The sequence below is a fragment of the Streptomyces sp. NPDC020422 genome, assembly GCF_044386705.1.
Classification (GTDB): Bacteria; Actinomycetota; Actinomycetes; order Streptomycetales; family Streptomycetaceae; genus Streptomyces.
This window is the reverse complement of the sequence record NZ_JBIRVJ010000009.1, coordinates 225,505-280,775: the sequence shown is the minus strand read 5'-3', so window position 1 is coordinate 280,775 and position 55,271 is coordinate 225,505. Positions and strand designations below refer to the sequence as shown.

General features: G+C 73.5%; 53 protein-coding genes (2 of these 53 only partly in view). 12 read left to right on the top strand and 41 right to left on the bottom strand.

Translation table 11 applies throughout. From position 1 onward, the window contains the following. The 5 genes from cbiE to ACH414_RS25370 all read right to left on the bottom strand — a co-directional run. Positions 1-746 carry the 5' portion of a precorrin-6y C5,15-methyltransferase (decarboxylating) subunit CbiE gene (gene cbiE, locus ACH414_RS25390; RefSeq protein WP_382548522.1) on the bottom strand. It extends 463 nt beyond the left edge of the window, so the window shows 746 of its 1,209 coding nt (coding positions 1-746); the start codon lies at positions 744-746; the stop codon falls past the left edge of the window. Between the two features lie 66 nt (positions 747-812). Further along, positions 813-1,460, bottom strand: a complete 648-nt coding sequence (locus tag ACH414_RS25385) for a GNAT family N-acetyltransferase (RefSeq protein WP_382548524.1) — start codon at positions 1,458-1,460, stop codon at positions 813-815. Between the two features lie 127 nt (positions 1,461-1,587). After that, the gene (locus tag ACH414_RS25380) at positions 1,588-2,445 is read right to left on the bottom strand and encodes a MetQ/NlpA family ABC transporter substrate-binding protein (protein ID WP_386566363.1); all 858 of its coding nucleotides are present in this window, start codon (positions 2,443-2,445) and stop codon (positions 1,588-1,590) included. 92 nt (positions 2,446-2,537) lie between these two features. Beyond that, on the bottom strand, positions 2,538-3,206 hold the full coding sequence (locus ACH414_RS25375; RefSeq protein WP_382548528.1) for a methionine ABC transporter permease: 669 nt from the start codon (positions 3,204-3,206) through the stop codon (positions 2,538-2,540). Beyond that, the gene (locus ACH414_RS25370; protein WP_382548530.1) at positions 3,203-4,255 is read right to left on the bottom strand and encodes a methionine ABC transporter ATP-binding protein; all 1,053 of its coding nucleotides are present in this window, start codon (positions 4,253-4,255) and stop codon (positions 3,203-3,205) included. The genes ACH414_RS25375 and ACH414_RS25370 overlap by 4 nt, the downstream gene beginning before the upstream one ends. Positions 4,256-4,860: 605 nt before the next feature. Here ACH414_RS25370 and ACH414_RS25365 point away from each other — a divergent pair. Both ACH414_RS25365 and ACH414_RS25360 read left to right on the top strand, forming a co-directional pair. Beyond that, the gene (locus ACH414_RS25365) at positions 4,861-5,223 is read left to right on the top strand and encodes a hypothetical protein (protein WP_382548532.1); all 363 of its coding nucleotides are present in this window, start codon (positions 4,861-4,863) and stop codon (positions 5,221-5,223) included. A 2-nt stretch (positions 5,224-5,225) separates the two neighbouring features. Beyond that, positions 5,226-5,648, top strand: coding sequence for a hypothetical protein (locus tag ACH414_RS25360; RefSeq protein WP_382548534.1), 423 nt, complete (start codon positions 5,226-5,228; stop codon positions 5,646-5,648). 107 nt (positions 5,649-5,755) lie between these two features. Here the strand turns inward: ACH414_RS25360 and ACH414_RS25355 are convergent, their stop codons facing one another. From ACH414_RS25355 to ACH414_RS25345, 3 genes are all read right to left on the bottom strand, one after another. After that, positions 5,756-6,238: a GNAT family N-acetyltransferase gene (locus ACH414_RS25355; protein ID WP_382548536.1), complete on the bottom strand. Its 483-nt coding sequence runs from the start codon at positions 6,236-6,238 to the stop codon at positions 5,756-5,758. Between the two features lie 37 nt (positions 6,239-6,275). After that, on the bottom strand, positions 6,276-6,797 hold the full coding sequence (locus ACH414_RS25350; RefSeq protein ID WP_382548538.1) for a sigma-70 family RNA polymerase sigma factor: 522 nt from the start codon (positions 6,795-6,797) through the stop codon (positions 6,276-6,278). A gap of 198 nt (positions 6,798-6,995) precedes the next feature. Further along, positions 6,996-8,192, bottom strand: coding sequence for a glycerophosphodiester phosphodiesterase (locus tag ACH414_RS25345; protein ID WP_386566370.1), 1,197 nt, complete (start codon positions 8,190-8,192; stop codon positions 6,996-6,998). A gap of 242 nt (positions 8,193-8,434) precedes the next feature. Between ACH414_RS25345 and ACH414_RS25340 the strand changes: the two genes are divergently transcribed. Further along, positions 8,435-9,109, top strand: coding sequence for a lysophospholipid acyltransferase family protein (locus ACH414_RS25340; RefSeq protein WP_382548542.1), 675 nt, complete (start codon positions 8,435-8,437; stop codon positions 9,107-9,109). A gap of 88 nt (positions 9,110-9,197) precedes the next feature. Here the strand turns inward: ACH414_RS25340 and ACH414_RS25335 are convergent, their stop codons facing one another. From ACH414_RS25335 to argH, 3 genes are all read right to left on the bottom strand, one after another. Further along, a complete protein-coding gene (locus ACH414_RS25335) occupies positions 9,198-10,742 on the bottom strand; it encodes an MFS transporter (protein WP_398943450.1) in 1,545 nt (514 codons plus the stop codon). Then, positions 10,739-11,290 carry a TetR/AcrR family transcriptional regulator gene (locus tag ACH414_RS25330; protein ID WP_382548546.1) on the bottom strand — a complete coding sequence of 184 codons (552 nt, stop codon included), beginning with the start codon at positions 11,288-11,290 and terminating at the stop codon, positions 10,739-10,741. Before ACH414_RS25330 ends, ACH414_RS25335 begins: the two co-directional genes overlap by 4 nt. 120 nt (positions 11,291-11,410) lie before the next feature. Next, positions 11,411-12,838: an argininosuccinate lyase gene (argH, locus tag ACH414_RS25325; RefSeq protein WP_382548548.1), complete on the bottom strand. Its 1,428-nt coding sequence runs from the start codon at positions 12,836-12,838 to the stop codon at positions 11,411-11,413. Between the two features lie 217 nt (positions 12,839-13,055). Between argH and ACH414_RS25320 the strand changes: the two genes are divergently transcribed. Together ACH414_RS25320 and ACH414_RS25315 are read left to right on the top strand one after the other, a co-directional pair. Further along, on the top strand, positions 13,056-14,444 hold the full coding sequence (locus ACH414_RS25320; protein ID WP_382548550.1) for a hypothetical protein: 1,389 nt from the start codon (positions 13,056-13,058) through the stop codon (positions 14,442-14,444). A 37-nt stretch (positions 14,445-14,481) separates the two neighbouring features. Beyond that, positions 14,482-15,165, top strand: a complete 684-nt coding sequence (locus ACH414_RS25315) for a L,D-transpeptidase (protein WP_398943447.1) — start codon at positions 14,482-14,484, stop codon at positions 15,163-15,165. Positions 15,166-15,179: 14 nt separating this feature from the next. On the opposite strand, the gene ACH414_RS25310 is transcribed toward ACH414_RS25315, so the two are convergent. From ACH414_RS25310 to ACH414_RS25275, 8 genes are all read right to left on the bottom strand, one after another. Continuing rightward, complete coding sequence (locus ACH414_RS25310; RefSeq protein WP_382548554.1) at positions 15,180-15,743, bottom strand: arginine repressor; 564 nt, start codon at positions 15,741-15,743, stop codon at positions 15,180-15,182. 7 nt (positions 15,744-15,750) lie between these two features. Then, complete coding sequence (locus ACH414_RS25305) at positions 15,751-16,947, bottom strand: acetylornithine transaminase (RefSeq protein WP_382548556.1); 1,197 nt, start codon at positions 16,945-16,947, stop codon at positions 15,751-15,753. Continuing rightward, entirely contained in the window at positions 16,944-17,858 is a 915-nt protein-coding gene (gene argB, locus ACH414_RS25300; RefSeq protein ID WP_382548557.1) for an acetylglutamate kinase, read from the bottom strand. The genes ACH414_RS25305 and argB overlap by 4 nt, the downstream gene beginning before the upstream one ends. Continuing rightward, positions 17,855-19,006 carry a bifunctional glutamate N-acetyltransferase/amino-acid acetyltransferase ArgJ gene (gene argJ / locus ACH414_RS25295; protein WP_398943444.1) on the bottom strand — a complete coding sequence of 384 codons (1,152 nt, stop codon included), beginning with the start codon at positions 19,004-19,006 and terminating at the stop codon, positions 17,855-17,857. Before argJ ends, argB begins: the two co-directional genes overlap by 4 nt. Continuing rightward, on the bottom strand, positions 19,003-20,031 hold the full coding sequence (gene argC, locus ACH414_RS25290; protein ID WP_382548561.1) for an N-acetyl-gamma-glutamyl-phosphate reductase: 1,029 nt from the start codon (positions 20,029-20,031) through the stop codon (positions 19,003-19,005). Before argC ends, argJ begins: the two co-directional genes overlap by 4 nt. 104 nt (positions 20,032-20,135) lie before the next feature. Beyond that, positions 20,136-22,502 (bottom strand): ATP-binding cassette domain-containing protein, encoded by a 2,367-nt coding sequence (locus ACH414_RS25285; RefSeq protein ID WP_398943442.1) that lies wholly within the window; start codon positions 22,500-22,502, stop codon positions 20,136-20,138. Between the two features lie 103 nt (positions 22,503-22,605). After that, entirely contained in the window at positions 22,606-23,022 is a 417-nt protein-coding gene (locus ACH414_RS25280) for a VOC family protein (RefSeq protein WP_386566385.1), read from the bottom strand. A gap of 10 nt (positions 23,023-23,032) precedes the next feature. Beyond that, a complete protein-coding gene (locus tag ACH414_RS25275; RefSeq protein WP_382548567.1) occupies positions 23,033-23,545 on the bottom strand; it encodes a helix-turn-helix transcriptional regulator in 513 nt (170 codons plus the stop codon). A gap of 118 nt (positions 23,546-23,663) precedes the next feature. Between ACH414_RS25275 and ACH414_RS25270 the strand changes: the two genes are divergently transcribed. After that, a complete protein-coding gene (locus tag ACH414_RS25270; RefSeq protein WP_398943439.1) occupies positions 23,664-24,473 on the top strand; it encodes a DUF4440 domain-containing protein in 810 nt (269 codons plus the stop codon). A 716-nt stretch (positions 24,474-25,189) separates the two neighbouring features. Beyond that, the gene (locus tag ACH414_RS25265; protein ID WP_398943436.1) at positions 25,190-26,791 is read left to right on the top strand and encodes an ABC-F family ATP-binding cassette domain-containing protein; all 1,602 of its coding nucleotides are present in this window, start codon (positions 25,190-25,192) and stop codon (positions 26,789-26,791) included. A gap of 132 nt (positions 26,792-26,923) precedes the next feature. Here the strand turns inward: ACH414_RS25265 and ACH414_RS25260 are convergent, their stop codons facing one another. The 4 genes from ACH414_RS25260 to ACH414_RS25245 all read right to left on the bottom strand — a co-directional run bounded on the left by ACH414_RS25260 (position 26,924) and on the right by ACH414_RS25245 (position 31,271). Continuing rightward, the gene (locus tag ACH414_RS25260; RefSeq protein ID WP_398943434.1) at positions 26,924-28,099 is read right to left on the bottom strand and encodes a methyltransferase; all 1,176 of its coding nucleotides are present in this window, start codon (positions 28,097-28,099) and stop codon (positions 26,924-26,926) included. A gap of 367 nt (positions 28,100-28,466) precedes the next feature. Then, positions 28,467-29,042 carry a histidine phosphatase family protein gene (locus ACH414_RS25255; RefSeq protein WP_382546039.1) on the bottom strand — a complete coding sequence of 192 codons (576 nt, stop codon included), beginning with the start codon at positions 29,040-29,042 and terminating at the stop codon, positions 28,467-28,469. 69 nt (positions 29,043-29,111) lie between these two features. Further along, positions 29,112-29,564 carry a GNAT family N-acetyltransferase gene (locus ACH414_RS25250; protein ID WP_382546042.1) on the bottom strand — a complete coding sequence of 151 codons (453 nt, stop codon included), beginning with the start codon at positions 29,562-29,564 and terminating at the stop codon, positions 29,112-29,114. Between the two features lie 93 nt (positions 29,565-29,657). Further along, positions 29,658-31,271: a PLP-dependent aminotransferase family protein gene (locus ACH414_RS25245; RefSeq protein ID WP_398943431.1), complete on the bottom strand. Its 1,614-nt coding sequence runs from the start codon at positions 31,269-31,271 to the stop codon at positions 29,658-29,660. Here ACH414_RS25245 and ACH414_RS25240 point away from each other — a divergent pair. Beyond that, on the top strand, positions 31,186-32,112 hold the full coding sequence (locus tag ACH414_RS25240) for a DMT family transporter (protein ID WP_382546047.1): 927 nt from the start codon (positions 31,186-31,188) through the stop codon (positions 32,110-32,112). The two genes, ACH414_RS25245 and ACH414_RS25240, sit on opposite strands and share 86 nt — an antisense overlap. A gap of 96 nt (positions 32,113-32,208) precedes the next feature. Next, entirely contained in the window at positions 32,209-32,412 is a 204-nt protein-coding gene (locus ACH414_RS25235; RefSeq protein WP_382546050.1) for a DUF1918 domain-containing protein, read from the top strand. Between the two features lie 42 nt (positions 32,413-32,454). Here the strand turns inward: ACH414_RS25235 and ACH414_RS25230 are convergent, their stop codons facing one another. After that, complete coding sequence (locus ACH414_RS25230; protein WP_398943429.1) at positions 32,455-33,723, bottom strand: glycoside hydrolase family 10 protein; 1,269 nt, start codon at positions 33,721-33,723, stop codon at positions 32,455-32,457. A gap of 173 nt (positions 33,724-33,896) precedes the next feature. Here ACH414_RS25230 and ACH414_RS25225 point away from each other — a divergent pair, with 173 nt between their 5' ends. Next, entirely contained in the window at positions 33,897-34,757 is an 861-nt protein-coding gene (locus ACH414_RS25225) for a 3-hydroxybutyryl-CoA dehydrogenase (protein ID WP_382546055.1), read from the top strand. A gap of 66 nt (positions 34,758-34,823) precedes the next feature. Here ACH414_RS25225 and ACH414_RS25220 read toward each other — a convergent pair whose 3' ends face one another. From ACH414_RS25220 to infC, 10 genes are all read right to left on the bottom strand, one after another. Further along, entirely contained in the window at positions 34,824-35,354 is a 531-nt protein-coding gene (locus ACH414_RS25220) for an NUDIX hydrolase (protein ID WP_382546058.1), read from the bottom strand. Between the two features lie 114 nt (positions 35,355-35,468). Continuing rightward, positions 35,469-36,821, bottom strand: a complete 1,353-nt coding sequence (locus tag ACH414_RS25215; RefSeq protein WP_382546060.1) for a transcriptional regulator — start codon at positions 36,819-36,821, stop codon at positions 35,469-35,471. A 247-nt stretch (positions 36,822-37,068) separates the two neighbouring features. After that, positions 37,069-38,133 (bottom strand): PP2C family protein-serine/threonine phosphatase, encoded by a 1,065-nt coding sequence (locus ACH414_RS25210; RefSeq protein WP_398943427.1) that lies wholly within the window; start codon positions 38,131-38,133, stop codon positions 37,069-37,071. Between the two features lie 230 nt (positions 38,134-38,363). Then, complete coding sequence (gene pheT / locus ACH414_RS25205; RefSeq protein ID WP_391769928.1) at positions 38,364-40,895, bottom strand: phenylalanine--tRNA ligase subunit beta; 2,532 nt, start codon at positions 40,893-40,895, stop codon at positions 38,364-38,366. After that, positions 40,895-42,022, bottom strand: a complete 1,128-nt coding sequence (gene pheS / locus ACH414_RS25200; protein ID WP_382546069.1) for a phenylalanine--tRNA ligase subunit alpha — start codon at positions 42,020-42,022, stop codon at positions 40,895-40,897. The genes pheT and pheS overlap by 1 nt, the downstream gene beginning before the upstream one ends. Positions 42,023-42,222: 200 nt before the next feature. Beyond that, complete coding sequence (locus ACH414_RS25195) at positions 42,223-43,416, bottom strand: ATP-binding protein (RefSeq protein WP_386566408.1); 1,194 nt, start codon at positions 43,414-43,416, stop codon at positions 42,223-42,225. 81 nt (positions 43,417-43,497) lie between these two features. Then, the gene (locus ACH414_RS25190) at positions 43,498-44,337 is read right to left on the bottom strand and encodes a TrmH family RNA methyltransferase (protein WP_382546074.1); all 840 of its coding nucleotides are present in this window, start codon (positions 44,335-44,337) and stop codon (positions 43,498-43,500) included. A gap of 114 nt (positions 44,338-44,451) precedes the next feature. Further along, a complete protein-coding gene (gene rplT / locus ACH414_RS25185; protein WP_225799578.1) occupies positions 44,452-44,838 on the bottom strand; it encodes a 50S ribosomal protein L20 in 387 nt (128 codons plus the stop codon). A 106-nt stretch (positions 44,839-44,944) separates the two neighbouring features. Next, complete coding sequence (gene rpmI / locus ACH414_RS25180) at positions 44,945-45,139, bottom strand: 50S ribosomal protein L35 (RefSeq protein WP_041128339.1); 195 nt, start codon at positions 45,137-45,139, stop codon at positions 44,945-44,947. Positions 45,140-45,265: 126 nt separating this feature from the next. After that, positions 45,266-45,979 (bottom strand): translation initiation factor IF-3, encoded by a 714-nt coding sequence (gene infC / locus ACH414_RS25175; protein WP_382546079.1) that lies wholly within the window; start codon positions 45,977-45,979, stop codon positions 45,266-45,268. Positions 45,980-46,285: 306 nt separating this feature from the next. Between infC and ACH414_RS25170 the strand changes: the two genes are divergently transcribed. Beyond that, positions 46,286-46,672 (top strand): DUF1844 domain-containing protein, encoded by a 387-nt coding sequence (locus ACH414_RS25170; protein WP_382546082.1) that lies wholly within the window; start codon positions 46,286-46,288, stop codon positions 46,670-46,672. Positions 46,673-46,716: 44 nt separating this feature from the next. Here the strand turns inward: ACH414_RS25170 and ACH414_RS25165 are convergent, their stop codons facing one another. The 3 genes from ACH414_RS25165 to ACH414_RS25155 are packed head-to-tail and all read right to left on the bottom strand — an operon-like array spanning position 46,717 to position 49,991. Beyond that, entirely contained in the window at positions 46,717-47,451 is a 735-nt protein-coding gene (locus tag ACH414_RS25165) for an SseB family protein (RefSeq protein ID WP_382546085.1), read from the bottom strand. Between the two features lie 24 nt (positions 47,452-47,475). Continuing rightward, complete coding sequence (gene mycP / locus ACH414_RS25160) at positions 47,476-48,651, bottom strand: type VII secretion-associated serine protease mycosin (protein WP_382546088.1); 1,176 nt, start codon at positions 48,649-48,651, stop codon at positions 47,476-47,478. Then, entirely contained in the window at positions 48,648-49,991 is a 1,344-nt protein-coding gene (locus tag ACH414_RS25155) for a hypothetical protein (protein ID WP_398943420.1), read from the bottom strand. The genes mycP and ACH414_RS25155 overlap by 4 nt, the downstream gene beginning before the upstream one ends. A gap of 123 nt (positions 49,992-50,114) precedes the next feature. Here ACH414_RS25155 and ACH414_RS25150 point away from each other — a divergent pair, with 123 nt between their 5' ends. Beyond that, the gene (locus ACH414_RS25150) at positions 50,115-51,317 is read left to right on the top strand and encodes an amino acid deaminase/aldolase (protein WP_398943418.1); all 1,203 of its coding nucleotides are present in this window, start codon (positions 50,115-50,117) and stop codon (positions 51,315-51,317) included. Between the two features lie 13 nt (positions 51,318-51,330). Here the strand turns inward: ACH414_RS25150 and ACH414_RS25145 are convergent, their stop codons facing one another. The 4 genes from ACH414_RS25145 to ACH414_RS25130 form a co-directional block, all read right to left on the bottom strand. Further along, complete coding sequence (locus tag ACH414_RS25145; protein WP_382546097.1) at positions 51,331-52,599, bottom strand: haloacid dehalogenase-like hydrolase; 1,269 nt, start codon at positions 52,597-52,599, stop codon at positions 51,331-51,333. An 81-nt stretch (positions 52,600-52,680) separates the two neighbouring features. Beyond that, positions 52,681-53,463, bottom strand: a complete 783-nt coding sequence (locus tag ACH414_RS25140) for a 3-oxoacyl-ACP reductase (protein ID WP_382546099.1) — start codon at positions 53,461-53,463, stop codon at positions 52,681-52,683. Further along, positions 53,460-54,833: an aldehyde dehydrogenase family protein gene (locus ACH414_RS25135; RefSeq protein WP_391769925.1), complete on the bottom strand. Its 1,374-nt coding sequence runs from the start codon at positions 54,831-54,833 to the stop codon at positions 53,460-53,462. The genes ACH414_RS25140 and ACH414_RS25135 overlap by 4 nt, the downstream gene beginning before the upstream one ends. An 8-nt stretch (positions 54,834-54,841) precedes the next feature. Then, on the bottom strand, positions 54,842-55,271 hold the final stretch of the coding sequence (locus ACH414_RS25130) for a glutamine synthetase family protein (RefSeq protein WP_382546105.1). The gene runs 935 nt beyond the window's last position; only the last 430 of its 1,365 coding nucleotides appear in the window; its start codon lies off the right edge, out of view — the gene reads right to left on this strand; its stop codon occupies positions 54,842-54,844.

Sequence of the window (55,271 nt, the reverse complement as noted above, 5' to 3'; positions counted from 1 at the left end):
AGGCGGGCGAGTTGCGCGGCGCGCAGCGCGGGGTCCTGGCCGGTGCGGCCGCCGGTCTCCTCGCCGGGCAGTCCCCAGCCGCGTACGGCGGGGGTGTCGTCGCCCATCAGCCAGCCGCCGGCGCGGCCGGGGGCGGGTGCGGGGGCGCCGCCGATGACGATGACGACGTTGGGGTCGCGCCAGACGTGGTCGGCGGCCTTGTCGGAGGTGAGGACGGTGACCTGTTCGCGCTCGGTGCCGAGCTCCTCGCAGATGACGAAGGTGCGGTGCACTCCGTCGAGGAGGAGGGCGAGTTCGGCGGGGCCCGCGCCGGGCGAGGTGAGGACGGCGACCTTGGGGTGGGCGCGGCAGACGTTGACGGCGCGGCGCAGGGTGCGCTGGTGGGCGACGACGATGCGGGCGTCGTCCCAGGGCATGCCGGCGCGGGCGAAGGCGGCGGCGACGGAGGAGACGGCGGGGACGACCTCGACCTCGAGGCCGTACTCGGGGGCGCGCAGGGTGCGGACGACGCCGAAGAAGCCGGGGTCCCCGTCGGCCAGGACGACGGCGGTGCCGCGGTGGCCGGCGATCCGGCGGGCGGCGAGTTCGACGCTGCCGAGGCGGACGCGTTCGGCGGTCGGCGGCACTTCGGGGAGGGCGAGGTGGTGCGCGGCGCCGGCGACGAGGGTGGCCGCGCCCAGTGCGGACCGGGCCGCCGCGGTGAGGGGCGAGCCGTCCCAGCCGATCACCGTGACCCGGTCGGCCATCTGTGTCTGTCTCCCTGGGTGTGTGCAGGTCGGGGGCGGGACGAGCCTACCCGGGCACGTCCCGGCTCAGCTCCAGTCGGCGAGCACGGAGTACCCCGCGTCGGCCATCTCGTCGGTGACGCCCTCCAGGTCCTCGGGGAGGAGGCTCCAGACGATGAGGTCGGTCCGGACGTCGGTCCATTCGCCGGACTCGGTCTGGCTGCGCGCTATCCAGGCGTTGCGCAGGACGCCCTCGCTGATGCAGCCGATCTTCTGGGCGACCTGCTGGGAGGCGGTGTTGTCGGCGGCGGTGCGCAGTTCGAGGCGTTCGAAGCCGCGGTCGCCGAAGAGCCACTGGGCGACGGCGAGGACGGACTCGGTGGCGTATCCCTCGCCGCGGGCCCAGGGGGCGGTCACGTAGGCGACCTCGGTCGCGCGGGTGCGCCAGTCGGTGTGGTGGAGGTGGACGGTGCCGACGAGGCGCTGGGTGAGGAACTCGGTGACCGCGAGGACGATGCCGCGGCCCTCGGTCCGTTCGGCAGGAGCGATCCTGCGGATCCATGACTCGGCGTCAGCGGCGGTGTAGGGGTGGGGAACCGAGGTCCAGGCGACGACGAGTTCGTCGTTCATCATCTCCACGAAGGCGGGGATGTCGGCCTCTTCGTACGGGCGCAGCACCAACCGGTCCGTGCTGATGGAGATGTCCGGGAAGGTGGAAGTCATGCGCCGCTCCATACCGTGAAGACCGTGAACGCACAGCATGCAGCATGGGGCCGCCGCCGCGCATACGCGGGTGAGCCGAAGGCCCCGTGCGCCGGACGGGGCGCGCGGGGCCTTCTGGTCGGGGACCGTACTGCGGGGCCTACTTGGCGGGGGCGCCGAAGGCCGGGATGACCGAGCCCTTGTAGGTGTCCTCGATGTACTTCTTCACCTCGGGGGAGTTGAGGAGCTTCGCGAGCTTCTGCACGCGGGCGTCCTTCTCGTTGCCCTCCTTGACGGCGAGGAAGTTGGCGTACGGGTTGCCCTCCGCCTTCTCCAGGGCGAGGGAGTCCTTGGCGGGCTCCAGCTTGGCCTCGATGGCGTAGTTGCCGTTGATGACCGCGGCGTCGACGTCGTTCAGGGCGCGGGGCACGGTGGCGGCCTCCAGCTCCTTGAACTCCAGGCCCTTCTTGTCGGTGATGTCGGAGAGCTTGGCGTCGGTGCCGACGCCCGCCTTGAGGGTGATGAGCCCGTTGTCGGCGAGCAGGTGGAGGGAGCGGCCCTCGTTGGTGGTGTCGTTGGGGACGGCGATGGTCTGGCCGGCCTTGATGTCCTTCAGCGACTTGAGGCTCTTGGAGTAGAGGCCGAGCGGCTCCAGGTGGACGTTGACCACCGGGACGATGTGGGTGTTGTTCTTCTTGTTGAAGTCGTCGAGGTACGGCTTGTGCTGGAAGAAGTTGGCGTCGACCTGGCCGGACTCGGTGGCGGTGTTCGGCAGGACGTAGTCCGTGAACTCCTTCACCTCCAGCTTCAGGCCCTCCTTCGCGGCGAGCTTGTCCTTGACGAAGTTGAGGATGTCGGCGTGCGGCGTCGGGGACGCGGCGACGACGAGCGGCTTGTCGGCGGAACCGGCCGAGTCCTTGGTGGAGGACGGGTCGGAGGAGGTGCCGCAGGCGGTGAGGCCGAGGGCGAGAGCGGTGGTGGCGGCGATGCCCGCGGTGAGCTTGATGGTGGTGCGCACGAAGAGTGCCTCTTTCCGGTGGAGCGGTGGACGCCTGGACAACAAGTCCTGACTGTTCTTCGGGTTGCGAAGTCTGGGTGGGCCGGGCCGGGTTACGCGGTGCGGCCGCGGCGGGCGAGGAGGCGGACGACGCCGTCGCCGATGAGCTGGACGACGGTGACGATCGCGACCAGGACGACGACGGTGACCAGCATGAAGGTGGTGTCGAAGCGCTGGTATCCGTAGGTGACGGCCTTGGAGCCGAGGCCTTCGCCGCCGACCGCGCCGGCCATCGCGGAGTAGCCGATGAGCACGATCACGGTGGTGGTGACGGCGGAGACCAGGGAGGGCAGGGCCTGCGGGAGCAGGACCTTGCGGACGATGGTGGGGATGCCGCCGCCCATGGCCTGGACGGCCTCGACGAGTCCGTGGTCGACCTCGCGGATCGCGGTCTCGACGAGTCGGGCGAAGAAGGGGATGGCGCCGATGGCGAGCGGCACGATCATCGCGGTCGGTCCGATGAAGGTGCCGACGACGAAGGTGGTGAAGGGGATCAGGGCGATCAGCAGGATGATGAAGGGCAGCGAGCGGCCCACGTTCACGATCGCGCCGACGACCTTGTTCACCGGCCGGTTCTGCAGCAGTCCGCCCTTGTCGGTGAGGACGAGGAGGATGCCGAGCGGGAGGCCGCCGAGCACGGTGACGACGGTGGCCCACAGGACCATGTAGAGGGTGTCGACGGTGCCCTGCTCCAGCAGCGGCTGCATCTCGTTCCAGGTCACTTGGCACCTTCCTTCACCAGTACGGGCGTGGCGCCCGGGTGGGCGTCCCCGTCCACGAGCTCGACCTGGAGGCCCTGCTCGCGCAGGAAGCCGACCGGGACGACGTTGTCCTCGTACCGCCCGGGGAGCTCGATCCGCATCCGGCCGATCTGCTTCCCGCCGACGGTGTCCATCGCCGCCCCGAGGATCGAGATGTCGATGTTGTAGGTCCGGGAGAGCTGGGAGATGACCGGCTGGGTCGCGGACTCGCCGTGGAAGGTGACGTCGATGACCGTGCGGTCGGGGCCGGTGGGGGCGCCGCTGACCGGGAAGAGCTCGGCGGCCAGCTGGGAGCCGGGGGTGGCGAGCAGTTCGCCGACCGTGCCGGACTCGACGATCCGGCCCTTCTGCATCAGCGCGGCCGAGTCGCAGATCGTCTTGACCACGTCCATCTCGTGCGTGATGAGCAGGACGGTGAGGCCGAGCTGCCGGTTGAGGTCGCGCAGCAGCTGGAGGATGGAGCGGGTGGTCTCCGGGTCGAGGGCGCTGGTGGCCTCGTCGGAGAGGAGGACCTTGGGCTCGCCGGCGAGGGCGCGGGCGATGCCGACGCGCTGCTTCTGGCCGCCGGAGAGCTGGCCGGGGTAGGCCTTGGCCTTGTCGGCGAGGCCGACGAGGTCGAGGAGTTCGAGGGCGCGGCGGGAGCGTTCGGCGCCGGAGACGCCGAGGATCTCCAGCGGGAGCTCGATGTTGTCCTTGACGGTGCGCGAGGACAGCAGGTTGAAGTGCTGGAAGACCATGCCGATGCGGCTGCGGGCCTGGCGCAGGTCCTTGCCGGCGCGGCGGCCGCGGCCCGCGAGGGCGGTGAGGTCGACGCCGTCGACCGTCACGGTGCCGGAGGTGGGGCGCTCCAGGAGGTTCACGCAGCGGATGAGCGAGGACTTGCCGGCGCCGCTCTGGCCGATCACGCCGAAGACCTCGCCCTCGCGGACGTGGAGGTCGACGCCGTCCAGGGCGGTGACCTGGCGGCCTCTCGACTCGTAGACCTTGGTCAGGCCCGATGTGGTGATCACAGGGTTTCCGTCACTGTCGAGTGCGCGGCGCGGGGTCCGCCGTGCACGGGGCATACGTCGTTCGGACAGTCAGGCGCAGGCGGTCGCTGTCGCGGCTGGTGGCCGGGAGGCAGCGCGTGCGCGGGGCGGGCACGGTCCGACGCCTGGTGGCGTGCGGAGCGGCTTGCCGTCGGGGCTCGCTTCGGGGCGCGAGTCTCGGTCGGGGGCCCTCAGATGGCGCACATTCGACACATACAACGAGCACCGGGCGTCGTGATCGCCTCGGTCGCAAGGGTGCGGCTGCTCGTCGTGGTCATGGGTGCAAGTAAAGCATGCACATGTGCGAACGACAGGCGGCTGTCCGAATACCGGACATCGCTGAGACGGTATGCGGACAGACCGGAGCCGGCCCCTCCACCACCGAGCGGCGCCGTTCCGCCGTCGGTGGCCTGCGCCGATGCGTCCGGTGGAGGAGCCGCGGGGACTTCCGCGTCGAGGCGGCCCCGGCCGCCGGTTGTGGCCAAGGCCACGGCGGCCGGGGTTCGCCGTGTGCCTTCAGGAAGATCGACTCCCCGGGGCAGGGGGCGAGCGCATCCGGCCATGGGGCGCGTAATACCCTCGGGCGCATGCTTGACGCCCTGACGGTCGCGGTCTCGGTGACCGCGCTCGCCCTCGCCGCCTGGTGCGGCTTCGCCTTCACCCGGAACCAGTCCACCAAGGACTGGCACTTCATCGGCATGGCCGTGGTGACCTTCCTCGCCCTGGTGCAGCTGGTGGTCGGGATCGTGCAGCTGGTCCGCGGCGAGAAGGCGGAGGAGGGCACGACGATCTTCGTCGCCTATCTGCTGGGCGCGCTGTGCGCGGTGCCGGCGGCGGGGCTGATGTCGCTGACCGAGCGCAGCAAGTGGGGCTCGGCGACGGTGGCGGCCGGTGCGGTGGTGCTCGCCGTGCTCGAAGTGCGTCTCTACGACATCTGGACGGTGGGCTGATCATGACCGCGACGGAGACCGAGGAGCAGGGGACCGGCCGGCTGGTCAAGGGCCCCGGCATGCTGCTCGTCTGGCTGTACGGCGTGATGTCGGTGGGCGCGGTGTCCCGCTCGGTCTACCAGATCGCCACCGAGTTCGACCGGGCGCCGCTCGCGTACTCGCTGTCGGCGGTCGCCGCGGTGGTGTACGCCTTCATCACGTACACGCTGGTACGGGGCGGGGAGACGGCCCGCAGGGCGGCGCTGGTGTGCTGCGCCGCCGAGCTCGTGGGCGTGCTGACCGTGGGGACCTGGACCCTGATCGAGCCGTCCGCGTTCCCGGACGCGACCGTGTGGTCGGACTACGGCTACGGCTACATCTTCATTCCGGTGCTGCTGCCGCTGACCGGCATCTGGTGGCTGCGCCGGTCCCGTGGCGCGGTCTGACGTACCGCGGTCTGACGGCGCCCGGGGCCTGCCCGGAGGCAGGCCCGGAGGCCACGACCTCGGGTCCGGGGCCTGGGCCCGAGGCCTGGGGCTTCGGGCCCCGGAGCTCAGGCCGCCTTCTCCAGGGTGACGAGGGTGAGGCTCGGGCCGATCTCGCGCGTGGCGACCTGGGCGTAGCCCTTGCTGCGGTAGAGCCGCAGGTTGCCCTCGCTGCGGTGGCCGGTGAAGAGCCGGAAGCGCTTGGCGGCGGGCGCGGGCTCGTCGGCGAAGTGGCTCTCGATGGCGTCCAGCAGCCGGCCGCCGAGGCCGTGGCGCTGCAGGCGCGGGTGGACGATGAGCTTGGCGATCCGCACGGTGCCGTCCTCGTCGAGCCGGCCGCGCACGGAGGCGACGATCTCCTCGCCGAGGCGGGCCACGAAGCCCTTGCCCTCGACGAGTTCGGCGCGCAGGGCGTCGAGCGACTGGGTCAGCGGCTCGATCGACCAGTCCTGGTAGATCTCGGCCTCACGCTGATAGCAGAGGTACTGCAGCTTGAGGATGTGCTCCGCGTCCTGCGCGTCTGCCGCTGAGATGGTCACGCTCATGCCCATGTGTGCATGCCTCCCGCTCACCTGGTCCGCCGTCGGTCTACGGCACCCTTCCCCGAACGCCGGGGAGGGGAACCTCCGCTGCCAGCATTCTGCGCAGGCATCCCAGGCAACGGGAACGCATCGGCCCCAGACTCCCCTGTGAGATACCCAACGCCCCTGCGATTTCGCGGTAGGTGGGGTCGGCGGGGTGGAGCATCGCGGTGAGCAGTCGGGGGCAGTGGCCGGGGGTGCGGCGGACGGCGGCGCGCACGGTGCGCCGCCGTTCCGAGACCAGCGCGGAGCCCTCGGGCGAACCGTGCGGCTCCTGGCCGGGTTCGCCCCGGTAGGGCCGCTCCCGCGCGGAGGCCCGGCGGGCCCGGCGGGCCTCCGCGCGGACGGCCCGGCGCAGCCAGTCGGCGGGGTGCTCGGGGGCGCCGTCCTCCTGGAGCCGTTCCAGGAGGCGGAGCCAGACGGCCTGTTCGAGGTCCCCCGCCTCGATCCCGGCGGCCGGGGCCTCCGCGCGGGACTCGGCGGCGAGCAGGGGCGTGAGCGTGGCGAGGAGCGTTTCGGGGGAGGTCATGCCCGCCACGATGCGGGGCGGGGTGCGCCCGGTTGCGCGTGCGGGCGGAAACCACCCGGTCGGGGTATCGGATCCTGGATCCGGGATGTTGGATCCGGGACCTCGGATCCGGGATGTTGGATCCAGGATGTTGGATCCAGGATGTTGGATCCAGGATGTTGGATCCGGACCTCGGATCCAACATCCGCTGTCCACCTCTCAACGCTCGCGGAACTCCGCCGCCGCCAGCAGTGCGGTGTCCGCGTTGTCCGAGAAGATGCCGTCGATGCCGGTCTGGAAGAAGCGCCTGAGCGCGCCGAAGGCGTCGCCGTACGCCGCCGGGTCGGTGCCCCGCCGGTACTCGGCCGGCAGGAAGGTGTTCTCGTTGCGCTGGGTGTAGGGGTGGAGGATCAGGCCCTCCGCGTGGGCGTCGCGGACCAGGGTGGTCTCGGTGCCGAGGCGGCCGTTCGCGTCACGGGGCAGGATCAGGTCGAGCGTCGGGCCGATGCCCTGCGCGTAGGAGGCGATCCAGCGCAGGCCCTCGGGCGTGACCAGGTCGGCGACGGTGCGCGGGTCGCCGGACTGCACGAAGTCCCAGGGGCGGGTGTTCGCGCCGGAGAGCAGCACCACGCCGGGGCAGTCGACGAGGCGGGCGAGCCGCTGGATGCTGCTGGGCTCGAAGGACTGCAGGAAGACGGGCGCGTTCGCGCGGTGGCGGCCGTAGCGGCGGAGCAGCCCGGCGAGCCGCTCCTCCAGGCCGAGGCCGAGGGAGCGGAAGTAACTGGGGTGCTTGGTCTCGACGTGCAGCCAGACCTCGCGGCCCCTGCGGCGGCCCTCCCGCTCGGCCCAGCGCAGCACCTCCTCGAAGGTGGGCACGGTCCAGCGCCCGTCGTAGAGGGTGTTCTCCTGGCGGGTGGCGGGGATCCGCTCCTTGGCCCGCAGGGTCTTGAGCTCGGCGAGGGTGAAGTCCTCGGTGAACCAGCCGGTGAGCGCGACGCCGTCGACGGTCTTGGTCGTCTTGCGGGAGGCGAACTCGGGGTGGTCGGCGACGTCGGTGGTGCCGGTGATGTCGTTCTCGTGGCGGCAGACGAGGTGCCCGTCCTTGGTGGGGACGAGGTCCTGCTCGATGACGTCGGCGCCCAGGTCGAGGGCGAGCTGGTAGGAGCCCAGCGTGTGCTCGGGGCGGTAGCCACTGGCGCCGCGGTGGCCGATGACGGTGGGGACGGGCAGCGAGCGGTAGCCGCGGCCCCCTCCCCCGTGCCCGCGGTCCCGGTCCGCCCCGGGGTCCGCGGCGACGGCCGACTGCACGGCCTGCGCGGTGCCGGCGCCCAGGACGGCCGAGCCGCCGAGGACGGCCGCGCCCGCCGCGCCGAGGACCGCTCGTCTCGCCGGGGTCCTGCGCTCACCCTGTGTCATGACACTCCTTCGGTCTTTCGGTGTGATGTCCCGCACCTGCCAACTGACGTCCCGACGCTAGGCAGAGATGCCCTACGGGCGGCAGACCTCGGCAGAACATGGCGGAAACACACGTCAACACCGCGTATCCACTCCGTGAACCCGATGTGCGACAGTCGGTGACCCGCGAGTATCGTCCACACCTGCACGAGCGGCTCCAGGGAGCCGCGCACGCCCGCCCCGCCCCGACACCGGAGGAACCGTTGTCCCGTCTCGCGCTCATGAAGGCAGCTCTTGGGCCGGTCCTGCGCCTCATGTTCCGCCCCCGCGTCGAGGGCGCCGAGAACGTCCCGGGGACGGGTCCGGTGATCCTGGCGGGCAACCACCTGACCTTCATCGACTCGATGATCATGCCGATCTGCCTGGACCGTCAGGTCTTCTTCATCGGCAAGGACGAGTACGTGAAGGGCAAGGGCGTCAAGGGCCGGCTGATGGCCTGGTTCTTCACGAGCGTCGGCATGATCCCGGTGGACCGCGACGGCGGCCGCGGCGGTGTGGCCGCGCTGATGACGGGCCGCCGGGTCCTGGAAGAGGGCAAGATCTTCTCCATCTACCCCGAGGGCACCCGCTCCCCCGACGGGCGCCTCTACCGCGGCCGCACCGGCATCGCGCGGCTGACCCTGATGACCGGCGCCCCGGTGGTCCCGTTCGCCATGATCGGCACCGACAAGCTCCAGCCGGGCGGCGCCGGCTTCCCGCGGCCGGGCAGGGTCACGGTCCGCTTCGGCGAGCCGATGGAGTTCTCCCGCTACGACGGCATGGACCGCGACCGGTACGTGCTGCGGGCGGTCACGGACTCGGTGATGGCGGAGGTCATGCGGCTCTCCGGCCAGGAGTACGTCGACATGTACGCCACGAAGGCGAAGGAAGCGGCGTAGGGCTCGTACGTACGACAGGAGGGCGCCCCCGGGAGACCGGGGGCGCCCTCCTGTCGTGTGTCGCCGAGGGGCGCGGGGGCCGTACGGATCAGTGCTCGACGCCGTCGGCCAGCTTCTGGCCCTTCAGCAGGAACCAGGCCGCGACCGCGGTCGCGAGCAGGACCGCCGACCCGACGCCGGCCGCGATGCGCAGGCCGTCGACGAAGGCCTCCTGGGCGGCCGTGACCAGGGCCTCGGCCTGGGCGGGTGCGAGGCCCGCGGAGGCCTCGACGGCGCCGCCGAGCGAGTCGTGGGCCGCGGCGGCGGTGCCCGAGGGGATGCCGGCCGGGGTGGTGAAGCCCCGGTAGACGCCGGTCACGATGGAGCCGAGGACCGCGATGCCGAGCGCCGCGCCCAGCTCGTACGCCGTCTCGGAGACCGCGGAGGCGGCACCGGCCTGGTCCTTGGGGACGGTCGAGAGGATCACGTCGGCGGTGACGGTGAAGGCGAAGCCCGCACCCACGCCGACGACGAGCAGGCTCGCGCCGAGCAGCGGGTAGCCGGTGGACTGGCCGATGGCGGTCAGGGCCGCGAGGGCGAGACCGATGGCGGCGAGACCGGCGGTGACCACGGACCGTACGGAGAACCGGCGGGCGACGTGGCCGGCGACCAGACCGGCCGTCACGGCGCCGACGGCGGCGGGCAGTTCGGCGAGGCCGGCCTCCAGCGGCTGGCGGCCCTGGACCAGCTGGAAGAACTGGGACAGGAAGAACACCAGGCCGGACAGGCCGAGGATGGTCAGCAGGTCGGCGAGGACGGCGCCGGAGAAGCCGCGGTTGCGGAACAGGCGCATGTCCAGGAGCGGCGCCGGCAGGGTGAGCTGACGGCGGACGAACCAGGTCAGGGCGCCGATGCCGGCGAGCGCGGCGACGGCCACGTCGAGGGTGACGCCGTGGGCGGCCAGCTCCTTGACGGCGTACACGACGCCGATCATGCCGATGAGCGACAGGCCGACGCTGGGGAGGTCCCAGGGGCCCGGGTTCGGATTCTTCGACTCGGGGATCAGCCTGGCGCCGACGAGGACCAGCACGGCCATGACGGGCAGGTTGATGAGGAAGACCGAGCCCCACCAGAGGTGCTCGAGGAGGAATCCGCCGACGACCGGGCCGACGGCGGCACCGGCCGAGGCCATGGCGCCCCAGATGCCGATGGCGAGGCTGCGCTCGCGCGGGTCGTGGAAGAGGTTCCTGATCAGGGCCAGCGTGGACGGCATCAGGGTGGCGCCGGCGACGCCGAGCAGGGCGCGGGCCACGATCATCATCTCGGGGCTGGTCGCGTAGGCGTTCAGGACGGAGACGGCGCCGAAGGCCACGGCTCCGGTGAGCAGCAGCTTCTTGCGGCCGATGCGGTCGCCGAGGCTGCCCATGGAGACCAGCAGACCGGCGATGACGAAGGAGTAGACGTCGCCGATCCACAGCAGCTGGGTGCCGGACGGCTGGAGGTCCTCGGAGAGGAAGGGGGTCGCCAGGCCCAGCACCGTGGCGTCGACGGCCACGAGCAGCACGGCCAGGACGAGCACGGCGAGGGCGAGCCACCGGCCGGGACGGCGGACGCCCTCGGTATGGCTCTCGTGCTTGACGGTGTCGGTGGTCACTTCTCCACGCTCCTGCGCGCTCCGCCGAGCAGCAGCTCGGCGATCATGTACGGAAAGTCCTTGGCGGCGACCCGGCCGTCGGCGACGGCCCAGGCGCCCGAGCCGATGAGGCCGTAGAAGGCCTCGCACAGCCAGGCGGGGGTCAGGTCGATCCGGAAGACGCCCTCTTCCTGGCCGCGCCGGAAGACGGCGGCGACCCGGGCGTCGAGGCGGTCCCAGCCCTCGTTCTGGCCGTCGCCCTCGAAGAGCTGGTTCTCGGTGACGAGGAAGGACAGCAGCGGCGCGACGGGCTCCACGCCGGCGATGAGCCGCCGTACGGCCTCGTCGGCGGGCCCCTCGTCGAGCCGGGCGGCTTCGAGCGCCGCCTCCAGCTCCTGGATGCCGAGCTCTTCGAGCGCACGCACGAGTGCGTCCCGCCCGGCGAAGTGCCGGTGCAGGGTGGCCCGGCCGATCCCGGCGGCCCGAGCGACCTCGTCCATGGTGGCGGTCGCTTTGCGGGAGAGCAGGGCTGCGGCGGAGCGGAGCACCTCGGTGCGGTCGACTGACATGAGACAACCATACACCGAGTGAGACATTGACGTCTCATTCGGGACGGCGGTGCAACAAAGAGGCCGCCGCCCTCCGGAACCGGAAGGCGGCGGCACTGGGGTGGCGCTGTCGTGCGGGGACTACTTCTTGGCGTCGGCCCAGGCGTGCTGGATGACCAGGTCCGCCTTGATCTCCACCAGCTGGGCGGCGACCGCCGAGGGGGCGGTGCCGCCCCGGCCGTTGCGGGAGGCGAGGGCGCCGGGAACGTTGAGCACCGTACGGACCTCGGGGGTGAGGTGCTCGGAGATCTTGGCGAACTGCTCGTCCGTGAGCTCGTCCAGCTCCTTGCCCTCCGACTCGGCGACCTTCACGCACTCGCCGGCCACCTCGTGCGCCACCCGGAACGGCACGCCCTGCTTGACCAGCCACTCGGCGATGTCGGTGGCGAGCGAGAAGCCGGCCGGGGCGAGCTCCTCCATGCGCTCCCGGTTGACCGTGAGGGTGGCCATCATGCCGGTGAAGGCGGGGAGCAGGACCTCCAGCTGGTCGCAGGAGTCGAAGACCGGCTCCTTGTCCTCCTGGAGGTCCCGGTTGTACGCGAGCGGCAGGGCCTTGAGGGTGGCCAGCAGGCCCGTCAGGTTGCCGATGAGCCGGCCGGACTTGCCCCGGGCCAGCTCGGCGATGTCCGGGTTCTTCTTCTGCGGCATGATCGACGAGCCGGTGGAGAAGGCGTCGTGCAGGGTCACGAAGGAGAACTCCTTCGTGTTCCAGATGATGATCTCCTCGGCGATCCGGGAGAGGTTCACACCGATCATCGCCGTGATGAAGGCGAACTCCGCGACGAAGTCGCGCGAGGCCGTGCCGTCGATCGAGTTGCCCGCCGAGCCCCGCTCGAAGCCGAGGTCCTTGGCGACCGCCTCCGGGTCGAGCCCGAGCGAGGAGCCGGCGAGCGCGCCGGAGCCGTACGGGGAGACGGCCGTACGGGTGTCCCACTGCCGCAGCCGCTCGGCGTCCCGGGAGAGGGACTGGACGTGGGCCAGGACGTGGTGGGCGAAGAGCACCGGCTGGGCGTGCTGGAGGTGCGTACGGCCCGGCATGGCGACGTCGGGGTGCGCCTCGGCGAGGCCGACCAGCGCGTCCTGGAGCTCGGCGATCAGGCCGCCGATGATCCGGGCGTGGTCCCTCAGGTACATCCGGAAGAGGGTCGCCACCTGGTCGTTCCGGGAGCGCCCCGCGCGCAGCTTGCCGCCCAGGTCCTTGCCGAGGCGCTCCAGGAGGCCGCGCTCCAGGGCGGTGTGCACGTCCTCGTCGGCGATGGTGCCGACGAAGGAGCCGTCGGCCACGTCCGCTTCGAGCTGGTCGAGACCGGCGAGCATGCGGGTCAGCTCGTCCTCGGTCAGCAGCCCGGCCTTGTGCAGCACACGGGCGTGGGCACGGGAGCCGGCGATGTCGTACGGCGCGAGACGCCAGTCGAAGTGGACCGACGCGGACAGCTTCGCCAGGGCCTCGGCGGGACCGTCGGCGAACCGGCCGCCCCAGAGCCGGACGTCACCGTTGTTGCTGCTCACTGCTGGTAGCTCCTCTGGAGGGTGGTTTCGAGGCCTGAACGAGTCGGGAACAGGCGAGGTCACGCCGCGCGGCGCTCTTCGACGACAGGGCGAACGGCGATGCGCTGGGTATAACTATGCAGATCTCCGTATGTTTTTGTCAACGGAGCTCGGGGGTGGTGCCGGCGGGGCGGAAAACCGCAGGCGGGGAGGGGCGCTCCCTGCCTAGGCTCCGCGCATGTCGAGCTTGATGTGGGACGAGGAGCCGCCGCGCGAGGCGGCGATACGACGCCTCCGGCGGGGCCACAGGCTCGCGCGGGCCCTGGAGACCTGGCGCCCCGAGGCCTGGACGCACCTGGACGAGGACGTGCGCGGGGCGGTCCGCCGGGGCCGGCTCCGGCCGGGCGGGTGGCAGGGCGTGCTCGGGCGCGAGCACCCCGCCGGTCTGCGCGCCCTCCTCTTCCGCCACCCCACGGAGGCGGAGCTCGCCCTCGCCCTGTGCGACCCGGACGGCAGGATCCGCGAGGCCGCGCTCGCCCAGGCCGCCGACCGGCCCGCCGTCCTCCCCCTGGTCGCCGTGCGCGCCGCCGACTGGGCCGCCCCGGTACGGGACAGGGCACGGGCCGTGCTGGCCGCCGCCCTGCCGACGGCGGACGCCGCAGCGCTCGCCGCCACCGCGCCGGTGCTCCTGCTGATCCGGGGACGGCTGCACGGCGGTGCCGGAGCGGCCCTCCTGGAGGAGTGGCTGCGCGGGGCCCCCGCGGATCGGCTCACCCCCTTGTTCCTGCACCGGGACCGCGCCACGCGGCGGCTCGCCCTGCGGACCGCCATGGACCGGCGCCTGATCGAACCGCCGGAGCTGGTCCGGCTCGCCACGGCCGACCCCGACCCGGCCGTGGCGGACGCGGCCGCCGGCGCCGCGATCGCGGCGGGCTGCCAGGACGGGACGCTCGGCCTGCTGCTCGGCGCACGCACCGGCCGGATCCGCGCCGCCGGGGTCACCGCGCTGCACCGGGCCGGGCGGCACGCGCAGGCGGAGCCGTACCTGTACGACCGGTCGGCCATGGTCCGGGCCTGCGCCCGCTGGGTGCTCCGGCAGGACGGCGCCGATCCGCTCGCCCGCTACCGGGCGGCCTGCGCCGACCCGGAGACCGTGCACGGCCGCGCGCCCCTCGGACTCGCGGAGTGCGGGCAGCGCTCGGTCGACCTGCCCGTCCTGTGGGCGCTGACCGGGCACCCGCGGCCGCTCGTGCGGAGCTCGGCCGTGGCGGGCCTGCGCGCGTTCGAGGTCGCGGACCACGCCCGGCTGTTCCCGCTGCTCCAGGACTCCGCCCCCGGCGTCGTAAGGGAGGCCGCCCGCGCCCTGGCGCCGTGGGCGGACCGGCTGCCGGAGAACGAGCTCCTCGGCCTCACCGGGCCGGACCGGCCGCCGCACGTACGGACCCGCGCCCTGCGGCTGCTGCGCGACCGCGGCTCCTTCGCGTACGAGGAGACGGCCCGGCGGCTCACCGAGGATCCCGACCCCGTCGTACGGCAGCAGGCCCGCCGGATGCTCGGCCGCCGGGAGCGCCTCGCCACGAGCCTCGACGGGCCGCCCGCCGTGCCGCTCCCCCGGTCGGGTGGCTGACCTGGCGCCGGCCGGAGCGGACGCCTAGCGTCGCGCCATGCGAACCCTTCTTGCGCTCGGCGCCGTCCTCGCCGGCCTGTACACCGCTCCCCCTGCGCCGCTCCCCGAGCGGATGGCGGACACCGGGGGCGGTACGCAGCTGATCATCGCGGAGGCGGCCGACGCCCGCGCCACCACCGGGACGCTGACCTGGTGGGACCGGCGCGACGGGCGGTGGGTGAGGGCCGGCTCCGCGCCCGCCCGGTTCGGGGCGAAGGGCCTCGCAGAGGGGGCGGGGCGCCGGCAGGGGACGAACACCACCCCGACGGGGCTCTACCGGCTGCCGTACGCCTTCGGGGTGCGGCCCGCGCCGGCCGGGACGGCGTACCGCTACGCGCGGGTCACCGACCGGTCCTGGTGGTGCCAGGACAACGCCTCACGGGCGTACAACCGCTGGGTGGAGGGGCTGCCGAAGGACTGCCGGGCCGCCGAGTCCGAGCATCTCGTGGCGTACCGGACGCAGTACGCGTACGCCCTGGTCATCGGCTTCAACTACGACCGCCCGGTGCGCGGCCGCGGCGCCGGGATCTTCCTGCACGTCGACGGGCCCGGGGCGACGGCCGGGTGCGTGTCGGTGCCGCGGGACGCGATGCGGCGCGTGCTCGCCTGGGCCGATCCGGACCGGCGGCCGCACATCGCCGTCGGCACGCGGGGCGGACCGACGGCGATCACGCGCTACTAGATCCTGCTCTGCGCTCAGCGGTCCTTCTGGGCGAGGCGCAGGAGGTGGTCGGCGAGGGCCTGGCCGCCGGCCGGGTCGCGGGAGATGAGCAACAGGGTGTCGTCGCCCGCGATGGTGCCGAGGATCGCGTGGAGCTCGGCCTGGTCGATGGCCGACGCGAGGAACTGGGCCGCGCCCGGCGGGGTGCGGAGCACCACGAGGTTGGCCGAGGCCTCCGCGGAGATCAGCAGTTCGCCGGAGAGGCGGCGCATCCGCTCCTCCTTGGCGGACTCGCCGAGGGGGGCCTGCGGGGTGCGGAAACCGCCCTCGCTGGGCACGGCGTAGATCAGTTCGCCGCCCGTGTTGCGGATCTTCACGGCGCCGAGCTCGTCCAGATCGCGGGAGAGCGTCGCCTGGGTGACGCTCAGTCCGTCGTCCGCGAGCAGCTTGGCGAGCTGGCTCTGCGAGCGCACCGGCTGCCGGTTGAGGATGTCGACGATCCTGCGGTGGCGTGCGGTGCGGGTCTGCGGAACGGACGGCCCGCCCCCGGGCTCCGCCTGGGGGGATCCCCAGTTCCCGTTCTCCTGCGCGTCGCTCATCGTCGTCTCATTCTCCGGTTCGTCCTTCCCCGTTCACCACGTCCAGGACACCGGGCAGGGCCCGGAGGAAAGCGTCGACCTCGCCGTCGCCGATGACGAGCGACGGCATGAGCCGTACGACATCGGGGGCGGGCGCGTTCACCAGGAGACCGGCGTCCTGAGCCGCCTGCTGCACCTGCGGCGCGACGGGCTCGGTGAGCACGATACCCAGCAGAAGCCCCGCACCACGGACGTGGGAGACCAGCGGGTGCCCGAACGACTCGATTCCGTCGCGCAGCTTCTCGCCGAGCCGCTTGACCTCGTCGAGCCTCGCGTCGGCGGCGAGGGTCTCGATGACGGCGAGCCCGGCGGCGCAGGCGACGGGGTTCCCGCCGAAGGTGGTGCCGTGGTGGCCGGGCGCGAACAGCTCGGCGGCCGGGCCGAAGGCCACGGTCGCGCCGATGGGCAGGCCGCCGCCGAGGCCCTTGGCGAGGGTGACGACGTCGGGGTCGACGCCCTCGTGCGCCTGGTGCTCGAACCAGTGGCCGGTGCGGCCGATGCCGGTCTGGACCTCGTCGAGGACGAGGAGGGTGCCGGTGGCGCGGGTGATCTCGCGGGCGGCCTTGAGATAGCCGGCGGGCGGGACGACGACGCCGTTCTCGCCCTGGACCGGCTCGATGATCACGAAGGCCGTCTCCTCGGTGACGGCCGCGCGCAGGGCGTCGGCGTCCCCGTACGGCACATGCGTGACCTCGCCGGGCAGCGGCAGGAACGGGGTCTGCTTGCCGGGCTGGCCGGTGAGGGCGAGGGAGCCCATGGTGCGCCCGTGGAAGCCGCCGGTGGTGGCGACCATGTGCGGGCGGCCGGTGAGCCGGCCGAGCTTGAAGGCGCCCTCGTTGGCCTCGGCCCCGGAGTTGCAGAAGAAGACCTTGCCGGGCCGTCCGAAGAGCTGGAGCAGCCGCTCGGCGAGGGCGACCGGGGGCTCGGCGACGAAGAGGTTGGAGACGTGCCCGAGGGAGGCGATCTGCCGCGACACGGCCTCGACGACGGCCGGGTGGGCGTGGCCGAGGGCGTTGACGGCGATGCCGCCGACGAAGTCGAGGTACTCGTTGCCGTCGGCGTCCCAGACCCGGGGGCCCTCGCCGCGGACCAGCGGCAGCCGGGGCGTGCCGTAGTTGTCCATGAGCGAGTGCTGCCACCGCTCGGTCAGCTGCCGGTTGCTCACGATTCCCCCTGTCCGTCCGGCACGACCATCGTGCCGATGCCCTCGTCGGTGAAGATCTCCAGCAGGATCGAGTGCTGGACCCGGCCGTCGATCACACGGGCGGTGGTGACCCCGTTGCGCACGGCGTGCAGACAGCCCTCCATCTTGGGGACCATCCCGCTGGAGAGCTCGGGCAGCAGCTTCTCCAGCTGGCTCGCGGTGAGCCGGCTGATGACCTCGTCGCTGTTGGGCCAGTCCTCGTAGAGGCCTTCGACGTCGGTCAGGACCATCAGCGTTTCGGCGCCCAGCGCAGCAGCGAGTGCCGCAGCCGCCGTATCAGCATTGACGTTGTAGACATGTGCGTCGTCCTGGGAGCGGGCGATGGAGGAGACGACCGGGATCCGGCCGTCGGCGAGGAGGGCCTCGATCGCTCCGGTCTCGATGGAGGTGATCTCGCCGACCCGGCCGATGTCGACGCTCTCGCCGTCGATCTCGGGCAGGTGCTTGGTGGCGGTGATGGTGTGGGCGTCCTCGCCGGTGAGGCCGACGGCGAACGGGCCGTGCTGGTTGAGCAGGTTGACCAGCTCGCGCTGGACCTGTCCGGCGAGCACCATCCGTACGACGTCCATGGCGTCCTCGGTGGTGACGCGCAGGCCGGCCTTGAACTCGCTGACGATGCCGTGCCGGTCGAGGGCGGCGCTGATCTGCGGGCCGCCGCCGTGCACGACGACCGGCTTCAGGCCGGCGTGGCGCAGGAAGACCACGTCCTGGGCGAAGGCGGCCTTCAGCTCCTCGTCGATCATGGCGTTGCCGCCGAACTTGATGACGACCGTCTTGCCGTGGTGGCGGGTGAGCCAGGGCAGCGCCTCGATGAGGATCTGCGCCTTGGGCAGCGCGGTGTGCTTGCGGGCCGGGGTCTTGGAGTCGCTCATGAGGAGTACGCGCTGTTCTCGTGGACGTAGTCGGCGGTGAGGTCGTTGGTCCAGACGACGGCGGACTCGGCGCCGGCGGCGAGGTCGGCGGTGATGACGACCTCCCGGTAGCGCATGTCGACGAGCTCGCGGTCCTCGCCGACGGAGCCGCCCCGGCAGACCCAGACGCCGTTGATGGCGACGTTCAGCTCGTCGGGCTCGAAGGCGGCGGAGGTGGTGCCGATGGCGGACAGCACGCGGCCCCAGTTGGGGTCCTCGCCGTGGATGGCGCACTTGAGGAGGTTGTTGCGGGCGATGGAGCGGCCGACCTCGACGGCGTCCTCCTCGGTGGCCGCGTTGACCACCTCGATCCGGATGTCCTTGCTGGCGCCCTCGGCGTCGCCGATCAGCTGGCGGGCGAGGTCGGCGCAGACGTCCTTGACGGCCTGGGTGAACTCGTCCTGCGCGGGGGTGACGGCGGCGGCGCCGGAGGCGAGCAGCAGCACGGTGTCGTTGGTGGACATGCAGCCGTCGGAGTCGACCCGGTCGAAGGTGACCCGGCTGGCGCCGCGCAGGGCCTCGTCGAGTCCCTTGGCGTCCACGTCGGCGTCGGTGGTGAGGACGACGAGCATGGTGGCGAGGCCGGGGGCGAGCATGCCGGCGCCCTTGGCCATGCCGCCGACGGTCCAGCCGTCCTTGGTGACCACGGCGGTCTTGTGCACGGTGTCGGTGGTCTTGATGGCGATGGCGGCCTTCTCGCCGCCGTGCTCGGACAGCTCGGCCGCGGCCTTCTCGACGCCCGGCAGCAGCTTGTCCATGGGGAGCAGGACGCCGATGAGGCCGGTGGAGGCGACTGCGACCTCGCCCGCGCCGATGCCGAGGACGTCCGCGACCTTCTCGGCGGTGGCGTGGGTGTCCTGGAAGCCCTGGGGGCCGGTGCAGGCGTTGGCGCCGCCGGAGTTGAGGACGACGGCGGTCAGCTCGCCGTCGGCGAGGACCTGCTGGGACCACAGGACGGGGGCGGCCTTGACGCGGTTGGAGGTGAAGACTCCCGCGGCGGCGCGGCGCGGCCCGGTGTTGACCACGAGGGCCAGGTCCGGGTTGCCGTTCTGCTTGATCCCGGCCGCGATGCCCGCGGCCGTGAATCCCTTCGCTGCGGTGACGCTCATGGAGCGACTCCAATCGTGGAGAGTCCGGTCTGCTCGGCGAAGCCGAGGGCGATGTTCATGCTCTGCACCGCGCCGCCCGCGGTGCCCTTGGTGAGGTTGTCGATGGCGCTGATCGCGATGATCCGGTTCGCGGCCGGGTCGAAGGCGATCTGCACGTGTACGGCGTTGGAGCCCTGGACGGACGCCGTGGACGGCCACTGCCCCTCCGGGAGGAGGTGGACGAACGGCTCGTCCGCGTAGGCCTTCTCGTAGGCGGCCCGCACGGTCTCGGCGGTGACGCCCGGCCGGGCGGCGGCCGAGCAGGTGGCGAGGATGCCGCGGGGCATGGGGACGAGGGTCGGGGTGAAGGACACGCTCACCCGCTCGCCGGCGACTTCGCTGAGGTTCTGGACCATCTCCGGGGTGTGCCGGTGGCCGCCGCCGACGCCGTACGGGGTGACGTTGCCCATGACCTCGCTGCCGAGCAGGTGCGGCTTGAGGGCCTTGCCGGCGCCCGAGGTGCCGGAGGCGGCGACGATCACGGCCTCGGGCTCGGCGAGCCCGTTCGCGTAGGCGGGGAAGAGCGCGAGCGACACGGAGGTGGGGAAGCAGCCGGGCACCGCGATGCGCTTGGACCCCTCCAGCGCGGCGCGGGCACCCGGCAGTTCGGGGAGGCCGTAGGGCCAGGTGCCGGCGTGCGGGGAGCCGTAGAAGGCCTCCCAGTCGGCCGGGTCCTTCAGCCGGAAGTCGGCGCCCATGTCGACGACGAGCGTCTCGGGGCCGAGCTGCTCGGCGACGGCGGCGGACTGCCCGTGCGGCAGGGCGAGGAAGACCACGTCGTGTCCGGCGAGGACTTCGGCGCTGGTCTCCTGCAGGACGCGGTCGGCGAGCGGCAGCAGATGGGGCTGGAGTCCGCCGAGACGCTGGCCGGCGTTGGAGTGGCCGGTCAGCGCCCCGATCTCGACCTCGGGGTGCGCGAGCAGGAGACGCAGGACCTCTCCGCCCGCGTATCCGCTCGCACCCGCGACTGCTGCTCGTACCGTCATCGAAACCCTCCTCATGGATGGCATGACTATACGCACAGCCGCAGTTTTATGCAAAGCACTGCATGAGGGCACCGCTGAGGGCGCTGAGGCTCAGGCGCCCGCGGTCACGCGCCGACGTAGGACGCCAGGTGTTCGCCGGTGACGGTGGAGCGGCCGGCGGCCAGATCGGCAGGGGTGCCTTCGAAGACGATCGTGCCGCCGTCGTGGCCGGCGCCCGGGCCGAGGTCGATGATCCAGTCGGCGTGCGCCATGACCGCCTGGTGGTGTTCGACGACGATGACCGACTTGCCCGAGTCCACCAACCGGTCGAGGAGGCCGAGCAGCTGCTCGACGTCGGCCAGGTGCAGACCGGCGGTCGGCTCGTCCAGGACGTACACACCGCCCTTGTCCGCCATGTGGGTGGCCAGCTTGAGCCGCTGCCGCTCGCCGCCGGAGAGCGTGGTCAGCGGCTGGCCGAGGGTGAGGTAGCCGAGGCCGACGTCGGCGAGGCGCTCCAGGATCTTGTGGGCGGCCGGGGTCCGCGCCTCGCCCGCGCCGAAGAAGCGCTCGGCCTCGTTCACCGGCATGGCGAGCACCTCGCTGATGTCCCGGCCGCCGAGCTTGTACTCCAGGACCGAGGCGTCGAACCGCTTGCCCTCGCAGTCCTCGCAGGTCGTGGCGACGCCCGCCATCATCGCCAGGTCGGTGTAGATGACCCCGGCGCCGTTGCAGGTGGGGCAGGCGCCCTCGGAGTTGGCGCTGAACAGCGCCGGCTTGACGTCGTTGGCCTTGGCGAAGGCCTTGCGGATCGGGTCGAGCAGCCCCGTGTACGTCGCCGGGTTGGAGCGCCGGGAACCGCGGATCGTGCCCTGGTCGACCGAGACCACGCCCTCCGACGGCGGGATCGAGCCGTGGACCAGCGAGCTCTTGCCGGAACCCGCGACGCCCGTCACGACCGTCAGCACCCCGAGCGGCACGTCGACGTCGACGCCCTTCAGGTTGTGCGTCCGCGCACCGCGGATCTTCAGGAAGCCGGTGGGCTCGCGGACGGTGTCCTTCAGGGCGGCGCGGTCGCCCAGGTGGCGCCCGGTCACCGTGTCGCTCTTCCGCAGCGCCTCGACGGTGCCCTCGAAGCAGACCGCGCCGCCCTCCGTGCCGGCACCGGGGCCGAGGTCGACGACGTGGTCGGCGATCTCGATGACCTCCGGCTTGTGCTCGACGACGAGCACCGTGTTGCCCTTGTCGCGCAGCCGGAGCAGCAGGTCGTTCATCCGCTGGATGTCGTGCGGGTGCAGCCCCGTCGTCGGCTCGTCGAAGACGTACGTGACGTCCGTGAGCGAGGAGCCGAGGTGACGGATCATCTTGACCCGCTGCGCCTCGCCGCCCGACAGCGTGCCCGCGGGCCGGTCGAGCGCGAGATAGCCGAGGCCGATCTCCACGAACGAGTCCAGGGTCTGCTGGAGCGCGGTGAGCAGCGGCGCCACCGAGGGCTCCTCGATGCCCCGCACCCACTCGGCCAGGTCGCTGATCTGCATGGCGCAGGCGTCGGCGATGCTGATCCGCTTGATCTTGGACGAACGGGCCGCCTCACTGAGCCGGGTGCCGTCGCACTCGGGGCAGGCGGTGAAGGTGACCGCCCGGTCGACGAACTCCCGGATGTGCGGCTGCATGCCCTCCTTGTCCTTGGCGAGCATCGACTTCCGGATCCGCGGGATCAGACCCTCGTAGGTCATGTTGATGCCCGCGATCTTCATCCGGACCGGCTCGTGGTGGAGGAAGTCGTGCAGCTCCTTCTTCGTGAACCTGCCGATCGGCTTGTCCGAGGGGAAGAAACCGGACTCGCTGTAGAGGCGGTAGTTCCAGCCGCCCGCCTTGTAGCCGGGGATGGTGAGCGCACCCTCGTCGAGGGACTTGTCCGCGTCGTAGAGCTGGGCGGGATCGAGGTCGGTGACCGAGCCGCGGCCCTCGCAGCGCGGACACATGCCGCCGGTGCGCTGGAAGGTCGCCTTCACCGCCTTCTTGTCGCCGCGCTCGACCGTGATCGCCCCGCTCGCCCTGACCGAGGGGACGTTGAAGGCGTACGCGCCGGGCGGGCCGATGTGCGGCTTGCCCAGGCGGCTGAAGAGGATCCGCAGCATGGCGTTGGCGTCGGTGGCGGTGCCCACCGTGGAGCGCGGGTCGGCGCCCATCCGCTGCTGGTCGACCGTGATCGCGGTGGTGAGCCCGTCGAGGACGTCGACCTCGGGGCGGGCCAGGGTCGGCATGAAGCCCTGGACGAAGGCGCTGTACGTCTCGTTGATCAGCCGCTGGGACTCCGCGGCGATGGTGTCGAACACCAGCGAGCTCTTGCCCGAGCCCGAGACCCCGGTGAAGACGGTGAGGCGGCGCTTCGGGATCTCGGTGCTGACGTCCTTGAGGTTGTTCTCCCGCGCCCCGACGACGCGGATCACCTCGTGACTGTCGGCGGCGTGCGGCGCGCTGGCCTTCGTCATCGTCTCGTCTCTCCTTCTGGACACTCGGTTGCGGGCGGGGCGCTCGTTCACGGGCGGCCGGCGTCCGCGGCCGGGCCGGGGCCCTGCCGCGGACGGCGCTCCGCTACTGCTTGCGCGGCTGGTTGAAGCGGAGCATGTTGCCCGCCGGGTCGCGGAAAGCGCAGTCCCGTACACCGTACGGCTGATCGACGGGCTCCTGGAGGACTTCGCCGCCGGCGGCACGGATCCGCTCGAAGGTGGCGTCCACGTCGTCCGTGGAGAAGATGACGCCCCGCAGCATGCCCTTCGCGAGCAGCTCGGCGACGGCCTGGCGGTCGGCCGCGGAGGCGGTGGGGTCGGCGAGCGGCGGTTCCAGGACGATCTCCACGTCCTGGTCCGGGGACGCGAGGGTCACCCAGCGCATGTTCTCGAAACCGACGTCGTTGCGGACTTCCAGGCCGAGGACGTCACGGTAGAAGGCGAGGGCCTTGTCGTGGTCGTCGACGGCGATGAAGCACTGGGAGAGGCGGATGTCGTTCATGCCTTCGAAGTTACGAGGCGGTGGCCGATTGCGCTTCTCCGATCCTGATCCGTTCCCCGGCGGGCGCCTCGGGGGCGGGCGCGGGGGCGGGGGCGGGGGCGGAGGCGTTGGCGGGGGCGGGCGCGTTGGCGGACGTCCTGACCGGGCGGGTGGCGACCTTGGCGACGCACGCGGGGATCGGGGCGCCCGACTCGTGGTCGCGGGCCCGGTAGGCGCTGGGGCTCTCCCCGACGAGCTCGGTGAAGCGGGAGCTGAACGACCCCAGCGACGTACAGCCGACGGCGAAGCAGACCTCCGTCACGCTCAGGTCGCCCCGCCGCAGCAGCGCCTTCGCGCGCTCGACCCGGCGGGTCATGAGATAGCTGTACGGGGTCTCCCCGTAGGCGGCGCGGAAGCTGCGGGAGAAGTGCCCGGGAGACATCAGCGCGACCCTCGCTAGGGCCGGGACGTCGAGCGGCTCCGCGTAGTCGCGGTCCATGGCGTCCTTGGCGCGGCGCAGACGGACCAGGTCCTCCAGGTTCATGTCCCCAGCCTGCCACGCGACACCGACATCGCACCGGCTGTCACATCCTCCCGGCCCGGAGCGTCAACGCACTGACGCACCGGCACGGCCGCCCGGCCCCGACGAGGAGTGATGCCCCATGCAGGACGACACCTTCCTGACCGCGCAGTTCGACGCCCATCACGAGCAGCTGCGGGCCGTGGCGCGGCGGATGCTCGGCACCTCCCGCGACACCGAGGAGGTGCTGGCGCAGACCAGGGCGGAGCTGGGCGGCGGGGCAGGGGCCGGGGTCCGGGAGTGGCTGGTGGCCGCGGTGGGCCGGACCTGTGTGCGGCGGCTCCAGGGGCGGGCGGGGGCGGCGGGGGCGGGCGCGGTTCACGACGGCTCGGGCGGTGGCCGCGAGCCCGTCGACCCGGTGTGGCTCGCCTTCCTCGTCGTCCTGGAGGCCCTCGGTCCCGGCGAGCGCCTCGCGTACGTCCTGCACGACCTGTTCGGCCTGCCCCTCGACGACACCGCCCGGATCACCGGCCGCTCCCCCGCTGAGGCCGGCCGGCTCGCCAGGGCGGGCCGGCGGCGGGTGCGGGGTGCCGGGGCGGGTGGCGATCCCGCGCGGCAGCGTGCGGTGGTCGAGCGTTTCCTCGCCGCCGCCCGGGCCCGGGACCCCCGCGCCCTCGCGGCCGTGCTCGACCCGGAGGTCGTCGCGTTCTCGGAGCAGGGCCCGGTGCACGGCGCGCCGGCCGTCGCCGAGGGCGCCGCAGCCTTCGCGCGCGCGGGGCGGGCGACGAGACCCGCTCTGGTCGACGGCGCGATCGGGGTCGTGGCCTTCGCCGGAGGACGCCCGGTCTCGGCGGTGGCCTTCACGCTGCGCGCCGACCGGATCGTGGCGCTGGACATCACGACCGGGGAGGAGCGCGTACGGGCTCTGGACCTGACGTTCCCCGACGCGTGAGGGGCCCCGGTCGAGGGGCGGGGCCAGGGGGTGGGGCGGGTCGGCAGGGCGGGAGGCGCGGGGCGGGGCCGGCCGGCGGGCGCGGGGCGGGACGGGGCGGGAGACGTGCGGCGGCGGGGCGGGGCGCGGCGGGCGGCGGAGCCGGGCGGGACGTGGCGGAGCCGGGCGGGACGTGGCGGGGCGGGGCCGGGCGTGGGGCGGGCGGCGGGCGTGGGGCGGGCAGCGGGGCGGGAGACGCGCGGCGGGGCCGGGGGCGGGACGAGGCAAGCCGGGAGGGGGCGGGAGACGCGCGGTGGAGAGGCGCGGGGCGCGGTGCCGCGCGGCGGGCGCGGGGCGGGCGCGGGGGCGGGGCCGGGGCGGGGCCGGGCGGGACGGGAGACGCGCGGCGGGGAGGCGCGGGGCCGCGTGGCGGCGCGGCGGGACGGGGCGGGAGACGCGGGGCGCGGCGGCGCGGCACGGGGTGGGGCGGCACGGCGCCCGGCGGGCGGCGGCCTGGCGGGCGGTACGGAGCGCGGCAGGCAGCCCGGCCGCGGCGGCCCGGGGCGCCCGGCACAGGGCGCGTCGGCGGCACGGTCCGCGGGCCCGCGGAAATCCGGATGCGGCGCGCGTGGCCCGTCGCCTACCGTGGAGGACATGTCTACGCCCCGAATTTCCTAGCTCAAGGACCTGCTTCCACGCCACCCGTGTGTCCTTCAGCTTGTTCGGAGCGTTCCCTCATGATCACCCTTCGTGGTGCCGACGTGCGCGTCGGCGCCCGTCTCCTCCTGTCCGACATCTCCTTCCACATCGCGCCCGGCGACCGGATCGGCCTGGTCGGCCGCAACGGCGCGGGGAAGACCACCCTGCTCGACACCCTCGCCGGCCTGCGGGCCCCGGCCGCCGGCAGCGTGGTGCGGACCGGCGCCGTCGGCTATCTGGCGCAGGACTCGCGCGCCGCCGACCCGACCGTCTCCGTCACCGACCGCATCCTGTCCGCGCGGGGCATGGACGTCGCCGTGCGCCGGCTGCGGGAAGCCGCCGAGCGGCTCGGCGAGCGCGCCGACGAGCGGGCGATGGACGCGTACGCCCGGGCCGAGACCGCGTTCGAGGCCTGCGGCGGATACGCGGCCGAGGCCGAGGCGGCGCGGGTCGCCGCCGGGGTCGGGCTGCCCGCCGAGCTCACGGGACGGCCGGTCGGCACCCTGTCCGGCGGCCAGAAGCGCCGGGTCGAGCTGGCCAGGATCCTCTTCGGCGGGCACGGCGGCGACGGCACGCTGCTGCTCGACGAGCCGACCAACCACCTCGACGCGGACTCGGTCGGCTGGCTGCGCGGCTTTCTCTCCGCCCACCGGGGCGGGCTCGTCGTCGTCAGCCACGACCTCGACCTGATCGCCGCCACCGTCAACCGGGTCTTCCACCTCGACCCGCAGCGGGCGACGGTCGACGTCCACAACACCGGCTGGGCCGCGTACCTCGCCCAGCGGGACGCCGACGAACGGCGCCGGACGCGGGAGCGTGGCAACGCCGAGAAGAAGGCGGCCGCGCTGCACGCCCAGGCGGACCGGATCAAGGCCCGCGCGGGAATGTCGGTCACCGCCCGCAGCATGGCGCGCCGCGCCGACCGGTTGCTCGACGGTCTGGAGGCGGTCAGGCGTACGGAGCAGGTGGCACGGATCCGGCTGCCCGAGCCCGCGCCCTGCGGGCGGATGCCGCTGGGCGCGGTCTCCCTGACCAAGGGGTACGGGGGCGGGCGCCCGGTCCTCGACGGGGTGGACCTCGCCGTGGACCGGGGTGCCCGGCTGGTCGTGCTCGGGCTGAACGGCGCGGGGAAGACGACGCTGCTGCGGCTGCTCGCGGGCGTCGAGACCCCGGACTCGGGGCGCGTGGTGCACGGGCACGGACTGCGGCTCGGCTACTTCGCCCAGGAACACGAGACGCTCGACCCGGCCCGCACCGTGCGCGAGAACCTGTCCGAGGCCGCGCCGCACCTCACGGACGGCGAGGTGCGGCGGGTGCTGGGCGCGTTCCTGTTCCGGGGCGACGACGCCGACAAGCCGGCCGGGGTCCTCTCGGGCGGCGAGAAGACCCGGCTCGCCCTGGCGGCCCTGGTCCACTCGGGCGCGAACGTCCTGCTGCTCGACGAGCCGACCAACAACCTGGACCCGGCCTCGCGCGACGAGGTCCTGGCGGCGGTCGGCACGTATCCGGGGGCGATCGTCATGGTCACGCACGACGAGGGCGCGATCGACGCGCTGCGGCCCGAGCGGGTGCTCGTGCTGCCGGAGGCGGAGGAGGACCTGTGGAACGAGGGACACCGGGAGCTGGTGTCCCTGGCGTAACGGGCGGGCCGGTCCTGGAACCGGGGCCGGGCCGGAACCGGAGCCGGGCCGGAACCGGAGCCGGGCCGGAACCGGGGCCGGGCCGGAGCCACAACCGCAACCGGGACCGCAAGCGCGCGGGGCCGCAACCGGCTACCGCTTCACCGCCCGCAGGACCACGAACTTCGGGTCGCTCGCGACCAGTTCGCCGTTGCCGAAGATCCGGCGCAGGGTGACGTGGTAGCCGAGGTGCCGGTTGCCGACCACCCACAGCTCGCCGCCGGGCCGCAGGGCCCGGCGGGCCTCGGCGAACATCCGGCGGGCGGTGCGGTCCGTCGTGGCCTGGTGGCTGTGGAACGGCGGGTTGTTGAGCACCAGGTCGACGGAGCCGGGGGCGGCGTCCGCGAGGCCGTCGCCGACCGTGAACTCCGCGGTGCGGGCGTCGCCGGCGTGCGTTCGGAAGTTCTCCTCGGCGGAGGCGACGGCCTGGTACGACTCGTCGGTGAAGAGCAGCTCCGCCTCGGGCTCGGCGAGGGCGACGGCGAGGCCGACGACTCCGTTGCCGCAGCCCAGGTCGACCACGCGGGCCCGGCCGAGGTCCCGCGGCAGGTGCTGGAGGAAGAAGCGGGTGCCGATGTCCAGGCGGTCGGCGCAGAAGACGCCCGCCTGGTTGACGACGCTCAGCCCCGCGAGTCCGGCCGGGGCGTCGGCGGGGAGTGCGTACCGGTAGGGCCAGGGGTTCTCCGGGCGCTCCCCCGCCGTGGCGGCCGGGGTGGTGTGGATCAGCCGTGCCTTCTTCACCGCGAGGGAGGTGCGGGTCGGCCCGAGGATCCGCTCGAAGAGCGTCAGCGTGGAGGTGTGGATCTCCTTCACCATGCCGGTGCCGACGATCACGGTGCCGTCGTGGACGGCGGGGGCGAGCCGGTGCAGCTGGTCCTCCAGGAGCGCGAGGCTCTTGGGGACGCGGACGAGCAGCACGTCGACCTTCTCGGGCGGCGGGTCCTGGGTGGTCAGCAGCCGCACCGCGCCGGGGGCGGCTGCCGCGCGGGCCAGGTTGTCCTCGGTGGCCCGCCGGCCGAGGTACGAGTCGGAGATCTGCAGCAGGTCGCCGGTGACGTGCGCTGCGGACCTCGCGGCGGCCAGCGCGGTGGCCAGGGCGCCCCAACGGTCGCCGACGACGGCGACGGTGCCGGTCAGGTCGGTGCCGGTCTCCGCGAGGTGGCCGAGCAGGTACTCGTCGGACGCGTCCCAGGCGCGCAGGGGATCGCGCGGGTCCGAGGGGAAGCGGGTGAGGGGGAGGTCGCCCCAGGACGTGATCAAACGGTTCATCGTGCGTCCAGGCTAGCCGCCTGGACGGGGGGCGGGCGCCGCCGAGTGGTGGGGGCCGTCAGGGCACGAGGGGCAGGGGCCCGGCCGCGCCCGCCGTCCCGTGCGCCCCGCCCGTCCTGCCCGTCCCGCTCGTCCCGCCTATCCCGCCCGTCCTGCCCGTCCTGCCCGTCCCGCCTATCCCGCCCCTCCCGCTCGTCCCGCCTGTCCGGCCCGTCCCGTGCGCCCCGCCCGTCCTGCCCGTCCCGTGCGCCCCGCCCGTCCCGCCCTAGCGGAACGAATGCCCGCACGGGGGGGGCGAGGGCCGGAGCAGGGCGAGACCCGCAGGGAGCGCGCCGTGCCGGCGCGGCCGACGTGCGGTCTCGGCCCCTCAGGTCATCGCCGCCGCCAGCTGGAGGTGCCACAGGCCGGGGCGGCCGGTCAGGGTGATGGTGGAGAGGGGGCGGACGTCCACGTTCCAGTAGGTGGCGGGGTGGGCCTTCAGGGCGTAGACCAGAGCGGCGCGTACGACGGCGGGTTCGGCGACGGCGACGATGGCGCCGTCGTCGGCGGGGCGGGTGTCGAGCCAGCCCCCTATGCGGGTGATGAACGACAGAAGCGTTTCGCCGCCGTGCGGCGCGCTGCGCGGGTCGCCGAGCCAGGCGTCGACGGCCCCCGGTTCGAGCGCGGCGACCTCGGCCAGGGTGAGGCCGCGCCAGCGGCCCATGTCGCAGTCCCGCAGGGCCGGCTGGACCAGCGGGGCGTAGCCGAGGGCCGTGCCCGTGGCGCGGCTGCGGGCCGTCGGGGAGCAGTAGCGCAGTTCGGCCGCGCCGAGCGGAATCAGCCGCGGCGCGGCCAGCTGTACCTCGTACCAGCCGGCCTCGTCGAGCGGCCGGTCGTCGTCGAAGCGTTCGGCGAGCAGGGAGGAGCTGCGCGCCGCCGCGACGAGCGTGACCCGAAGACCCATGGCGGCGATCGTGAGGCCGGGGGCCCCGCAGGTCAAGGGGTCATTGACGGGTGCGGGAGATGCGCCGGCTCAGTGCTGTCCGAGTGCCATCCACTTGTCCGGATTCTGCAGTGGCGTGAAACCGACCTTCTCGTACACGCCGTGCGCGTCCGCGGTGGCCAGCATGATCCGGCGCAGCCCGTACGGTTCGAGCGCGTCGCGGACGGCGGTGACGAGCGCGGTGCCGAGTCCGGTGCCCCGGGCCGCCGGGTCGACGTAGACGTCGCAGAGCCAGGCGAAGGTGGCGTAGTCGGTGACGACACGGGCGTAGGCGCCCATCTCGCCCGTCTCGCGGTGGTAGGCGCCGAAGTTGAGCGAGCCGGCGATCGCCCGGTCCTGCTTCTCCCGAGGTCGGCCGAGGGCCCAGTACGCGTCGGTGGACAGCCAGTGGTGGACGCGGGCCGGGTCGAGGCGGGCGGGGTCGGCTGAGATCTCGTACGCCCCGTGCATGACGGGGCCGTCCGCGGTGGTGGTGTCGCTCATGGGCGAAGGCTGCCAGGGGCGGTGGCGCTTGTCAGGCGAATTTGCCCGGGGCGAGGGCCGCCCGGTGCCCCGCGCCCCGGGCCGGCCTCGTGGTCAGCCGAGCAGTGCGTCGATCGCCGTGCGCAGCCGCCGCACCCCCTCGACGATCTCCGTGGGCCCCGCGACACCCGCGAAACTCAGCCGGATGTGGCCGGCGGGCGGCTCGGCGCAGAAGTAGGGCCGTCCCGGGGCCACCGCGACGCCGTGGCGCAGGGCGGTGGGGACGAGGGCGGCCTCGGGGAGGGTGTCGGGGAGCCGGAGCCAGAGGTGGTAGCCGCCGGAGGGCACGTGGGGCAGGGCGAGTTCGGGCAGGTGGCGGGCGACGGCGCCGGTCATGGTGGAGCGGCGGCTCTTCAGCTCGGCGGCGACGGAGCGCAGGTGCCGGTTCCAGGCGGGGGCGCCGACGAGTTCGAGCGCGGCCTCCTGGAGGGGGCGGGCGACGAAGAAGCTGTCGACGACCTGGATGGCGCGCAGCCGTTCCAGGACGGGTCCCCGGGCGGCCAGGGCGCCGACCCGCAGGCTCGGGGAGGTGGGTTTGGTGAGCGAGCAGACGTGCACGACGACGCCGTCGGGGTCGTCCGCGGCGAGCGTCGCCGGCAGCGGTCCGGCGTCCTCGTGGACGAGCCGGCGGGCGAAGTCGTCCTCGACGACGAAGGCCCCGGCGGCGCGGGCGATCCGCACGACGGCGGCCCGCCGCTCGGGGGCGAGGGCGGCCCCGGTGGGGTTCTGGAAGAGCGGCTGGCAGACGAAGACGCGGGCGCCGGTGGCGCGGAAGGCTGCTTCGAGGAGCTCGGGGCGGACGCCGTCGGCGTCGTTGGGCACGGGCACGGGCCGGAGCCCGGCGGCGCGGGCGACGGCGAGCATGCCCGGGTAGGTGGGCGACTCGACGAGGACGGGGGTGCCGGGCGGGGCGAGGGCGCGCAGGGCGGTGGTGAGGGCGGGCTGGCCGCCGGCGGTGATGAGGACCTCGGCGGCGGTGACGCCGCCGCCGATCGCCCGGGCGAACCACTCGCGCAGTTCGGGCAGTCCGTCGGTGGGCGGCCGGCCCCAGGCGCCGGGGCGGCGGCCGGCCCGGGCGAGGGCGGCGGCGAGGGCGCGCTCGGGCTGGAGGGAGGGGTGGAGGTAGCCGCCGTTGAATTCGATGACGCCGGGCTGGGGCGCGGAGAGGGTGACGAGCACCCCGGAGGCGTCGACGGCCCGGGGGACGAGCTCGGTGGCGCCGTCGGCGCTGAGGGCGAGCTGCTGCCAGGAGGTGTCGCCGATGGCCGGCGCGGCGACGCGCGGCTCCGCGCGGTAGGCGCCGGCGCCGGGGCGGGTGACGACCAGGCCCTCGGCGGCGAGCTGGGCGAGCGCGCGGGTGACGGTCACCGGAGAGACGTGATAGCGCTCGACGAGCGCCCTGCTCGACGGCAGCTTCTCTCCGATCGAGTAGCGGTTCAGCTCCGCCTTCAGGGATTTCGCCAATTCGGTGACACTGCTACGCTCACTCATGAGAGCACAGGATAGCGCTACCCAGTCGAGCACGATAGCGGTCACCAGGGCCCCGGCCGGATCGCCGACCGGACCGCAAGCCGGATCGGCGGTGGGACCGGTAGCCGGATCGGCAGTCGGATCGACGAGCAGTCCGACGCCCGGATCGGCCGCGGCGCCGGTCCCCCGCAGCGGCACCCTGCTCGCCGCGCTCGGCGTCGTCGCCTTCTCGCTGACCTTCCCCTCGACCGTCTGGGGCCTGGAGAGCTTCGGCCCCTGGTCGCTCGTCGCCGTGCGCTCGGTGCTCGCCGCCCTGATCGCCGGCATGTTTCTGCTCGTGGGGCGGGTGCCGCTGCCCGAGCGCCGGCACTGGGCCGGGCTCGCGGTCGTCGCGGGCGGCGTGGTCGTCGGCTTCCCGCTCCTGACCACCCTGGCCCTGCAGACCTCCACCACCTCGCACGCCGCCGTGGTCGTCGGCCTGCTGCCGCTCACCACGGCGGCCTTCGCCGCGATCCGCACCGGTCGGCGCCCGTCCCGCACCTTCTGGATCGCGGCCGTGTCCGGCGCGGTCGTGGTGCTCGCGTTCACGCTCCAGCAGAGCGGCGGGGCGCTCTCGACGGGCGACCTCTACCTCTTCGGGGCGCTGCTCGTCTGCGCCGCCGGCTACACCGAGGGCGGACGGCTCGCGAGGCTGATGCCGGGCTGGCAGGTCATCGGCTGGGCGCTGGTGCTCTGCCTGCCGCTGATGGCGGCCGGCGCGGCCGTGGCGCTCGCGTACGAGCCCGTGCACCTGACCGCCCACGGGATCCTCGGCCTGCTCTGGGTGGCCGCCGGATCCACCTTCTTCGGCCTGTACGTCTGGTACCGGGGCATGGCCGCCATCGGCATCCCGCGCGCGAGCCAGCTGCAGCTCGCCCAGCCGCTGCTCACCCTGTTCTGGTCGGTGACCGTGCTCGGCGAGCGGCTGTCGCCGGCCGCCCCGGTCGCGGCCGGAGCGGTGCTGGTGTGCATCGCCGTGACCCAGCGGGCGAAGAGCTGAGGACCGCGGTCCGGAGTGACGGCGGGAGTGACCGGGGTCACAATGGCAGACATAGACTCCGAGTAGGACAGGGCCGGCCGCGAGGAGGTCACCCCCATGCGTGCGAACGTGGGCGACAAACTGCTGGTGCACGGCCGGACCGTCGGTCAGCACGACCGTACGGCCGAGGTCGTCCAGGTACTGGGGGAGAACGGCACTCCTCCGTACCGCGTCAAGTACGACGACGACGGTCACGAGTCCCTGATGTCACCGGGCCCCGACACCGTCGTACGCCACCACCTGGAGGCGGGGGCCGACTGACCGCCCGACCCGGCCGCCACCGCCCCGCCCCACCGCGCCCCGTCACGCCCGGCGGCGTCGGCGCGTGGGGTGGGGTGCCGGGTCCTCGGCGATGGCGGTGGTGAGCGCCCCGAGGCGGTCCGCGGCGACCTCCCTGCCCGCGAAGTAGCAGTGCCCGCCCACGGTCGGATGCTCCTTGCCGAGCCGCACGTGGCGGGCGAGCTCCTGCGGGTCCTGCCAGGCGGCGGGCTGGGCGGGGTCGCCCACCTTGTAGAGCGCCTCGCCGAGGTAGAGGCGCACGCCGGTGCCCCGGACCACGGCGTCCCACCAGGGCACGAGCGTGGCGTAGTCGGCGGGCTCGTATCCGATGTTCCAGTACAGCTGCGGGACCACGTAGTCGACCCAGCGCTCCTTGACCCACTTGCGGCTGTCCGCGTACTGGTCGTCATAGCTCGCCCCGGCCCGGGTGTCGGAGCCCAGCGGGTCGGTGGAGGCGTTGCGCCAGACGCCGAAGGGGCTGATGCCGAAGGCGACGCGGGGCTTGAGCGCCCTGATCCGGGCCGAGGTCTCGGAGACGAGCAGGTCGACGTTGTTGCGGCGCCAGGCCGCCAGGTCGGTGAAGCCGCCCCCGTACGCGCGGAAGGTCTCGGCGTCGGGGAAGGCGGCCCCGGCCACGGGATACGGGTAGAAGTAGTCGTCCAGGTGCAGGGCGTCGACGTCGTAGCGGCGCACGGCGTCGAGCATGGCGTCCTGCACGTGCCGGCGGACCGCGGGCAGGCCCGGGTCGTAGAAGAGCCGCCCGTCGAAGACGACCGCCCACTCGGGGTGCAGCCGCACCGGGTGGTTCGGGGCGAGCCTGGTGCGGTCGGCGTGGCCGGCGACGCGGTACGGGTTGCACCAGGCGTGCAGCTCCAGACCGCGGGCGTGCGCCTCGGTGACGGCCGTGCCGAGCGGGTCCCAGCCGGGGTCGCCGCCCTGGGCCCCGGTCAGGCACTGCGACCAGGGCTCGTACGGGGAGGGCCACAGGGCGTCGGCGGAGGGCCGGACCTGGAGCATCACGGCGGTCATCCGGCGGCGTACCGCGAGGTCGAGCAGGTCGATCAGCTCGGCGCGCTGCTCGGCGGCGGTGAGGCCGGCCCGGGAGGGGAAGTCCCGGTTGTAGACCGTGGCGATCCACATGCCCCGGAACCGCTCGCCGCGCCGCGCACCGCGCCGTACCCCGCCGTCCGGCCACACCTCGGTCGCCGCGGCCCCGGCCGGTGCCCCGGCGCCCGCGCCGAACATGCCCAGCGCCGCACCCGCCACGAACCCTCTTCTGCCGATCGGTGGCATTTGTCACCCCTCGCTATCGGATACGTCACAGCCCATCGGAAAGCATGCCCACCCCAGAACGATCGATCATCCGCTCCGTCCGGAGTAACGTCGTGGGGTCGAGGCGGACGCACCGGAATCACACGGGCTGCCCGCCGCCAGGAAACAGCGAAAGGCACGAGGTGACGGACTCCATGGCCGACATTGAGCGCGTCGGAGTGGTGGGCTGCGGCCAGATGGGCGCGGGCATCGCGGAGGTGTGTGCCCGCAGCGGCCTCGAGGTGAAGGTCGCCGAGACCACCGGCGAGGCGCTGGAGATCGGCCGCACGCGGCTCTACAACTCGCTCGCCAAGGCCGCCGAACGCGGCAAGATCAGCGAGGAGGAGCGCGACGCCACGCTGGCGCGGCTCAGCTTCACCACCGACCTGGGCGAGTTCGCCGACCGCGACCTCGTGATCGAGGCGGTCGTGGAGAACGAGCAGGTCAAGACCGAGATCTTCAAGGTTCTCGACCAGGTGGTGACCCGGCCGGACGCCATCCTGGCCTCCAACACCTCCTCCATCCCGCTGGTGAAGCTGGCCGTGGCGACCTCCCGCCCCGACCAGGTCATCGGCATCCACTTCTTCAACCCCGCGCCGGTGCAGAAGCTGGTCGAGCTGATCCCCGCCCTCACCACCTCCGAGGGCACGATCAGCCGGGCGCAGCTGTTCGCCGAGAAGACCCTGGGCAAGCACGCGATCCGTGCGCAGGACCGCTCGGGCTTCGTGGTGAACGCGCTGCTCGTGCCGTATCTGCTCTCCGCGATCCGGATGTTCGAGTCGGGCATCGCGAGCCGCGAGGACATCGACAACGGCATGGAGTTCGGCTGCGCCCACCCGATGGGTCCGCTCAAGCTCTCGGACCTGATCGGTCTGGACACGATCGCCTCGATCGCCGACTCGATGTACACCGAGTACAAGGAGCCGCTGTACGCGGCCCCGCCGCTGCTGCAGCGGATGGTGGACGCGGGCCGCCTCGGCCGCAAGACGGGCTCGGGCTTCTACCCGTACTCCTGAACCGCCGCTCGCCCCGGACGGCCCGTACACCGCACAGGTACGGGCCGTCCGGCGTGTGCACGGGTCTCAGCCGAGCCTCAGGTGCCGCAGCATCAGCAGTCCCGCGGCCATGTTGGCGGCCGGGACCTCGCCCCTGGCGATCAGGTCGGGGACGAGCTTGAGCGGGACCCAGTCGACCCGCGAGGACTCGAAGGCGTCCTGGGGCGGACCGGTGTAGGTGGCCTCGTCGGTCCAGTAGAGGTGGTGGCGGGCGTCGGTGAGGCCGTTGGACGGCTCCACGGTGAGCAGCGGGCGCAGCGGCCCGGGGCGCCAGCCGGTCTCCTCCTCCATCTCGCGGGCGGCGGCGGTCTCGGTGTCCTCGCCGTCCTCGACCACGCCGGCGGCCAGCTCCCAGCCCCAGCTGTCGGTGATGAAGCGGTGGCGCCAGAGCAGCAGGACCTCGTCGGCGTCGTTGACGGCGGTCGCGACGGCGACGGGGCGGAGCCGGATCAGATAGTGGTCCAGGCGGCGGCCGTCGGGGAGTTCGACGTCCGCGAGGTTCACCCGGAACCAGCGGTTCTCATAGACGGGATGTTCACTTAATTTCGTCCACTGCACGTTTCTGCCACCTTCCGACTGGTCGGTGATTACTTGGTGGCAATATCGCAGCAGGGACCGGGCCGCAAGGCAAAGCTCACCCCACACCGCACGGCTCGCGCGGCACCGCAGGGCTCACAGGGGCACGCGCAGCGCACCGTCGATCAGTTCGGCCGCCTCCCTGGCATCCCCTCCCCCACTGGCCAGCAGATGCTCCCGCACCTCGCGCAGCCGGTCCCGCAGCCGCTGCGACTCCATCCCGCGGGCCCCCTCGGTCATCTCCACCGCCGTCCGCGCCGCCCGCTCCGTCTCCCCCTGCCGCAGCTCGATCTGACACAGCATGGCGAGCCGGTGCACCCGCCCCCGGTCGTGCGCCGGGGTCCGCACGGCCGCCGCCGCGTGCTCGTGCGCCCCCGTCAGGTCGCCCAGACTGAGCAGCGCCTCCGCGACCTGCACGTTGACCAGGCCGGGCTGCACATAACCGGTCTCGGCGGGCTCGTGGCCCGGGCTGATCCGCGCCGCCTCCGTCTCCGCCCGCCGGATGCAGCCGAGCGCGGCGGCACCGTCGCCGAGATGGGCGTACGCCTTCGCCTGCATCGCCGTCAGATCGGCGGCGAGCGCGGGCGTGATCTCCCGGCCCGCCGACCGCAGCGCGGCCTCCGCGAACGCCACCGCCTGCCGGTACTCCGCCATGAACAGCGACTGGTTGACCAGCAGCGCGACCACATAGGCGCCCAGTCCCCGGTCGCCACTGGCCTTCGCCAGGCGCAGCGCCTGGTGGAAGTAGCGCTGGGCGAGCCCCTGGGCGTCGGAGTCGTACGCGCAGATCCCGGCCACCGCCACCAGCCCGCCCGTGGCGCGGTGCAGTCGCCGCCCGAGCGCGTCGCTGTAGGCGCCGCGCAGCAGCGGCGCGGTCTCGGCGCTGAGGAAGCCGACGATCCGCGCACGGGTCGCCATGCCGCCGGCCTTGCGGTACATCTGCTCGTAGTGCGCCCGGGCCGCGCTCAGCATCTGCACGTCGGCGGCCGAGACCCGGGTGCGGCCGTCGCGGGAGACGTCCACGTCCTCCGGCGGGTTCTCCCATTCCCAGACCGGCATCACCGCCGGGGTGCCGGTCACCGCCTGGGCACCCAGGACGTGCGGGCGTTGCTGCTCGTCGCAGCGCCACAGGGCGGTGGCCCGCTCGACGAAGCCGGAGAGCGGCGAGCCCGCCGCGGGCAGCCCGGCGCCGGGCACCCCGAGGCCGATGTCGTCGAGGGAGACGGCCCGGTGCAGCCGGCCGCCGAGCACCTCGCAGATCAGGTCGGGCACCTGGCCGCGCGGCCGCTGCCCCTTCAGCCAGCGGGCCACGGCGGTGTGTTCGTAACGCAGGGCCAGGCCCCGCGCCCGGCCCGCCTGGTTCACCCGGGAGGCGAGACCGGCGTGGGACATGCCCGCTTCGTCGAGCAGGGCGTCCAGCAGGGTGTTGGGCTGGAGATGGGGCTGCATGGGACCGCTCCGGTGGGTCGGGGGCGCTTTCACACGGGGTGTGAACGGAGTACTCGTTCTTCCGGTCCGTACGCACTGTCACCGAAACGTCCGGACCGCTTGACTGAACTCCCTCGCCGCAAGGCGAGGAACCGGGCCGCCGGCTCCCCCTCGAACAGTGCGGCCGCCCGGTCCGCGCCGTCCGCGCTGTTGATCTGCCCGACACTCCGTGGCAGCGCGGACGGCGCCGGCCTCGCGACCCGACCCACTAGTGGGGGGAGGGCGCAGGCCGGGTACGGCGCAGCCCGGGTTCGGCGGGCTGCGCCGGTACCCGCACCCGGTCGTTGCGGACGACGAGCAGGGCGACGTCGTCGGTGAGCCGGCCGCCGGTGTGCCGCAGCAGCGCGGTGTGGACCGTGCGGACCAGCGCGGCGGGCGCCTCGCCGGCCGCTCCTTCGAGGGCCGCGTCGAGCGCGAAGAACCTCCCCCGGCGGTCGCGGGCCTCCTCCGCGCCGTCCGTGTGCAGGACCAGCGTCTCGCCCGGCCGCAACCGGGTGGCCGGGTACGGCACGAGGTCGTCGGGGAGCGGGAAGGCACCGAGCGGGGGCAGCGGTTCGCCGACGGGCACGGCCTCGACCCGAGGGCCCAGGCGGTACGGGCCGGGGTGGCCGCAGTCGAGTGCGAAGACCAGCCCGTCGGCGCGGATCTCGAGGAGCAGCAGGGTCACGAACTCCTCGGCCGCCGGGTGTTCGGGCGACCGGCCCGCCCGGGCCGGGTGCTCCTCCCGGGCCCGCTCGCGCAAGTGCCGCCCGAGCGCCCGGTCCAGGCGGCGCAGCACGCCCGCGAGTTCGGGCTCGTCGTGGGCGGCCTCGCGGAAGCTGCCGAGGACGGCGACGACCGCTCCGAGCGCGGCGAGACCGTGGCCCCGCACGTCCCCGATGACGATCCGCACCCCGTAGGGGGTGGCCGTCGCCTCGTACAGGTCCCCGCCGACGACGGCGCCCCGGGAGGCGGACAGCTGCCCGGCGGCCACCGCGAGCCCGTCGAGGCGGGCCGGTGGCGAACGCAGCAGGACCCGCTGGGTGGCGTCGGCCACGGCCCGCACCCGTGCCAGTTCCCGCTGGAGTCCGCGCCGGGCCCCGAGCACGAGACCGGTTCCCACGGCGAGGAAGACGATGCCGCTGGCGAGCCGCATCGGCAGCCCGGGGCGCTGGGCCAGCGGACAGCCGACCTTCCAGGCGACGGCGACGAGCCCCCATGCGACCGGAGCCGCCAGCGGAGCCATCCGCCGGATCCGGGAGCCCTCGGCAACCAGTGCCCTGTCACGGAACATCCACGGCCCTTCCCGAGGCCCGCCAGCGCCCGAAGACCCTGCGGCACACAGGCCCGCCCCTGTGACCGCGTCGATTCTCGCGGGGGAGACGGACACGCGGGAACATCCGCCGGGGATCTCACCCGAAGGAGTGAGCGCCCCCGTACGGGAGTACGGCCGCGCGGGCACACGGGAAGGGGCCCTGCCCCGGGCTCGTCACCCGGGGCAGGGCCCCTTCCGCGTCTCCGGCGTCACGCGCCGCGCAGCACGGCTCCCGTGTGCTCCGCCGCCAGGGCCACCGCCGCGTCGCGGGCGGCCGTGGCCTCCTCGACCGTCAGGGTGCGGTCGGGGGCACGGAACTTCAGGGCGTACGCGAGGGACTTCTTGCCCTCGTCGATCTGGTCGCCGGTGTAGACGTCGAACAGCCGGATGGACTCCAGGAGTTCACCCGCACCGCCGGCCAGGTAGTACTCCACCATCGCCGAGGGGACGTCCTTGTCGACGACCAGGGCCACGTCCTGGGTCGCGACCGGGAAGGAGGAGATGTTCGGGGCCTTCACCGGGCCCTCGCTCGCCCGCTCCAGCAGGTCGAGGTCCAGCTCCATCGCGCAGGTGCGGGCCGGGAGGCCCAGCGCCTTGACGACCCGCGGGTGCAGCTCGCCGCCGTGGCCGACCAGCGTCTTCTCGCCGTCGATCATCACGTGGAAGGCGGCACAGCGGCCCGGGTGCCAGGGGGCGTGCTGGTCGGCGTCGATCAGCAGACCGACCCCGGCCTCGGCGGCCACCGTGCGGGCGGCCTGGATCGCGTCCGCCCAGTCGGACGGGCGGCCCTTGCCCCACCAGCCTGCCTGCTCGCGCGCACCGGCGAGGACGACGGCGGCGCGACGCGGCTGCGCGGGCAGCGCGGCGTTGACGCGGGCGATCTCCTCGTCGGTCGGCCGGCCGTCGACGCCCAGACGGACGGCGACGCCCGGCTGGCCCTCGGTGGGACGGAAGACCAGGCCGGTCTCGAAGAGCGCCAGGTCGTGGCTGCCGCGCCCGTCGTTGCGGCGCAGCGCGCCGAGCAGGCCCGGCAGCAGCGTCGTACGGAGCGCGGGCTCCTCGTCGGAGAGCGGGTTGACCAGCCTGACGACCCGGCGGCGGGCGTCGTCCGCGTCGAGGCCGAACTGGTCGAAGACCTGCTCGCCGATGAACGGGTAGTTCAGCGCCTCGACGTAACCGGCACCGGCCAGGGCGCGGCCCACCCGGCGGTGGGTGCGCTGGCGCTCGGTCAGTCCGCGGCCGGCCGGCGGCTTCGGCAGCGTGGAGGGCAGGTTCTCGTAACCCTCCAGGCGGATGACCTCTTCGGCCAGGTCGTTCGGCACGTACAGGTCGGGGCGCCAGGACGGGACCGTGACGACGAGCTCGTCCTGCCCGTAGACGTCGCAGCCGATCTCCTGGAGACGGCGGACGACGGTCTCGCGGCCGTACTCCACACCCGCGACCTTGTCCGGGTGGTTCGCCGGCATGGTGATGGTGTGCGGCGCGGACGGCGCGACGACCTCGGTGACGCCGGCCTCGGCCGTGCCGCCCGCGAGCAGCACGAGCAGGTCGACCGTGCGCTGCGCGGCAGCGGCGGCGGCCTGCGGGTCCACGCCGCGCTCGAAGCGCTTGGACGCCTCGGAGGACAGCTTGTGGCGGCGGGCCGTGCGGGCGATCGAGATCGCGTCGAAGTGCGCGGCCTCGATGACGACCTCGGTGGTGCCGGTGACGGCGCCGGTCTCGGGGTCGACGACCGGGTCGGCGATCTCGGTGTTGGCACCGCCCATGACACCCGCGAGGCCGATCGGCCCGCGGTTGTCGGTGATGACCAGGTCCCCGGAGTCGAGGACGCGCGCGGTGCCGTCGAGGGTGGTGAACTTCTCCCCGGCGGCGGCCCGGCGGACCCCGATGGGACCGTCGATGCGGGTGCGGTCGTAGGCGTGCAGCGGCTGGCCGAGCTCGATCATCACGTAGTTGGTGATGTCGACGGCGAGCGAGATCGGGCGCATGCCGGCCTTCTGCAGGCGGCGCTGCATCCAGATCGGGCTGCGGGCCTCGGGGTCGAGTCCGACGACCGTACGCGCGGTGAAGCGGTCGCAGCCGATCGGGTCGGCGATCTGGACCGGGTAGCCGTACGAGTTCGGCGCGGGCACGTCGAGCAGCGCCGGGTCGCGCAGCGGCAGGCCGTAGGCGATGGCGGCCTCGCGGGCGACACCGCGCATCGAGAGGCAGTAGCCGCGGTCCGGGGTGACGGCGATGTCGAGGACCTCGTCGTACAGCTCCAGGAGCTTGGTCGCGTCGGTGCCGACCTCGTGCTCCGGCGGCAGCACGATGATGCCGTGCGTGCCGTCGTCGCCCATGCCGAGCTCGTCGCCGGAGCAGATCATGCCGCGGGAGACCCGGCCGTACGTCTTGCGCTCGGCGATCCGGAAGTCGCCGGGCAGCACGGCGCCGGGCAGGGCCACGACGACCTTGTCGCCCTCGGCGAAGTTCCGGGCGCCGCAGATGATCTCCTGGGGCTCGCCGGTGCCGTTGGCCTGGCCGACGTCGACGGTGCAGAAGCGGATGGGCTTCTTGAACTCCGTCAGCTCCTCGATGGTGAGCACCTTGCCGACCACCAGCGGGCCGGTGAGGCCGGCGCCGAGCTGCTCGACGGTCTCGACCTCGAGGCCGGCCGAAATGAGCTTGGCCTGTACGTCACGGCCGGTCGCCGTCGCCGGCAGGTCGACGTACTCCCGCAGCCAAGAAAGCGGGACCCGCATCAGATCTCCATCCCGAACGGCCGGGTGAACCGGACGTCACCCTCGACCATGTCTCGCATGTCTTCGACGTTGTGGCGGAACATCAGCATCCGCTCGATGCCGAACCCGAAGGCGAATCCGCTGTACTTCTCGGGGTCCACACCACAGGCGACGAGCACCTTCGGGTTGACCATGCCGCAGCCGCCGAGCTCGATCCAGCCCTCGCTGCCGCAGGTGCGGCAGGGGCGGTCCGGGTTGCCGACGGACTCGCCGCGGCAGACGTAGCAGAGCATGTCCATCTCGGCGGACGGCTCGGTGAAGGGGAAGAAGTTCGGGCGGAGCCGGGTCTTCATGTCGGGCCCGAAGAGCGCCTGGACCATGTGGTCGAGGGTGCCCTTGAGGTCGGCCATGGTCAGGCCCTCGTCGACGGCCAGCAGCTCGATCTGGTGGAAGACCGGGGTGTGCGTGGCGTCGAGCTCGTCGGTGCGGTAGACGCGGCCGGGGCACACCACGTAGACCGGGGGCTCCCGGTCGATGAGGGTGCGGGCCTGGACCGGCGAGGTGTGCGTACGGAGCACGACACCGGACTCGTCGCCCGTGGTGCCCTCGGGGCCCTGGACGAAGAAGGTGTCCTGCATCTGGCGCGCCGGGTGGTCCGGCACGAAGTTCAGGGCGTCGAAGTTGAACCACTCGGCCTCGACCTCGGGGCCCTCGGCGACCTCGTAGCCCATCGACACGAAGACGTCGGCGACGCGCTCCATGAGGGTGGTCAGCGGGTGGCGGGCGCCGGCCGGGACGCGGTCGTACGGCAGGGTGACGTCGACGGCCTCCTCGACGAGGACGCGGGCGTCGCGCTCGGCCTCCAGCTCGGCCTGGCGGGTGGCCAGCGCCTTGCTGACGATGCCGCGGGCCTGGCCCACGAGCTTTCCGGCCGCGGCCTTGGCCTGCGGGGGCAGGGCGCCGATCTCCCGGTTCGCGAGCGCGAGCGGCGAGGTGCCGCCGGTGTGCGCGGTCTTCGCGTGGGCGAGCGCGTCGAGGTCGTCTGCGGCCGCGAAGGCGGCGAGCGCCTCGTCCCGCATGCGCTCGATCTCTTCCGGTTTCAAGGCCTCGACCTCGACCGGGTCGTACGACTTATTGGGTGCCGACATCTCTTCCCGTGCTTCCGTTGGCTGGCTGGGCGGCCCCGCTCGACGTCAAGGGCGCAAACGTGCCAAAGGACGAGTCTAACGGGGCGCGGGGACGCGAATGAGCCCGTGGGCGGCCCGGGCGGCTCCGGAACTCGTACGGTCTCGCCTGGTGAGACCGTACGAGGGACCTCGAAGGACCTCGCGGGGAGCTCGGCGGGACCTCAGAGGAGGTGGGCCGGGGTGCCGACGGGCAGGATAAATCGGAACTCGGCCCCGCCCCGGGGGCCGCGTCCGACGGTGATCGTGCCGCCGTGGGCCTCGACGACGCCCTTGACGATGTAGAGGCCGAGTCCGGTGCCGCCGCGCTTGCTGCCCCGCCAGAAGCGGGTGAAGACACGGCCCATCGACTCCTCGGGGATGCCGGAGCCCTCGTCGCTCACGCTGACCTCCGTCCCCTTCTCTCCGTCGGTGGTGGCCGTGGTGGGGGCCACCTCGATGGTGACGGTTCCCTCGCCGTGGCGCACCGCATTTTCGAGGAGGTTGCCGAGGATCTGGTCGATCTTGTCGGGGTCGGCCCACAGCTCGGGCAGGTCGGGGCGGATCCGGACGAAGAAGCGGTCGGGGGACTGCCCGCCGGTGGTGTGGGCCTGGATGTGCCGGCCGACGGCGGCGGCGATGTCGACGGGCTGGCGGCGGACCTCGAGGCGGCCGGAGTCGATCCGGGAGATGTCGAGGAGCTCGGCGATGAGGCGCTTGATGCGGCCCGCGTCGGCGTCGACGGTCTCCAGCATCAGCCGCTTCTGGTCGTCGGTGAACCGCTCCCACTTGTCGAGCAGGGTGGCGGTGAAGCCCTTGACCGAGGTGAGCGGCGAGCGCAGCTCGTGGGCGACGGTGGCGATGAGCTCGGCGTGGCTGCGTTCGGTGCGCCGGCGGGCCTCGGTGCCGCGCAGGGACACGACGACCCGGCGCACCGGTCCGGTGGGGTGGGCGCGGACGTAGCGGGCGGAGACGAGGACCTCGCGGCCGCCGGGCAGCAGCAGGTTCCGCTCGGGCTGCCCGCGGCGGGTGGCGAGCCCTCCGTACGGGTCGGTCAGCGTCCACCAGCGGCGGCCCTTGAGGTCCTCCAGGGGCAGCGCCTGGTCGAGGGGGCGGCCGAGGGCCTCGGCGCCGGGTACGGCGGTGATCCGGCTCGCGGCGGCGTTGAAGCAGACGATCCGGCCGGTCTCGTCGGCGACGACGAGACCGTCGGGCAGGTCGTCGGGGTCGATCCCGAGACCGCCGGCGCGCACGTCGTCCTCGGTCGGGCTGTCCGGCAGGTGCGGGCCGGGTGCCGCGGCCGGTTCGCCGGCGGGCGGCGGCGAGGCGTGCGGCGCGCTGCTCCGTGCCTGTGCGGGACTGCCCGTGCCGACCGTCATCCCCGTAACCCCACCCCTCCGTGTCACGCAGTGGGCCCCGAGTGCGTCACCCTACTAGGCGAGGCGGCCGAGGTGGAGTCCTCAGGCGGTGGTTCGGGGGCGCTGGGCGCGCGCGGAGGCGTACAGGCACACGGCGGCCGCGGTCGCGAGGTTGAGGCTCTCGGCCTTGCCGTGGATCGGGACGCGGACGACGGCGTCGGCGAGGGCCCGGGTCTCCTCGGGCAGTCCCCAGGCCTCGTTGCCGAAGACCCAGGCGGTGGGGCCGGTCATGGTGCCGGCGTCCAGCTCGTCGTCGAGGTCGTCCTCGCCGGCCCCGTCGGCGGCGAGGATGCGCACTCCGGCGCTCTTGAGGCCCGCGACGGCCTGCTCGACCGGGACGCCGACGGCGACCGGGAGGTGGAAGAGGGAGCCGACGGAGGCGCGGACGGACTTGGGGTTGTACAGGTCCACGGAGGCGTCGGTGAGGATCACGGCGTCGGCGCCGGCCGCGTCGGCGCAGCGCAGCACGGTGCCGGCGTTCCCGGGGTCGCGGACGTGGGCGAGGACGGCGACCAGCTTGGGCCGGGCGGCGAGGATGTCCTCGAACGGCGAGTCGAGGAAGCGGCAGACGCCGACGAGGCCCTGCGGGGTGACGGTCTGGGAGACCTCGGCGAGCACGGCGTCGGAGGCGTGGTGGACGCGGGCTCCGGCGGCGCGGGCGGCGTCGATGATGGCGGCGTACCGCTCGGCGGCCTCGACGGTGGTGAAGAGCTCGACGAGGGTGGACCGGCCGTCGGTGCCGCGGTGCTCGACGGCCTCGCGGACGGCCTGCGGGCCCTCGGCGATGAAGAGGCGGTCCTTGCCCCGGAAGTTGCGCTTGGCGAGTCGCCGGGCGGCGACGACGCGCGGGGAACGCGGGGAGATCAGCTCGGGGGTGGACATGTGCCTGGGGCTCTCTGACTCGTCGGGTACGGCGGCGAAGAAGCGGGGGTCAACGCGCCGGACCCGCAGGCGCGAGGCCTGCGGGTCCGGGCAGAAGTACTGCGGCCTGGAAGATCAGGCGGCGGCCTTCGGAGCGTTGACGTCGGCCGGGAGGGCCTTCTGCGCGACCTCGACCAGCGCGGCGAACGCGTTGGAGTCGTTGACGGCCAGCTCGGCGAGGATCTTGCGGTCCACCTCGATGTTGGCGGCCTTCAGACCCTGGATGAGGCGGTTGTACGTCATGCCGTTCAGGCGGGCAGCGGCGTTGATGCGCTGGATCCACAGCTGACGGAAGTCGCCCTTGCGCTTCTTGCGGTCGTTGTAGTTGTAGACCAGCGAGTGGGTGACCTGCTCCTTGGCCTTGCGGTACAGGCGCGAACGCTGACCGCGGTAGCCGGAGGCCTGCTCGAGGATCGCCCGACGCTTCTTGTGGGCGTTGACTGCCCGCTTGACGCGTGCCACTTCTTAACTCCTTGTAGCGGGGTCGCGGTGGTGCTCACACGACCCGAAAAACGGATGGGTCCCGGTCTGTGCCGGATGCCCTCGTCGCCGAGGGCGGGAGATCAACTCAGATGCCCAGCATCTTCTTGATCTTGGCGGAGTCACCCGGGGCCATCTCGGCGTTGCCCGTGAGGCGACGCGTCAGCTTGGACGACTTGTGCTCGAGCAGGTGGCGCTTGCCGGCGCGCTCGCGCAGGATCTTGCCGGAGCCGGTGACCTTGAAGCGCTTCTTGGCACCGGAGTGCGTCTTGTTCTTCGGCATAGCGCCGTTATCTCCTCGTCAGTGGCGCTCCCCCGGTGCGGGCACCGGACAACCGGGAGCGTCAATTCTTCGTTTGAGTGGTTCCGGGCGGAACCCTGGGGCTGCCGGAGCGGCAGCCCCGCGGGATCACGCCTCGGCGTTCTCGGCCGACGTGTCGGCCGAAGCCTGCTCGGCCGGGGCCTCCGCGGCGGGCGCCTCGGCCTGGACCGCCTCGGACGAACCGCCCTGGCGCTCGGCCTTGCGCGCGGCCTGGGCCTCGCGGGCCTCGGCCATGGCCTCGGTCTTCTTCTTGTGCGGACCCAGAACCATGATCATGTTCCGGCCGTCCTGCTTCGGGTTGGACTCGATGAAGCCAAGCTCCTGCACGTCCTCGGCAAGGCGCTGCAGCAGTCGGTAGCCGAGCTCGGGGCGGGACTGCTCACGACCGCGGAACATGATCGTGATCTTGACCTTGTCACCCTGCTTGAGGAACCGGACGACGTGACCCTTCTTGGTGTCGTAGTCGTGCGGGTCGATCTTCGGCCGGAGCTTCATCTCCTTGATGACCGTGTGCGCCTGGTTCTTGCGCGCCTCACGGGCCTTCATGGCCGACTCGTACTTGAACTTCCCGTAGTCCATGAGCTTGCACACGGGCGGACGGGCGTTCGCCGCAACCTCAACCAGGTCGAGGTCGTACTCCTGCGCGAGCTCCAGGGCCTTGGCAAGCGGCACAATGCCGACCTGCTCGCCACTGGGGCCGACAAGACGCACCTCGGGAACGCGAATCCGCTCGTTGATGCGGGGCTCGGCGCTGATGGATCCTCCTCGGTAGCACCACGCGACCGCCTGGCGGACGGACACGTCTTGGTATGTCGAGACCAACCGAGCCGGCACATGAAAAATGCCCCGGACGGTACACAGGCGGGGCTCCATGGAAAACCGGAACACCGCCGCGGTGAACCGCGGGGCGCACATCGGGCGGCTCCATCGTCCGTACGGAACGATGGGCGCCACCTGACCGGTGACCCGCCGCCCGCTAGGGCGGTCAGGTGGGAGAACGGAGCCTCCACTTGTGGGCCGGGCACGCATGTGTCCGGCCGGTCGTTACACAAGGTTAGCAGGACCCGCCGGTCGGCGCGAACCGTACGTCCGCTTATCGTGTGAGGCATGAGCGACACGCCCCAGCACGAGTCCACGGACACCACGGACTCCCCCGAGAACCCCGACTTCGAGGCCATGACCCGCGACATCGCCGAGGTCCCGGCCGTCGAGGTCATCGTGACCGTCGCCGTCAACCTGATGAGCGCCGCCGCGGTGAAGCTCGGGCTCACCGAGGAGGGCGACGAGCACAAGGACCTGGACGAGGCCCGCAAGCTGATCCACGCCCTGGCCGGTCTGCTCGACGCCGGGGTCACGGAGATCTCCTCGTTCCACGCGGCGCCGCTGCGGGACGGTCTGAAGTCCCTGCAGCTGGCCTTCCGCGAGGCGTCGTTCGTCCCGGACGAGCCGGGCCAGGGCCCGGGCGAGAAGTACACGGGGCCGGTGTACGGCTAGCGGCTCCCGCGGCCGGCGGCTTCACGGCCGCCGGCCGCGGCACGTCAGTTCCTTACGTAGAAGGGCTCGCCGGGAGGCGTGGCCGAGGCCGGCAGCAGCGCCAGGTCGAGGCCCCGCACCAGGCGGGCCCTCAGTGTTTCGTCGGCCGCCAGCAGGCGGGCGACGCGCTGGGCGGCCTCCGCGGGGGCGGCGTCCTCGGCGAGCACCAGCGCCAGCGTGCCGTCGGCGGCGCCCGGGCCCAGGTGGGCGCGGAGGACGGCGGGCTCGGCCGCGACCGCGGCCCGCACCGCGTCCCGTACCGCCGGGTCGTCCAGCGGGTCCGCGCTGCTGCGCCCCTCGGCCAGGGCGAGCAGGGCGGAGCCGGTCACCTGGTAGGGCACCGGCCCGGCCAGGTCGAGGACGAGGGTGTCGGCCTTCTCGTGGGCGAGGGCCTGGAGCGCCTGGTGCAGCGGGACGGCGACCGGCCGGGCGGCCGGGTCCCACAGGGCGAGCGAGGCGATCGAGGTGAAGGCCGGCAGCGCCCGCCGGTCGCCCGCGGTCAGCGTGGGCACGGCCATGTCGCTGGTCTTCTCCTGCTTCAGCCCCGTGACCGGGTCGACCTCGACCTCGCCGAGGACGGCGACGACGGGGACCAGCAGCCGGGCGTCCTTGAGCGCCCGCAGGACGGGGCCGTGGGCGGTCCGGTCCTCCGCCCAGGCGGCCAGGGCCGCGGCGAGCCGCGGGTCGGCGGTGCCGTCGTCGTCGGAGAAACCGGGGTCCGGAATGTTCTTGAGCGCCACGCCCCGAGCCTAACCGCCGGGTGCTCAGCGGTTGCGGCTGCCCCGCCACAGGGCGACGGCGGCGGCCAGCAGCAGGACGCCGACGCCTCCCGCGATGGGCGCGAGGAGCCCGATGGGGTGGCTCTCCTCGGGCTCGGCCTGGGGACCGGGGCCGAAGTACTGCCCGCCGAAGCCGGCGACGGCGGCCTTGGGGTCGGCGCCCTTGAGTGCGCCCCCGGCCTCGATGGCGGCGGCCGGGTCGACCGTGCCGTACCCCTTCTGGTCGGTGCGGCCGCCCTTGGGGCGGTTGCGGGCGGTGTCGACGAGGAGCCGCTTGACCTGGGCGGGCGTGAGGTCGGGATGGGCGGCGCGGACGAGGGCGACGGCGCCGGAGACGAACGCGGCGGCGGCGCTGGTGCCCCAGCCCTCGTAGTAGCGCCGGTCGGGGTCGGCGATGACGATGTCGACGCCGGGGGCGCTGACGGTGGCGTACCAGCGGCTGGTGGAGAAGGAGGCGTGGGTGCCGTAGCGGTCGACGGCGGTCACGGCGATGACGCCGGGGTAGGCGGCGGGGTACGAGATGTGGTCGCCCTTCTCGCCGCCGTTGCCGGCGGAGGCGACGACGGAGACGCCCTTGGCGAGGGCGTACTGGACGGCGGAGTCCTCGCCGGCGTCGGGGTGGGCGGACTCGGAGTCGTCGCCGAGGGAGAGGTTGATGACGTCGGCGCCGTGGTCGGCGGCCCAGCGGATGCCCTCGGCGAGGGCGGTGCCGCGGGTCTTGCGGGCCTTGTCGCGGGACTTGTCGGTGCCTTCGAGGATGACCCGGACCGGCAGGATCTTCACCTTCGGCGCGACGCCGAGGACGCCGTCCTGGTCGCCGGGGCCGTGCCCGTGTCCGGCGATGATGCCGGCCATGGCGGTGCCGTGGCGGGCCCAGGCGCGGTCGCCGCGGGCGGCGCCGAAGCCGACGAGGTCGGTGCCGGTGAGGACGGAGCCCGCGAGGTCGGGGTGGCCGGAGTCGACGCCGGTGTCGAGGACGGCGACGGTGATGCCCTCGCCGCGGGTGGTCTGCCAGGCCCGGGAGGTGTGCAGGGCGTCGAGCCCCCACTGGCGGGCGCGGATGGTGTCGGCGTACGCGGGCGTGGTGGTGGCGGGCAGCACGGCGAAGGCGGCGGCGAGCAGGGCGGCGGCCGCGGCGCGGCGGCGGGGGCGGCGGATCACCGGTCGCCTTCCTTGAGGGTGGCGGCGACGGTCTTGCGCAGGGCGCGTTCGACGGCGTCGCCGACGCCCTTCGCCTCGTGGCCCAGGCCCGCCTGGGCGACCGGCGTGGTGCGCTTGGCGGTCATCGCGCGCTCGGCGGGCTCGGCCTCGGCGACGGGGCGGCCGTCGGCGAAGCCGGAGACGGAGGTCACGACGACGGGGAGGTCCGGCAGGATGTGCCGCCACCAGCTGGCCCGCTGGCGGTCGCCGAAGCCCGCGGCGACGGTGGCCGGGCCGGCGAGGGCGGGCGGCGGGTCGTCGTCGGCGCGCGGGCCGAGGGTGCGCATGGTGGCGGGGTCGGCCTGGGTGAACACGAGGGCGACGGTGGTCACGTGCGAGGAGGTCGCGTCGGTGTACGTGGCGCGCAGCACGCGCTCGCAGCCGGGGTCCCGAAGGGCGGTGAGCAGGCCCTTGGGCAGGACGGCCGCCGTGCAGGGCGCGTCGGGGGCGACGACGATCCGGGTCCAGGTGCGGGCGGCGCCGCCGGGGCCCGCGGTGGGGCCGGCCAGGGTGCGCGGGAAGAGGGTGTCGACGGGGGCGTCGTGCCAGAGGGCCTTGGTCCGGGAGTAGCCGGGCGGCTCGGCGGGCTCGCCCGCCCCGCTCCCGGCCAGCAGCGCGCCGGTGAGGGAGCCGCCGACGAGCCCGAGACCGAGCACCGCGAAGCCCGCGGCGGCCAGGACCCGCCCGGGGCGCCGGTCCTGGACGGGCCGCAGCCGGGTGGTGGTCTCCACGGGCAGCTCGTCGGGCAGCGCCCAGCGGTCGACGCCGTACGCGGGGGCGTGGGCGGGCCGGGGGTGCGCGTCCCGGATGGGGCGGAGCCGGGTGGTGGTCTCGACGGCGGGGAGGGCGGCGCCGGGCCCCGGCCCCGCCGGGGGCTGGGGCAGGGCCGGCTCCGGCGCCTGGCGCGGCTGGGACGCCGGGGACGCCGATGCCGGAGCGGGCGCCGGGGGCGGTGCGGCCACGGGACGGGCCGGCGGCCGGGCCTGAGCCTGCTCCGTCGTGTGGTGGACCGGGGGCAGGGGCTGGGCTGCGGCACGGTTGCCCGCCGCCTGGCCCTGGGGGGCCCGCCGGGTCGGGGACTGCGGGGGCGGCGCGGCCGCGGGGCGTCCCGCCGGCGGGTGGGCCGGGGGCTCGGCCGGGGCGCGCTCCGTCGCCGGGCCGGTCGGCTGCTGCTGCGAGGCCTGGCGGGGCGGCGGCTGCGGGGCCTGCCTGGGCGCGGTGGCGGGCGCGGGCGTCGGAGCCGTCTGCGGGAGGAGGGCGTCGGTGATGCGGGACGTGGGGCGGTGCGGCTCGGTGCTCATCCCCGTCCCCCTGGTGCCCCTGGTCGTTCCGTCACAGCAATGGCGGTCACTCTACGGGCTGTTCCCCCCGGGGCGGGAACCCAGGGGCTACCCACGTGTAAACCCGTCTGGCAAGCTCGGCCCATGACTCCCCGCGCGGCCGACCGCGCCCGGTACGACCGGGCCACCGCCCACCTCGACGCGCCCCTCGCCGTCGTCGACCTGGAGGCCTTCGACGCCAACGCCGAGGACCTGGTGCGCCGGGCCGGCGGGAAGCCGGTCCGGGTGGCGACCAAGTCGGTGCGGTGCCGGGCTCTCCTCGAGCGGGTGCTCGCGCGGGACGGGTTCGCCGGGGTCATGTCCTTCACGCTGGCCGAGTCGCTGTGGCTGGCCAGGGCCGGGGTCGACGACGTGCTGCTCGCCTACCCGTCGGCCGACCGGCCCGGGTTCGGGGAGCTGGCGGGCGACGCGAAGCTGGCGGCCGCGGTGACGGTGATGGTCGACGACGTGGCGCAGCTCGACCTGATCGACGCGGCGCGGGCCGGCGGCACCGAGGAGGTGCGGGTCTGTCTGGAGATGGACACCTCGCTGCACCTGCTGGGCGGCCGGATACGGGTCGGGGCGCGCCGCTCGCCGCTGCGGCAGCCGGCCGAGCTGGCGGAGCTGGCGCGCTCGGTGGTGCGCCGGCCGGGGTTCCGGCTGGTGGGCCTGATGGCGTACGAGGGCCATGTGGCGGGGGTCGGGGACGCGGTGGCCGGCCGGCCGCTGCGCTCGCGGGCGGTCCGGCTGATGCAGTCCGCGGCCCGCAGGGAGCTGGCGGCCCGCCGGGCCGCGGTGGTCCGGGCGGTGCGGGCGGTGGCGCCGGACCTCGAGTTCGTGAACGGCGGCGGCACGGGCAGTGTGCAGCACACGGCGGCCGAGGACGCGGTGACCGAGATCGCGGCGGGTTCGGGGCTGTTCCAGCCGCGTCTCTTCGACAACTACACCTCGTTCTCGGGGCGTCCGGCGGCGCTGTTCGCGCTGCCGGTGGTGCGCCGTCCGGGTGTGGGCGTGGTGACGGTGCTGGGCGGCGGCTATCCGGCGTCGGGGGTGGCGGGGCGCGACCGGCTGCCCGTCCCGTATCTGCCGGAGGGGCTGCGCTACGACCCGCAGGAGGGTCCGGGCGAGGTGCAGACGCCGCTGCTCGGCTCGCCGGCCGACGATCTGCGGATCGGCGACAGGGTCTGGTTCCGGCACGCGAAGGCCGGCGAGCTGTGCGAGCGGTTCGACACCCTGCACCTGGTGGCGGGCGACCGGGTCACGGCCGCCGTCCCGACGTACCGGGGCGAGGGCCGGACCTTCCTCTGACCTCCCGTAGCGGCTAGAAGACCGTGTCCTGCTGGTCCGGTACGACGCTGCCGTCGGCGCGGCGGACCGGCTCGGCGGTGCCGTCGGCGGCCGTGTAGCCGGTGGTGGCGCAGGGGTACGGGCTCGTCTTCTGCTTCTTGGGCTCGATGAACATGGGGTTGACGAGCCAGCGGCCGTCGCCGTTGTCGTAGGCGCGGCACATGAGTTCGTTCTTGTTGCGGTTGAGGACGAGCCGCAGGCCGGTGGCGTCGCGGAGGAAGGAGATGTCCGTGTCGGAGTCCCCGGCGGCGAAGACCTGGCGCCGCCCGGTGGGCTGGACGCGTTCGGCGGCGGGGCCGCGGACGCCGAAGATCTCCTGGTTGATCCAGCAGCGCTTGCCGTCGATGTAGGTGATCATCCGGTCCTCGCCGTCGCGGACGCCGCCACAGCCCTTGAGGTGGCTGGTGAGGCGGCCGTGCTCGGTGGTGTTGCGGATGCCGACGGCGTGGTCGGCCGGGACGCCGGCGCCCTGGGCCCAGACGTCGACGACGGGCTCGGGCGAGGCGGAGACGATCCAGACGTCGAAGCCGGCCGACTTCAGGGCGCGGATCAGGTCGCGCTGCTGGTCGTAGTAGCGGACCCAGCCGGTGACCTGCGCGGTGCCGACCCGCTGGGTGGCGCCCTGGGGGGCGGCGAGGTTCTCGGTGCGGGCGGCGGCGGCGAAGGAGCGCACCTGGCGGGCGGTCCAGCCGTGCAGGAGCTGGGCGAGCCAGGCGTACTGCGGCTCGATGCGGCGGTGGTCGTAGCCGGCGAAGGCGGTCTTCCCGCCGGTCGTCGTGCCCTTGCCGTACACGGAGAGCAGTTCGTCGGCGCAGGTGGCGTCGGTGGCGGTGGGCAGGGTGCGCACATCGGCCGGGCAGGCCTCGCCGAGGGCGCTCGCGGCCTCGGGGGTGAGGTAGCGGCTGGTGGTGGACCAGTCGCCGTGGCGCGGGGGCCGGATGCGGTCGTTGCGCAGCAGCCAGTAGAAGGTGGCGTCGCCGACGTCGTTCTTGATGACGGTGTTGTCCCAGTCGAAGACGGCGACGGGCTTGTCGCCCTTCTGCCGGCAGTGGGCGGCTATGAGGCCGTCGATGCGCGCCTTGTTGTCGCCGTACCAGCCCGCGGCGGAGGTGAGGCCGGCGCAGTCGCGGGCCTGCCGGGTGGTCTCGCGGGGCGTGGCCTGGGCGCCTGCGGCGGGCAGCAGTCCCATCGCGGCGAGGGCGAGGGCGGCCGCGGCGGCGGGGGTGCGGAGCTTGTTGGTCATGAACACTCTCCTGGATGTACGCACGACAGCCGGGCGCCTTGCGACGCCCGGCTGTCGGGGGGATGGATGGGGGGTGAACGCTTAGAGCGGGGTCACGTACGCGCCGGAGATGCCGCCGTCGACGAGGAAGTCGGTGGCGTTGACGAAGGAGGAGTCGTCGCTGGCGAGGAAGGCGACCGCGGCGGCGATCTCCTCGGCCTCGGCGAAGCGGCCGACGGGGATGTGCACCAGGCGGCGCGCGGCGCGCTCCGGGTCCTTGGCGAACAGCTCCTGGAGCAGCGGGGTGTTGACGGGGCCCGGGCAGAGCGCGTTGACGCGGATGCCCTCGCGGGCGAACTGGACGCCGAGCTCGCGGGACATGGCGAGGACGCCGCCCTTGGAGGCGGTGTACGAGATCTGGCTGGTGGCCGCGCCCATGATGGCGACGAAGGAGGCGGTGTTGATGATGGAGCCCCTGCCCTGGCGCCGCATGTACGGCAGGGCGGCCTTGCAGCACAGGTAGACCGAGGTCAGGTTGACGTCCTGGACCCGCTTCCAGGCCTCCAGGCCGGTCTCCAGGATGGAGTCGTCGTCGGGGGGCGAGATGCCGGCGTTGTTGAAGGCGATGTCGACGGAGCCGTAGGTGTCGAAGGCCGTCTTGAACAGCGCCTCGACCTCCTCGGGGTCGGTGACGTCGACCTTGACGAAGGTGCCGCCGACCTCCTCGGCGGCGGCCTTGCCGGCCCGCTCGTCGATGTCGCCGCAGACGACGTTCGCGCCTTCGGAGGCGAGCCGGCGGGCGGTGGCGAGGCCGATGCCGCTGCCGGCTCCGGTGATGACGGCGGTTCGGCCGACGAGGCGGCGGCAGATGTTCTCGGTGCTCACAGTGCGGGGCCCTCCGTGCTGATGAAGACGTTCTTGGTTTCGGTGAAGGCGGTCAGGGCGTCGGGTCCCAGTTCACGGCCGAGTCCGGACTGGCGGAAGCCGCCGAACGGGGTCCAGTAGCGGACGCTGGAGTGGGAGTTGACGGAGAGGTTGCCGGCCCGGACGGCGCGGGAGGCGCGCAGGGCGCGGCCGACGTCGCGGGTCCAGATCGAGCCGGACAGGCCGTAGTCGGTGGCGTTGGCGAGGCGGATCGCGTCGGCCTCGTCCTCGAAGGGCAGGACGACGGCGACGGGGCCGAAGACCTCCTCGACGGCGCACGGCGCGTCCTCGGGGACGCCGGTGAGGACGGTGGGCGGGAACCAGAAGCCGGGGCCTTCCGGCGCCTTGCCGCGGATGCCGTCGAGCTCGTCGCCGACGTAGGAGCGGACGCGGTCGAGCTGGGCGCGGGAGATCAGCGGGCCCATCTGGGTGCGCTCGTCGAGGGGGTCGCCGACGACGATCTCCTCGATGGCGGGGGTGAGCAGCTCCAGGAAGCGCTCGTGGACGCTGCGCTGGACGAGGATGCGGGTGCGGGCGCAGCAGTCCTGGCCGCTGTTGTCGAGGAAGGCCATGGGCGCCGCGGCGGCGGCGGCCTCCAGGTCCGCGTCGGCGAAGACGATGTTGGGGCTCTTGCCGCCGAGTTCGAGGGTGAGCCGCTTCACCTGGTCGGCGCAGCTCGCCATGATGGACTTGCCGACCCGGGTGGAGCCGGTGAAGACGATCTTGGCGATGCCGGGGTGTTCGACGAGCGCGTTGCCCGCGACCGGGCCCTCGCCGGGGAGGACCTGGAAGAGGCCCTCGGGCAGGCCGGCCTCCAGGGCGAGTTCGGCGAGCCGCAGCGCGGTGAGCGGGGTGGTCTCGGCGGGCTTGAGGATGACGGCGTTGCCGGCGGCCAGCGCGGGGGCGGTGGCCCAGGCGGCGATCGGCATGGGGAAGTTCCAGGGGGCGATGACGCCGACGACCCCGAGGGGTTCGAGGATCGTGACGTCGAGGCCGCCGGGGACCGGGATCTGGCGTCCGTTCAGCCGCTCCACTCCCCCGGCCGCGTAGTCGAGCAGGTCGCGGACGTTCCCGGCCTCCCAGCGGGCGTTGCCGATGGTGTGGCCGGCCTCGCGGACCTCCAGGAGGGCCAGCTCCTCGACGTGGGCGTCGACGACGGCGGCGAAGCGGCGCAGGATGCGGGCCCGGTCGGCGGGCGCGGCGGCGGCCCAGGCGTGCTGGGCGGAGGTGGCGCGGGTGACGGCGGCGTCCACGTCGGCCGGGGTGGCGGCGGGGACGGTGGCGACGAGCTCCTCGGTCGCCGGGTTCAGGACGTGCAGTTCGTGCGGCAAGTCTTTCCTCACATGCGTTCGAAGGAGCGGCGCAGTTCCCAGTCGGTGATGGCCGCGTCGTACGCGTCGAGTTCGACGCGGGCCATGTTGCGGTAGTGGGCCACGACCTCGGGGCCGAAGGCGGCCTTGGCGATCTCGCTGGTCTCCCAGAGCTCGGCGGCCTCGCGCAGGGTGGTGGGGACGTGCTCGTACTCGGCGGTGTACGCGTTGCCGGTACAGGCGGGCGGGAGTTCGAGGCCCTGCTCGATGCCGTGCAGTCCGGCGGCGATCAGTCCGGCGACGGCGAGGTAGGGGTTGACGTCGCCGCCGGGGAGCCGGTTCTCGAAGCGCGTCGAGCGTCCGTGGCCGACCACGCGCAGCGCGCAGGTGCGGTTGTCGTGGCCCCAGGCGACGGCGGTGGGGGCGAAGGAGCCGGGCTGGAAGCGCTTGTAGGAGTTG

Excerpts from the sequence above, each read along its gene's own strand:
- ACH414_RS25385 (WP_382548524.1), bottom strand. The coding sequence starts at position 1,460 with ATGGAGCGGCGCATGACTTCCACCTTCCCGGACATCTCCATCAGCACG.
- ACH414_RS25365 (WP_382548532.1), top strand. The coding sequence starts at position 4,861 with ATGCTTGACGCCCTGACGGTCGCGGTCTCGGTGACCGCGCTCGCCCTC.
- ACH414_RS25360 (WP_382548534.1), top strand. The coding sequence starts at position 5,226 with ATGACCGCGACGGAGACCGAGGAGCAGGGGACCGGCCGGCTGGTCAAG.
- ACH414_RS25355 (WP_382548536.1), bottom strand. The coding sequence starts at position 6,238 with ATGGGCATGAGCGTGACCATCTCAGCGGCAGACGCGCAGGACGCGGAG.
- ACH414_RS25350 (WP_382548538.1), bottom strand. The coding sequence starts at position 6,797 with ATGACCTCCCCCGAAACGCTCCTCGCCACGCTCACGCCCCTGCTCGCC.
- ACH414_RS25345 (WP_386566370.1), bottom strand. The coding sequence starts at position 8,192 with ATGACACAGGGTGAGCGCAGGACCCCGGCGAGACGAGCGGTCCTCGGC.
- ACH414_RS25330 (WP_382548546.1), bottom strand. The coding sequence starts at position 11,290 with ATGTCAGTCGACCGCACCGAGGTGCTCCGCTCCGCCGCAGCCCTGCTC.
- ACH414_RS25320 (WP_382548550.1), top strand. The coding sequence starts at position 13,056 with ATGTCGAGCTTGATGTGGGACGAGGAGCCGCCGCGCGAGGCGGCGATA.
- ACH414_RS25315 (WP_398943447.1), top strand. The coding sequence starts at position 14,482 with ATGCGAACCCTTCTTGCGCTCGGCGCCGTCCTCGCCGGCCTGTACACC.
- ACH414_RS25310 (WP_382548554.1), bottom strand. The coding sequence starts at position 15,743 with ATGAGCGACGCGCAGGAGAACGGGAACTGGGGATCCCCCCAGGCGGAG.
- argB (WP_382548557.1), bottom strand. The coding sequence starts at position 17,858 with ATGAGCGACTCCAAGACCCCGGCCCGCAAGCACACCGCGCTGCCCAAG.
- argJ (WP_398943444.1), bottom strand. The coding sequence starts at position 19,006 with ATGAGCGTCACCGCAGCGAAGGGATTCACGGCCGCGGGCATCGCGGCC.
- argC (WP_382548561.1), bottom strand. The coding sequence starts at position 20,031 with ATGACGGTACGAGCAGCAGTCGCGGGTGCGAGCGGATACGCGGGCGGA.
- ACH414_RS25285 (WP_398943442.1), bottom strand. The coding sequence starts at position 22,502 with ATGACGAAGGCCAGCGCGCCGCACGCCGCCGACAGTCACGAGGTGATC.
- ACH414_RS25280 (WP_386566385.1), bottom strand. The coding sequence starts at position 23,022 with ATGAACGACATCCGCCTCTCCCAGTGCTTCATCGCCGTCGACGACCAC.
- ACH414_RS25275 (WP_382548567.1), bottom strand. The coding sequence starts at position 23,545 with ATGAACCTGGAGGACCTGGTCCGTCTGCGCCGCGCCAAGGACGCCATG.
- ACH414_RS25270 (WP_398943439.1), top strand. The coding sequence starts at position 23,664 with ATGCAGGACGACACCTTCCTGACCGCGCAGTTCGACGCCCATCACGAG.
- ACH414_RS25265 (WP_398943436.1), top strand. The coding sequence starts at position 25,190 with ATGATCACCCTTCGTGGTGCCGACGTGCGCGTCGGCGCCCGTCTCCTC.
- ACH414_RS25260 (WP_398943434.1), bottom strand. The coding sequence starts at position 28,099 with ATGAACCGTTTGATCACGTCCTGGGGCGACCTCCCCCTCACCCGCTTC.
- ACH414_RS25255 (WP_382546039.1), bottom strand. The coding sequence starts at position 29,042 with ATGGGTCTTCGGGTCACGCTCGTCGCGGCGGCGCGCAGCTCCTCCCTG.
- ACH414_RS25250 (WP_382546042.1), bottom strand. The coding sequence starts at position 29,564 with ATGAGCGACACCACCACCGCGGACGGCCCCGTCATGCACGGGGCGTAC.
- ACH414_RS25235 (WP_382546050.1), top strand. The coding sequence starts at position 32,209 with ATGCGTGCGAACGTGGGCGACAAACTGCTGGTGCACGGCCGGACCGTC.
- ACH414_RS25230 (WP_398943429.1), bottom strand. The coding sequence starts at position 33,723 with ATGCCACCGATCGGCAGAAGAGGGTTCGTGGCGGGTGCGGCGCTGGGC.
- ACH414_RS25225 (WP_382546055.1), top strand. The coding sequence starts at position 33,897 with ATGGCCGACATTGAGCGCGTCGGAGTGGTGGGCTGCGGCCAGATGGGC.
- ACH414_RS25215 (WP_382546060.1), bottom strand. The coding sequence starts at position 36,821 with ATGCAGCCCCATCTCCAGCCCAACACCCTGCTGGACGCCCTGCTCGAC.
- ACH414_RS25210 (WP_398943427.1), bottom strand. The coding sequence starts at position 38,133 with ATGTTCCGTGACAGGGCACTGGTTGCCGAGGGCTCCCGGATCCGGCGG.
- pheT (WP_391769928.1), bottom strand. The coding sequence starts at position 40,895 with ATGCGGGTCCCGCTTTCTTGGCTGCGGGAGTACGTCGACCTGCCGGCG.
- pheS (WP_382546069.1), bottom strand. The coding sequence starts at position 42,022 with ATGTCGGCACCCAATAAGTCGTACGACCCGGTCGAGGTCGAGGCCTTG.
- ACH414_RS25195 (WP_386566408.1), bottom strand. The coding sequence starts at position 43,416 with ATGACGGTCGGCACGGGCAGTCCCGCACAGGCACGGAGCAGCGCGCCG.
- ACH414_RS25190 (WP_382546074.1), bottom strand. The coding sequence starts at position 44,337 with ATGTCCACCCCCGAGCTGATCTCCCCGCGTTCCCCGCGCGTCGTCGCC.
- rpmI (WP_041128339.1), bottom strand. The coding sequence starts at position 45,139 with ATGCCGAAGAACAAGACGCACTCCGGTGCCAAGAAGCGCTTCAAGGTC.
- ACH414_RS25170 (WP_382546082.1), top strand. The coding sequence starts at position 46,286 with ATGAGCGACACGCCCCAGCACGAGTCCACGGACACCACGGACTCCCCC.
- ACH414_RS25155 (WP_398943420.1), bottom strand. The coding sequence starts at position 49,991 with ATGAGCACCGAGCCGCACCGCCCCACGTCCCGCATCACCGACGCCCTC.
- ACH414_RS25150 (WP_398943418.1), top strand. The coding sequence starts at position 50,115 with ATGACTCCCCGCGCGGCCGACCGCGCCCGGTACGACCGGGCCACCGCC.
- ACH414_RS25145 (WP_382546097.1), bottom strand. The coding sequence starts at position 52,599 with ATGACCAACAAGCTCCGCACCCCCGCCGCCGCGGCCGCCCTCGCCCTC.